This window comes from Chryseosolibacter indicum (genome assembly GCF_018598585.1).
Classification (GTDB): Bacteria; Bacteroidota; Bacteroidia; order Cytophagales; family Cyclobacteriaceae; genus Chryseosolibacter; species Chryseosolibacter indicus.
In genome coordinates, this window is record NZ_JAHESD010000035.1 from 1 (window position 1) to 55,951 (window position 55,951).

Consider the following 55,951-nt stretch of genomic DNA (forward strand, 5'->3'; position numbering starts at 1 on the left):
GCATCTCATCAACCTTTCCGCGTTGTTCCGTTTTTTGATCCTGGACCATGGGGAGGGCAGTGGCTGAAAGAGGTTGCTGACCTTGATCGCTCAGCTTTGAATTACGCCTGGGGCTTTGATTGTGTACCTGAAGAAAACAGTTTACTGTTGAAGTTTGGAGAGACAACTTTTGAAATACCATCGATCAATCTCGTGCTGAAAAAACCTGTCGAGTTGCTCGGAGAAAAGGTCTATGGAAGATTTGGTGCTGAGTTCCCCATCCGTTTTGATTTCCTCGATACTATGGACGGAGGTAATCTCAGTCTGCAGGTGCATCCAACCAATCGGTACATCAAAGAACATTTTGGAATGGAGTACACCCAGGACGAGAGTTACTATCTCCTCGATGTGAAAGATGGCGCTCATGTTTATCTCGGGTTAAGAGATGATGTTGAACCGGAAAAAATGATTCGGGAATTGAAGATGTCTCAGAATGACGGGATGCAGTTCGATGCAGATAAACATGTTCAAAAGTGGCCGGTGAATAAACACGATCATGTTTTGATCCCTGCAGGAACTGTACACTGCTCCGGTAAAAATAGCGTTGTGCTAGAGATAAGCGCAACACCGTACATCTTTACATTCAAACTTTGGGATTGGGGCCGATTAGGACTCGATGGAAAACCGAGACCCATCAACATCACCCATGGTGAAAAAGTAATCCAATGGGATCGCAGGGTGGAATGGACGAAAAACAATTTGATTAACCGCTTCGAAAAAGTAGCAGAAGGTGATGGATGGGTCGAGGAACGGACAGGGTTGCATGAATTTCAATTTATAGAAACGAGAAGGCACTGGTTTACGGGCACGGTACCTCATCATACCAATGGAGGAGTTAACGTAATCAACCTGGTGGAGGGACGTGAAGTTTTGGTAGAAAGTCCCAACCACGCATTCGAGCCATTCATCGTTCATTATGCTGAAACGTTTATCGTTCCTGCTGCAGTAGGCTCATATACTATTCGACCATACGGTGAATCTGTTGGAACAAAGTGCGCGACCCTAAAGGCTTTTGTGAGAACTGAACACTTGAAAAACGGATATCATTTATCGGTCTCTAAGTAGGGTCGTTTCTCATGTAAACAAAGAATGTATGAAGGGTTAAATATGAGGAAGATGAATTTATAAATTTAAATAGGTGGAGGAACTGGCACTAGATTCGATAGAATCAGGCAATAAGGTTGCCGTGGTTGATAAGAGATTTTAATAGTTGGGCAATGAGGATCAGTTTTTCCGGCATGTACATAAGCGAGCGTCGCGGCGCACTCTCGCAACTTTAAATCTTGCCCTTCCAGAAGAAACTGGAGAACCGGGCAGATTAAGTGTTTGTAGTATTGCCATTATAAACTATTATAATAAAACATCGGGAACACCTTGAGAAGACAAAGATGTCAAACTGAATAACACAATGTAGGAGATAGTTTCAACTATCTCCTAACTTACTGAAGCATGTTTTTTCTCATGCGCACTGCCAGCGTTAATACCATTTTTTACTTTGTCTGAAATTGTCGCCAGCGAGTTCTCTACTGTTTGAATGATCTCTCTTGCTTTCTCAGAACCCAAGGTGTTAGATAGGGTTATACCCGCTAATGCTCCACCTAATGCAGCGAGCGCTACTTTATTGCTTTTAAAAAACGCTTTTAAGGCTTTCTTGCCCTTCTTTTTTGATTTCTTCTGTGCCATAACTCTTGTACATATGCAACCCGGGCGAAAAAATCATTCCACAAAGGCTATAAAACGTAAAAAAGTTGAAAACTTAACATTAGATCTTGCTACTCTAACCCGAAGTCTTCCCATCGGTACACCTGAAAGGTTCGGTCATTACTCATTGCTACAAATAATCCTTTTGGAAATCCAGGAAGTGCGTCACTCGTTGCATCATTACCGTCACTTTCTCGAGTTGATGCCTTTATAACTTTGATCAATTGATGGTCATGTGGATTTGACAAAGAGCCATCACGCGAAAAAACCATGAATTGATTTGCTTGCTGATCGGACACAAGAATATAACCTTTCGTTCCGGATTTTTTATAAATAGATATTCCTTCATGGTTATCTGTGAATCCTATCTGTCCGAAGAAAGCCAATTCAGTATTAGTGCTGTCTGGATGGGCGTAATATTTTCTGACACCAGCTCCTTCATCTGAATAGTATACATAACCTAGTTCGTTATCAACGGCAACAGACTCTATTTCATGCTTACCACTGTAGTTGCCAAATTTTCTCACAACTTTGCCGGTAATAAATCCGTTGCTTGCTTCAAGCCTGTATTGCCAAAGATATTCGCCACTAATACCATTTTTTCGGCTCACAATGGCGAAGGTATTTTTATTGGCATCAGTATATAATGCAACGCCCATAGGAGCACGAGCCGTATCTGATTCAAATACAGGAATTCCGCCATTGTCCAAGGGCTTCATTTCTGGTAAAGAAAATACTCGAATAGAATTAGTCAATCGCTCAGTTAAAACAGCTATGTCTGTTAATTTTCCATTGATATTAAAGTCATAAGCAATATCAATATTATTAGGTCGCTTGATTCCATGTACTGTTTTGTCCTTTACTTCTTTTCCATTCAAGTCGAATACATAGATTGCTCCATCTCCTGTATCACCACCTTTGTCTGTTCCCAGAATAAGACTCTTTGATTTATCCTGACGATTGATCCAGACTGCTGGGTCATCAGAGTCATGACGGACAGAGTCAGTGACTAAAAGCGGCCTAATAGTTCTTAAAGAATCTTCTTCTTTAACTTTGGTCTTTTGGTCCTTTACAGAACAGGATACTGCTGAAACTAAAAGAGCGCTAACGGCTGATAGAAATAAAAGACATTTGTACATAGGTGAAAAAAATATTAGCCTTTAATAAGTTTAAGTGTTACGGTTTTACCATTTAACAATTCTTCTCCCACTTTAAAATTATTTTCATCAACTATGTGTTCGATAGTAAGATTAAGGGTGCCGTCTTCGCTGTTAGTGTATTCTGCTCGCAGGATAAAGTCAACCTCGTCTTCAGCTTCTCCGTCCTCACCAATAATTTCGTGACTTCCCTCTAAACTTAGTTCACCATCGTCAGCTTCATAATCAGCTTCAAATTCAATTATTTTATTTTTTATTTCAATCTCCGTTTCTCCATCTTCACAGCTTACTACTTCCTCTTCTTCAGCTAATTCAATTTCCATTTGCATTTCACCATATTCAAACTCAAAAGCAACTTTGCCAGTAATATCAATGAATTCGAGTTCATCAATGTCATGACTGAGGGGAGCAAAGATGCTTTTGAACGTTTTAAAATCTTCTTTATCGGCGATGTCCATTTCCCATTCACCCGCAACATCACTGTTAAGTACTTCGTATTCAAATTCTATGGCAGGCCCAAGGATTACTCTTTCAGAGGTTTCTAGGGATGTGAGTCTAAAAGCAAATGATCCTTCCGTATTGTCATTTCCGGGAAGGGTAAGGACAATTTCAAAAGTTTCAGGTACGGTGCCAAGATCAGGATCAGGGGTAATCAGGATTGACCCACTCAGACCGTCGTTAGAAGGTATAAAATTAATCTCTCTTTCAAAGGCACAATCATCTTCTTCATATTCATAAAGCACTTGGTCAATGTGAACTTTTCCTTCCATATCACCTTCAAAATTATCTATTTGATAGGAGAGGGTAAAGGTTCCTTTAGGCAGTGATCCAATATAATCAGCAAATGTTACTTCAATGCTGTAATCTTCTGCATTTGGCAAATCTCCGCCTTCATCTGCATCGAGGATTATTTGAAATGGAAAGTTTTGATCTTCAGGTGTTACATCAAGTTCATTGTCTGCACAGGCGAAAATTAACGATAGCGAGGCAATAAGTATATTTTTGAGTTGAGACGTTTTCATAAGCATATTTTAAAGGTCAAGTTTTAAACCAACGCGCGTCCACCAGGAATAAAATTCACGTTGAATGAATTGATCAGTAGAACCTTGATAAACTTCAAAAGGCTGATTGGTAATATTCAGGAATTCGGTAAACATTCGAAGTTTCGGTGTGATAGTAAAGGTAGCAGTCGCATCCAATTGCATCCGGTCATTTACATATAAATCGTCATCCGCATCTTCACCTACCTCGCTAAGATAGGAGCCATTAAAGTTTGAGGATATCCTAATATTCAGGCGCTTCCAATCGTAAGCAATGGATAAGTTGCCAATATTTTTTGCCTGTCCCGGTAAACGGATGCTCTCTGATTTGGATAAGTCATTCCTAGATTGAATATCTGCATTAGAATAGGTAAAGGTATAATTTGCATAGATGCTTAGATCCTTCAAAACACCAGGAAGAAATGTTAGATTGTGCTGATACGCTATTTCGAATCCGAATAAGGATGCATCTTCTCCGTTTTGCGCTTGCGTTAAGGTAAGGTCAACACCTTGCGCACCTGGATAGTTAGATGTTTGAAACCTTCTATTAAAGATGAAGTTGTTGAGTTTTTTGTAGAACACTCCCCCTGATAAAATGCCGTTTGCACCAAAGTAATGCTCTGTCATAAAATCAAGGTTAGTCGCTTCAACCGGTTTAAGTGCTGGATTCCCAACAAAGCCCTCTCGGGAATTTAATTCAATTTCCTGGCTGGGGATTATGTCCTGAAAATTAGGACGCGCATAGCTACGTGTAGCAGCAAGACGAATGTTTGTATTTTCCTTTAAGCTATATTTTAAATGGAGCTGGGGCAAAACGAAGTAGTAATTGGTGCTTCCGGAGACTGGAATAATCTCCTCAAGATTTCCCTGGAAGTCGTATATCACTTCTTTTGAATCGTAGCTAACATTTGTTTTCTCATATCGAATGCCGCCAAGTATCATTAATTTGCTTATCTGCCACTTACTCATCAAATACCCTGCGTATACGTCCTCGGATGCCTGATACGCTTCTATTGCTTCTGCAGCCAACTTGCTTTCAACGTCGAGCTCATAACCATTCTTGTTCTGATTAAAGTGTCGAATTACTTTTGCAGGGTCTGCATTTGCCCGAAGTTGGTATCGATTATCTAGAAAATTGTTATCCACAGTACCACCTTGAAATTTTTCAAGTGTATAATTGCCTTCTTCAAAACCAGGGAAACTTACATTCCCACCTTCCCAGCTAAATACATTCTCGCTTACATCATACTTCTTTTCTTTCATTCGCACTTTGCCGCCTAGTTTAATACTACCGCTCGCATTACCCGACTTTAAAGGAAACATCAGATTAATCTTCGCTGTTTTATTAATATCTGTAGCATATGTTCTACCCATAACAAACTCGTCAAATTTGTAGATGGAGTTATCAAGATATACATTGGATGGACTGGTGTGAGGAAGGTCATCAACGCTAAACTGCGGGAAGTCTTTATCTGAGGTAAAATCGATAGCGAGCTGATCCACTTCTGCTACGCTACCAACTTCTACGTCGAATGGTGTATCCTGTATTGCTTCTGCATAAGCTGCCTCGTAATCAAGCGAAAAATGAGGGAAGTTGTGTTTAGCACCCAGGTTGAAGCTGCTCACCATCTGTTTCTCGAGACGGTCTTTGGTAAATCGTTCTATATTGTTCTCTTCAAATGGTGAGTCATCAATATTAGGTACGAAAATGTAACGTCGTCTTAATTCATGATCAGTGAATTTATTGTAAATAGTTCTGAAGTAAACTTCATTAGAACCATTAAACCTATAATCAATAGTGCCGCTTAACCCCAGTCTTGTGCGTACAAGATCATAGTCACGAAGTTCAAGGTCGTTGTCATCACGTTCCCAATTGTCGGACCCTCGATCGGTTTCATAATAACTGGAATTGAGCATGATGCCCAGTTTGTCATTGAAGAAGCGCTTACTCACTTCAAGTGATCCTTGGAGATTTGTTCTACCTACCAGTTGATTATATCCTGCCAGTGCTGAAGCACTTATTGAGGGAGATGACGATTGGGCTGTGCGTGTTATAAGGTTTACATTTCCCCCAATTGCATCTCCATCCATATCTGGAGTCAGTGCCTTGCTCACTTCAATAGATGCAAGCTGATCCGCAGGAATCGCATCAAGTGCAACAAACCGAACGCCAGCTTCCGGCGATGGAATCTGTTCTCCGTTGATGCTGATATTTGTAAATTGCGGCGCCAACCCGCGAACAAGAACATAGCGACCCTCGCCTTGGTCTCTCTCGATATTAACTGCAGGAACCCTTTGTAATGCTTCTGCAACGTTAGGGTCCGGAAAACGTCCGATCTGATCAGCACTTACCACGTTCTTTATATTTTCAGCCGAGCGTTGCTGATTAAGAGCACGTTGTTGACCTTGCATCATCCCTGTAATCGTAACATCTTTAAGTTCCGTAGCATCACTAATCAGAGAGATATTTAAAACTGAATTTTGATTTGAGTTTATCAAAGCACTTCCTTCAAACTTTTTATAACCAATGTAACTTACTTCAACCTGATACTCGCCTTCCGATGCGCGTAATAGATATTCACCGTTTACATCTGATGTTGTTCCGATCGTCGTTCCCGCAATATAAATGGTGGCTCCTGGTAACACTTCTTTTGTATGTCCGTCCGTTACCCTTCCACTGATTGTTCCTTGTGCCGCCGTACGTCTGGAATTCACTACAGATTTTACAAGAATATTTGTGTTGAGTTGTTTAAATTCTAATGAGGCCTCTAGTGCCAGAAAGTCAAGCAGTTTTCCGAGCGTATTGTAATCCTTCTCAATGGTAACAAGGCGGGCTAAGTTGATGTTTTTACTGCTATAGGTAAACCTGAATTCAGTACGATCCTCTATGCTTTTGAAGATCTCATGTAGTGGTGCATTACTAACTTTGAGGTGCATCTCTACAGCATAGATGTCTTTTGCTGAATGAGTCGCCCCGAGCAAGGGGTTTAAAAAGGACAATTGGAGTACTGAAATCAGCACCGCAAATCCAGCAAACCCGATTGCTTTTTGTTTTGCTTGTTTTAGGTTATTCATGGTAAAGGTTATTGCTATTATTGTTGTGTTGTTTTTTATTCGCAGCCTTTTAGTAGGTTGATCGTCTTGTTGTGCACTTGAAATTGGGTACCTGTACTAAAACTGATGGCCTTTAAAATGTCCTCAAGACTTTCATTCCTGAATCTGGCAGTGATTACACAGTCTTTGATACTTTCAGGGTCAACATTGTTTTCAAGGTCAAAGCGATTTGCTATTTGAGTGACTACAATATCAAGTGGTGAATCTTTAAAGCTGAATGAGTTGTCTATCCAGCCCGTAACTTCATCTGTATCGATGCGTGTTATTAGAAATGTGTTTGATGAATCAGCTTTTATCTGATCTGCTATGTTGAGAATTGCCTCACGCTGATCATTGAAAACCTTAACACGCCCCGAGATTACGGTAACTGTACTGTATTGTTTCGTTGTGTGAATATTAAATGATGTGCCAAGCACTTGTGTAGTAACATGCTTACCAATCACTTTGAATGGTTTGGCGCTATTGTGCGCCACTTCAAAAAATGCTTCGCCGTTTAATTTTACCTCTCGTACTTTTGAGTTAAATTTTTTTGGATAGGAGAGGGAGGAGTTCTTATTCAGAATAACTCTCGAACCATCCTCTAAGTAGATCGTGTCGGTTTTAGTTGTCGTAATAGCAGTAACCATTGTTTCAGATGGTGGAGTTGCTTTGAATATAAACCGTATTGTGATTGAACACGCTATCAGCAGTGTGATCGTTGCAGCAACTTTAAAAAGAGGAATACGCAGGGTATGTACATTTGAATTTTGAGCATCTATTTTCTCATTTACTGCCTTAAGCGCCAGATGCGCGTTGTACTTGTCTTCTCTAACATGTTGGCTTTCCCAAGCCTCTTTAAACTCATGGAAGATTTTCTGATGTAAAATATCTTGGCTAACCCAATCAAGTAATTGATCTTGCTCAAGATCAGAAGCTTGATTAGAAAGATAGCGAGCAATTAAATCAAAGGGTATTTCCTTCATATACCAGTAAGAGTAAAGACGATTGCTTTACCACTACGCGGTGATGTTAACAATATGTTATGAAGTGATTAAGGGGATGTAAAGTGTCTTTTAGGAGTCTCGAGTATCCGCTCTCGTAAAATCTTTAATGCTTTGATTATCTGGTTTTCTACAGTTTTCTCTGATACATTATAGAGCTGCGCAATTTCGCTATACTTAAGTCCATCAAATCTGCTTAGCATGAAAAACTGTTTGCATTTTTCAGGGAGCGAGCCTATAACGAAGTGGACGTTGTTTTCTAGCTCTTGAAATTCAAGTGACTCATGCGGGTCATAATCATCCGATAAAGTTTGCAGGGCGTCATCTTCTGGTTTTATCAAGATCATATTTTTCTGTTTTACAGCACGAAGGGCTTCATTACGCACGCAAGTAAAAAGGTATGCTCTGACACTAGATTGAATATGTATCGTTTTCCTGTTTTTCCATATATTAAGGAGTACTTCGGAAACTACCTCTTCAGATGCGGCCTCATCCCTGACGATGAAACTTGCAAAACTGCACAACCTGGAATAATATCGAAGAAATAGTTGATTGAATGCTGAGCGATTGCCAACAGCAATTTCATGCATTAAATCAATTTCAGATAAATCAGTCACGGTAATAAAGGTTGTGTTGCCATGAGTAATATCAAAGAAATGCGTGTTATGAAATTATAAAGAATGTCACAGCGTCTTGGATGAGTTGTACTAATAATTCTAAACCGGTACATCTGAAGCTTCTTCTGCGCGCTTCCTTGCTGAGCTATAATCAGCACAACACAACTTTCATCTTGATGAAACACTGAAGGATACGTATAAGAATCTAAATGCTTGCGAGGTCTTGCGTTTGATTGGGCAGGATATGATGGCAATTTTGATCATGTTCACGCTGCAAGAGTATTCACGCGCAAACCTGATGACTTGGCTATCGAACATGAGGCTGAAGAATACCGGTGAACTCCGTGGGAATCATACCTGGGATGATGATGGAAGATTTTACACCCGCGTGCTTCCTTTCATAAACAAGTTCTTAGTTTATGAGTAGCATCATTTGCATTTTCATGCAGTGGCCATTAAAGCTTTTGCCGAATAATCGCTGATATCAAATTAAACCACTACTTCCCTGCTTAAAATATTCCCCACGCATCTTGCGCAACTACCTTAATTCTATTGATCTTATTCCTCCTTGCTGTATACGCATAATGCCAACGTTGAAAATTGTTAACAGTCTCCGCTTCCTCTACAATTAGACCATCCTGCCCTAATGCAATTATCTTTATCACTTTCATTCGAAAGTCTTTCTTGACTGCACTCACCTTTACGCTTAAAGCAGTGTCCTCTATGCTTACATTCACTTCTTTGATGGTTGGCTTCCTCATATAATCAGAAAGCACTGCAGTATAAGCATTGGGGAGCTTCAGTTCCTTAGCCATGACCCAGTAATAAGCCTTCTTTTCCGCAATCAGCATCATGCCCTTTGCATACGCTGAAGTCTTCTTCAAGCGCTCACAGTTGTCGCGTTGCAAAGCACTCTCTTTCGTAGCAGGCTTCGCCCTCGGGCTACAATTGTTTTACCCCTTAATTGCTTAAAAACGAATTTACGTCCAAACTTTCCGCTCAATCCTTCAGTAAGATCGTTTTCCCTGACATATGCCATAATGTTAGATATTTTAGGAAAGGTAAACCCGGCTTTTGACAAATAGTGTCAAAACTCATTTCCATCAAGCGCCTGAACACCAAAATAAGCAGTACGAGTGCAGAATGAGTGCAGCAGGAGTGGAGAATAGCCTATCATCTGAATCGAATAGCGCTATGTCCCTAATATAGGTGTAACACGCATCTACCCGTGGGGTTCAAAGCTCTTATGTCAGGTAGGGAAAAAGAGCTTTATTTTCAAGGCTCCGGCGATCACCAGGAAAAAGAATGTTATTGAAGTGTTAAGTGTCGAACACGTTTTCTGTTTCTAAAACTCTGTCATTTTACTTCATCCTAAAGCAGGTGCTTCACAAAACTTTCATTTTCATGGGTTAACATTCATGCATAGGTAACCTCTTTCTAAACACAAGGTCAAGGGAAAAGCAAACCTTTGCCCATAATGACAAACTGGCAACGGAGGAGATCAAACAACTTGCTGCCAGTTAATTTAAACATAAACCTATGTACAAACATCTACCCATCAAATTCATTTTAGCCAAGAAGCAGCGAACGTTGCTCACTGTCTGGGCAGCATTGATCTTTTGTGTCAATGCCTTTGCTCAGCAAACCATTTCCGGTCGTGTAGTTTCAAGTGAAGATTCATCTCCGGTGCCCGGTGTTAGTGTCGTAGTGAAAGGATCTGCCAAGGGCACATTGAGCGATGCCGATGGCAACTATCGGATAAGTATTCCCGACGACAAAGCAGTGCTTATTTTTTCTTTTGTGGGTTATATCACCCAGGAAGTTATGGTAGGCAATCAGTCCGTCGTTAACATTTCCTTACAAAATGATGCAAAGGAACTTTCAGAGGTGGTAGTCACAGCGTTAGGGCTTGAGCGTGAGAAAAGGGACCTTGGTTACTCGGTGCAGGAGATAAGCGGAGATGCCATGACTAAGGCCCGTGAAACAAACATAGGTAATGCATTGGCAGGCAAGGTTGCAGGTGTCACTGTTGTTGGTAATCCCGCTGGCGTTGGTGCTTCATCCAGAATTACGATTCGCGGTGAACGCTCATTAAATATAAATGGCAACCAACCCCTGTTTGTTGTCGATGGTGTTCCGATTACAAATGAAGTGTTTGGCTCATCAGGCAGAAATAACCAGGAAGTTGATTATGGAAATGGCGCGGGTTTAGTTAACCCTGATGATGTTGAATCGCTTACTGTTTTAAAAGGACCTGCTGCCACTGCGTTGTATGGTGCACGTGGTCAAAATGGAGTCATCATCATCAAGACTAAATCCGGAAAAGGAACAAGAGGGGAGGTAGCTTTCAATTCTACTGTTACCTTTGAAACACCACTCAGGCTTCCGGACTACCAGAATGTTTATGGGCAGGGACTGAACGGCGAGTTTGAATTCAAAGATGGCAATGGCGGTGGTGTACGTGATGGTGTGGATGAAAGCTGGGGACCAAAAATGGACGGACAACTCATTCGCAGTTTTGATTCTCCAACTTCAAACGGACTAAGGGGAGGAGATGTTGGAAATCTCAATACTCAAATTGGTCCGGTTGATCTTGCAGCACAACTCGCTTTACGTGGTGAAATTACGCCTACACCATTTGTAGCTCGGCCGGATAATATCAAAGACTTTTTTGATACTGGCGTCACCTACACGCAAAATGTTTCCGTAAGTGGTAGTAATGATCACGGATATGTGCGAGCATCCTATACCTATCTTGATCAAAAGGGAATGGTACCAAACACCGATCTTAAAAGACATACTTTCTCACTCTCATCCGGATATAATCTTACCCAGCGGTTGTCATTCCAGGCCACTGCCAACTATGTAAAAAACCTGAGCGACAATCGCCCTAATCTTAGTTATGGAACCGAAAATATAATGTATCTGCTCAATTGCTGGTTTCCGAGAAACATAAATATTGCATCATTGAGAAATTACTGGCAGGAAGGTCGTGAGGGCTTAAATCAATTTAATTTCAATTACAACTATCATGACAACCCTTACTTTAATCTTTATGAAAATACGAATGGACAGGAGATTGATAGATTGTTTGGAAACGTTTCTGCTACCTACAAATTTACAGATTGGTTAAAGATTATGGCTCGTGTCGGAACAGATTACAGTGATGAGTTTAGGGATAGAAGACGTGCCTACAGCACACAACGTTATCCATTAGGAAGCTATCGTGAAGAGCAAATTTTCCTTCAGGAGACAAACGCCGACGTATTGCTAAGCGCGCATAAAGAAATATCATCAGACGTGAGTTTGCAGGTAAGCCTGGGTGCCAACGCAATGAGAAGAAGATACAACTTGTCCGATATCAGCGCCCCGCAACTGACAGTTCCCGGCATCTACAGTCTTAATAATTCACGGGTTGCACTAACTTATTATTCTTATAAATTTGAAAGGCGGATTAACAGCATGTATGCTTTTGGACAAGTAGGTTTCAGGAATTACTTGTTTCTAGAATTGACGGCCAGAAATGACTGGTCTAGTACTTTGCCTTCCGATAACTGGTCTTATTTCTATCCATCGGCTTCATTGAGCTTAGTGTTGTCAGATGTTGTCAATCTTCAATCTACTCCTATAAACTTTGCCAAACTCCGTGTGGGATATGCAGGTGTGGGTAACGATACGGATGCATATCAACTGTATTCTACCTTCAGCGCGCAGATACCAGTACAAGGGCTTCCAGCCTATTCAGAATCAGCAACAATCGCCAATGCTAACCTCAAACCTGAGCAAAGCCGTTCTCTTGAAACGGGATTGGATGTTCGCTTCTTCGATAATAGAATAGGACTTGATGTAACTTATTACAGAAATCTCAGCGAGAATCAGATTATTCGTGTGCCACTCAGCAATACTACCGGGTTCTCATCCCGCGTAATCAACGCGGGTTTAATTGAAAACAAAGGGGTTGAAATAATGCTTAACCTCGTTCCAGTCAAGAGCAACTCATTTGAATGGAATGTGGATGTGAACTTCTCGCAAAATCGCAGCAGGGTCAAAGAACTTTATAAAGATCCGGAATCCGGTCAGGAGATTAAAAATTATGTTATAGCCGATAGTTATGTTACTGTCGAGGCACGTGTCGGTGAACGAATGGGCGACATGTATGGAATAGGATATCAGAGAGTAAGCCAGGATCCTGCCAGTCCATATTATGATCCAACAGGGCAATATGTCGGACAAATCGTTTACAACAGTGAAGGTAAACCACTCCCAACTGCCGATAAAATCAAACTTGGAAACTATAACCCTGACTGGCTCGCAGGGATTTACAGCACATTTAATTATAGAGGTCTTACATTTGGTTTCCTCTTTGATATCCGGCATGGAGGCAAGGTTTATTCGCATACACAGACCGTGGGACGAGAAGGTGGTATCATCAAAGAAACACTGGAAGGAAGGGCGAATGGGTACGATCTTTCACTACCGGGAAACGGTGTTACAGGTGAAGGCGTTGTTCCGGTTACAGATGGAGAAGGAAATATAACAGGATACACGCCTAATACAACAGAACTTTCTGCAAGGGAGTGGCATACTTCCATAACATTAGGACGCAGGATTATTGAAGGAATGGTGTATGATGCATCTTTCGTGAAGCTGCGTGAAGTAAAGTTTGGATATACTTTGCCATCTTCACTTACAGGAAACTTGCCATTAAAAAATATTAACATCTCCTTTGTTGCAAGGAATCTTTTCCTGTTGACAGACGTGCCTCATATTGATCCTGAGACAGCCTCAATAAATGGCGGTACAATTGTTCCGGGAGTAGAGTCAGTTGCTATACCCTCATCACGCAGTTACGGATTTAACCTCAGCTTCAAGCTTTAATTACAACATGTCTTTATGAAATTGAATCTATATAGAAAATTTTCCGTTGCCCTTCTTGCCTTCGTTGTCCTGGGATGTACTGGCGACTTTGAAGAAATAAACACGAACCCTAATAGTCCTCTTGCAACACAACCAGCGCTTCTCCTGCCGGGCATAGAGCGGGATATGATACATGCAGTTTTGGGAGAGGCATGGAGTATTGGAAATGTGGTGATACAGCACACTGCGAAGAACCAATTCGTCAATGAGGACCGGTATCTGTGGGGTGAGTTAAATACGATATGGAACGCTGTATATGACAACATGCGTGATATAAATAATATCGTAAAGCAGGCCGAGGTAAGCAATCAACCTAACTTCCGCGGCGTTGCGCTGGTATTGCGTTCATGGATGTTTTCTCTTGTTACCGATAGCTATGGCGATGTTCCGTACACCCAGGCAATGAATGGAAAGGAAGGAATCTTCTTCCCGGAATATGATCCACAACAAAAGATATATGAAGGGATTTTGAACGATTTAAAAGAAGCTAATACTTTACTTGCCGGAGCCATCAACATCAATGGAGACGTGATCTATGGAGGAGATGTAAAAAAATGGCGTCAGCTTGCTAATTCATTACGCTTGCGCTATCTCATGCGCATTTCTGACCAGGTTGACGTCAGAGCCGAAATGCAGGAAATAGTAAATGATCCCGTTGCGTATCCTCTTTTCACGGGTAATGCTGATCATGCCGTATATTCTTTTCAGGCTAACTCACCAGATCAATTCCCGTTGTTCACGGCCCGTATTGGATCCTTCAATGAATTTCGTGCAAGCAAAGCCTTAACTGACAAACTTATTGCACTTGCAGATAATCGCCTCTATATTTTTACACGCCCAACTCCGGTTACTGAGGCCACCGCTTCTACATCTGACGATGTTTACGTTGGTGTTCCTAACGGATTGGACGATGTGGCAGCACTCGAATACAACGGAGGGCCTGAGTTCCAGTCAAGAATAGGACCTCTCTTTTTCGAGCAAGCTACCAGTCCAAAAGGAATTGAGATTGCAAAGGGCGTTATAATGACGTACGCGGAACTCCAGTTTATTCTGGCAGAGGCAAGAGAAAAAGAATTCATTACAACAGGAACAGCGGAAGCATATTATCTGAATGGGATCAATGCGTCTTTCAGTTTCTATGGTCTCACAGCATCACCTACATACCTGTTACAATCAGAAGTTGCCTATACAGGTACCAGAGAAGAGAAGCTTGAAAAGATCGGTACGCAAAAATGGATATCATTGTTTTTCCAGGGACTTGAAGCTTGGTTTGACTGGCGAAGGACCGGTTATCCAAAACTTCAACCCGGTGTAGACAACCAGAATGATGACCGCATCCCTGTGCGCTTTATTTATCCGCTCATTGAGCAATCTCTTAATGCCGACAACAGAACTATAGCGGTAAACAGACAAGGTCCTGATGATATTAATTCCCGTGTGTGGTGGGATGTTAAATAAGTCATGGTTAAGAACCGATTGATTTTATAACAACCTATTGCTGACAGGACGACTGGCTGAAATAAACTGAAACACCATTTAATTTGAAATTTGGAAAAATGAAAATAACCATTAACACCATTCTTTTTTGTCTGGTCATGTTTTCCGTGCAAGGCCAGATAAAGCAAAAAACAGAAAATGTAGTATTGGTCACACTTGATGGCTTTCGCTGGCAGGAGCTGTTCCATGGAGCGGACTCATCGCTCATGAAACAACAAAAGCAATTCAAAGACAGTGAGCTAAAGAATAAATATTGGCGTGATGATTTAAGCGAAAGAAGGAAAACATTGTTGCCATTCATCTGGACTGTAATTGCCAGGGAAGGACAACTCTACGGCAACAGGCAATTGGGATGTAAAGTGAATGTTACCAATAACCAATGGTTCTCGTATCCGGGTTATAATGAACTGCTCACTGGGCGCGCAGATAATGAACGTATCAATAGCAATGATAAAATTTATAATCCTAATAAAAACGTATTGGAGTTCATCAACAGTCAGCCGGAATATAAAGGAAAGGTAGCTGCATTTACATCATGGGACGTATTCCCATACATTATAAATGACAAACGTAGTGGTGTCTTTGTGAGCACTGGAAACTTCCCGATAAAGGGTGTGAACTTGTCAGAAAAAGAAATTATACTCAATCAACTGATCAACGCGTTGCCCAATCCCCTTGGCGATGTGCGCCTGGATGCGTTTACCTTTTACTATGGCCTGGAGTATATGAAGAAGCATAAGCCAAGGGTAATGTACTTTGCCTTTGATGAAACAGATGACTTTGCGCATGCCGGAGAATATGCGGCGTACCTGAATTCGGCTAATTATACTGATCGGTTTATTTCTGAGCTTTGGAATTTCCTTCAGTCAGATGCGCAATACAAAGGAAAAACAACGCTGATCATTTCCGTCGATCACGGGAGGGGTGTTGATGCTGAAAGCTGGAAACACCATGGACAAAAAATTGCGGAAGCAGACCAAATCTGGATGGCAGTAATAGGTCCTGATACAAAACCAATGGGTGAAATTAAAGGTGATCATCAGCTGTATCAGAGTCAGATAGCTAAAACATTGGCAGCATTCCTTAATATCAATTACACCAGTACATCAACAGAAGGTGTTGTTGTAAAGTCTATGTTTACTGGCAAGTAAAATGAGTTTCATTATCTTGATAATGGCTTAGAAAACAAGCTCCTGTTTTTTCAGGAGCTTGTTGTTTACGGAAACTCCTGTATTGCTTTATCGCCCTGAAACCTTCCTAAAACACTTCAGCTGCAATGTGCGTGCTTGTGTAAGGATTAGTTTAGCGACTGAACTTAAAGCTGGTTAAGGAATGCTATAAAGACTTTTTTCCAACTTGCCTCAAAGTGCGTAGACGAACAATTCTTGTATGTTAATCAATTAACGAAGCGGTATTCCCGGCCGTGTATGGTAACATGAAGAAATCGGATTTTTTGTCTTTTGGACATCGGGTCCAATCGCCGAGCCTATCAAGCCGGTACAGCAAGTGATATAACCAAAACGGAGCGAATCAAAATTAATTTTCCTATGGCAAAGTAGAGATAGCTGAACTCTTAAGTTTCAGCATTTTAAAGATAACTGGCAGATGGAGATACTAAGTGGTATCTTTCCGTTGTAAGGTTGCTAAAGCCAGAACAACAAAATTAAAATCGAGACGAAGTCTTTCAGGTACAACCGAAGTTCTTTAGCAGACTTGGTTAAATGATATTGTATAGCTTTCTCTGAAAGATTCATTTTCTCAGCGATCTCTTTTACAGACCAGCCTTCTAATTTATTAAGTTTGAATATTAACTTGGATTGTTTTGGAATGGTTGCCAGACCTTTTTCCAATGCTTCGTTAAGTTCATTAAAAGCAATGGCCTTGCTCGTTGATTCATCATGTCTAGGAAGGAAGGTCTTATAATGCTCCCAGTGTTTCTTCTGTGTAATTTTTGATTCAATGTAATTGATACACTTGTACTTTACGCAGGAATATAAATAAGCAGAGAAATTGTCAATTGAAAGATCGCTACGTTTATCCCATAATTTCATAAATATCTCCTGCGTCATTTCTTCAGTAACAGCGACGTCTTTAATTCGGGAGTAAATCATATTGTATACATTCTCCCAATGACGGTTAAACAATTCAGCAAATGCGTCTTTACTATCATTACGCACTATTCTGATAAGCTCTTCGTCACTATAACTTGCATACTGGTGTTGCGTAGTCATTTTCATAAGTTGATGAATCAACCCTACTTTTCGCAGATCTCAATTGAGAGACAAAGTTATTGTACAACACAGTTCTTTCTGGCAGTCACATCAATATCGAATTGTGAAGTGTGGGTTACGAAATTGTTTCCTGGTTTAAATAGATATAAAGTTTGATCGATCATTTAGGCATTCCCGATGGAGATCTGTCTATAGGGGTGTAATCGCTCCTCCTTTAATATAAGAGTTTGCTTACATGCAGTATGGACAGAAAAGAGTTTCAAAAATTACTAAGAAGGTACAGGAAAGGACTTTGTACACCGCAAGAGGAAGCGCTTGTAGAAGTGTGGTTCAAATCAATGGAATCAGCTGAAGTTGATCCACTTAATCCATCAGAGAAAGCAAAAATTAAAGAAACGACTTGGAGCAAGGTTTACGATTACATAACCGATTCTAAAGAGGAGAGACTGACACGACGAATAATGCTTCCCACTATGGAAAGCGGTTATCGTACAATTTCTGCCATTGCTGCCACTGTATTGTTACTGATACTTTCGTTCGTTTTCCTGACTACCGGCTTTAAAAAACATGGTGAACAACATGCGGAGCTACATGTAATTAAGAGAAATATTTTTAATAACACTGACAAAATAATGAAGGTGTATTTACCGGATAGTAGTGTTGTTTTGCTACAACCCAAAAGCACAATAGCATTCTCAAATCCATTTCGCAATTCTCAACGCATAGTTGTATTGGAGGGTGAAGCGTTTTTCTCTATATCAAGGGATACGCTGCGCCCGTTTCTCGTGAATACAAATGAGGTAGTCACAAAAGTGCTGGGTACTAGTTTTAACGTTTCTGCTTTTCTAAATGATGATAACGTTACTGTAGCGGTAAAGACAGGTAAAGTTTCGGTGCTTACAAGAAAAGACAAGCATGCCGTTGAGCCATACCAGGAAACAATACTAACTCCCAATCAAAAAATCACTTACAGCAAAAGTAAAAAGATAATGTCTCGGGCAATCATCGATGAGCCATTACCAATCGTTTCCGCAGAAGTCGTGAAGCGTATGCATTTCGAGGCTGCACCGGTAAAAAAGATTTTTGAAGCATTGGAGCAGGTATACGGTATCGACATTGAATTTGATGAACATCGATTCTCCTGTTCACTTACGACTTCAATAGCCGGGGGGAGTATTTATAATAGACTCGATATGATTTGTAAGGCTATCAACGCACAGTATGTCGTTCATGAAGACCGGATTGTGATAACGGGTTCCGGGTGTACCCATAGCACCAATTTACCCTGAAATTCAAGTTCTGATTCTACCGTTTATGATTGATGATACATAAGTACAAATAAATGAAGCCGATGATGTTACGAGCATCATCAGCTTTTAATAGTCTTCTTCCAAGGGAAGAAGTACATAAGTTCTTGCCTTTCTAAACAAAAACTAATCGAAAATATGAATAAAACTCTACGTGCTCAAAATATTTTCTATGTTATTATGAGAATAACTCTAATACAAATACTGTTGATGGCATTTTTTGTCTCACTGGTGTCAGCTGCGGACGTCAAAGGACAAGAGATACTCAACAGGCAAATTACGCTTGATGCGCATGATAAAAAGATCAAGTCCATTCTTCATGATATAGAAAAACAGATATCGGTAATATTTACTTACAGGCCTGATCAAATTGAAGATTCAAAAAAAGTTTCTGTTAAGGCCGACCGCTCTAAACTTAGTGAAGTTCTGGAGCAACTTTTTGGCCCGAAGGTTGAATTTATTGTGAACGGAGAAGAAATCTTGATAACCACTATTCCAGCTGCGTCAATGCAGTCAGAAAAGGTGGACATCCCTGGGGTCCCAACATTATTTGAAGTCAGTGGAACCATTGTTGATGAAGAGGGAGAATCACTTCCTGGCGTAAATGTGATTGAAAAAGGTACATCATCGGGAACGGTTTCAAATGCCGAAGGCAAGTTTACACTAAAAGTTTTTAGTGAAAGTTCAACCTTGGTTTTTAGCTTTATTGGCTACCGCACGCAGGAGGTCTCTGTTAGTGGAAGATCTGTAATTGATGTAACACTTGATCCTGATATTCAGGCTTTAGAGGAGGTAGTGGTTGTCGGTTATGGCACACAGAAGAAGGTGAATCTCACCGGTGCTGTTAATCAGGTTTCCGGCGATGACTTTCGTGACAGACCTGCTACCACAATTTCGTCGATGCTGCAAGGTGCTATGCCAAACTTGAATATAAGGATGGCCAGTGGTACTCCAGGTCAGATGGGTAGTCTTAATATCAGGGGTATTACTTCCATTAGTGGTAATTCTGCTCAGGCAGGTTCTCCGCTTGTTTTGATTGATGGTATCCCAGGTACGTTAGATCGACTCAATCCGGAGGAAGTGCAATCAATCTCTGTATTAAAGGATGCATCCTCTGCTGCCATATATGGAGCCAGGGGTGCGTTTGGTGTAGTACTCGTTACTACAAAGAGTGGTAATGCCGGAAAAACTGTAATTCGGTATAATAATTCTTTCGGATTTTCTACACCAACAGTAAGTACTGATTTCCTCACAACGGCCTACGACTGGATGAAGCTGAATGATTCAGCGCTTGCCCACATCGGCGGTTATTCCGGTTACACAGAAAGCGATTATGCAGAGCTGTTGAAAAGGCGTAACGACAAAACAGAGGATCCATCAAGGCCTTGGGTCACCATTCAGAACAGAAACGGTAAAGACCAGTATGTATACTACGGAAACTATGACTGGTGGGACATCATGTTTACAAAATACCAGCCTATGCAAAACCACAACATATCCTTAAGTGGCGGAAACGACATGATATCCTATATGGTTAATGGTAATATGAAAATGCAGGATGGTATCATGCGCATACATACGGATAAGTATAGCTCTAAAACATTGCGGACAAAAATTGCAGCGAAGCTTAATCCATGGTTGAAGATTTCCAACAACACAAATTTTTATCACTCAAGTTATGATTACTTCGGACGTGAAGGCGGAGGCAGCGCTAATTTTACACACATCAATGTACATGCTTCTCCTGCCTATGCTCCAATAAATCCTGATGGAACAGCAAGTTATATTACTGGTTTAAATAACTACGACATTGGCGATGGTATTTTTGCCATGCTTATCAATGGTAATACCAGAGGACGTGACCGTAAATATGAGCTTACCACCATCAATGAAGTAACGATAACACCCTTGAAAGATCTGAACATTACTGCAAATTATAGTTACAATATGTATACAGATCCAAGCTATTATCGCCAGGCGCCTGCAACCTATTCGCTATACCCTGATGTAGTAGAGGTTACACCAAAGTATAATGTCAATAAATTAACAGAATCACAGCAGTTTAATCAGGTACAGGTGGTAAATGTGTATGCAGATTATTTCAGGAACTTCAACGAGAAGCATAATGTTAAAGTGCTCGTCGGGTATAATCAGGAACTGAACACACCTAAAAAGATAACCGCAGAACGTTTTGACATCGCTTCAGAAACACTTAATGATTTAAGCCTCGGTACTGGTGATGCAACTGCAACTGGCGGATCAAGCGAATATGCACTTCGGGGTGTCTTCTATAGGTTGAATTATGACTATCAGGGTAAATACTTGCTGGAAACGAATGGGCGTTATGATGGTTCTTCCCGTTTTCCCAAAGCAAGCCGTTGGGGTTTCTTTCCATCCGTGTCCGCAGGATGGCGTGTAAGTGAAGAAAACTTCTTTAGTCCTCTTGGTGGAGTTATCAGTGACCTCAAGCTCCGAGGATCGATAGGGTCTCTGGGTAATCAAGCGGTAAGCAGTTCTTATCCTTACATTTCAACCATGACCCCTGGTACCATGTCTTACATATTTGAAGGCCAGCAGGCAAAATACTTTAATCCACCAGCCCCTGTCTCAAACAATCTTACCTGGGAAGAGGTAACATCCATCAACGGAGGTATCGACATCAGCTTTCTGAGAGACAGGTTGAGCATTAGTTACGATAGGTATAAACGTACTACATCAGGCATGTTAAGCAATGGCGTGAAACTGCCAAATGTTTTTGGTGCTACCGAACCCTTGGTCAACGTTGCCAGCCTGGAGACAAAAGGATTTGAATTGAGCATGGACTGGCGTGACGAAGTAATGGTGGGAGGAAAACCGCTTCGATATAACGCTACCGCTACCCTTAGCGATAATTATGCAGTTATTACCAGAATCAACAATCCGACCAGACAGATTAATGACCTTTATGAAGGTAAAAAAGTGGGTGAAATTTGGGGCTATATCACAAATGGTTTTTTTGAAACTGATGCGGAAGCTAAAACCTATCCTGTAGATCAAAGGTGGTTAAACAAAGTGCGCCAGGATAATAACATTCCTCTTCGCGCAGGCGACTTGCGATGGCTGGATCTGGATGGCGATGGTAAGATTAGCTCAGGTACTAATACTGTGGATGATCCTGGAGATCAAAAGGTGATAGGAAATACAACGCCGCGCTATATGTATGCGTTAAACCTTGGTGCCGACTGGAATAATTTCGACTTCTCCATTTTCTTTCAGGGGCTTGGTAAGATGGACTGGTATCCGGGTAGCAATGCTGACCGTTTTTGGGGACCTTATTCGAGGCCATATTTCTCCTTCATCCCGGAGGACTTCGAGAAGGATGTTTATTCTGAAACAAACAGAAATGCCTACTTCCCTAATCTACTTGCTTACGTAGCATTGAATGCTAATAACGAGTTAAGAGCTACAAACAACAGATACCTGCAGGATCTTGCTTATGTGAGATTGAAAAATCTTACAATAGGTTATACGCTGCCCCGAGATCTGCTTTCAAGGTTTAAAATACAACGACTAAGGGTATTTGCCAGCGGTGAGAACTTACTAACGTGGACAAAACTGCGAACAAAGTACATTGATCCTGAACAGGCAATGTCTCAGGCTGACGGACGTGTCTATCCATTCAGTAAGACATACGCTTTCGGTATTGATCTTTCATTCTAAACCTAACATGATTTTTTTTTTATGAAAAATATTAATAGCGCTATACTTATAGCTGCCTCCGCTTTAGTTGCAATGTCGTGTAACGATGATTTCCTGGAAAGGTATCCTACAGCATCAGCTTCACCTCCTACATTCTTTAAGACGGAAAGTGATTTTAGAACCTACACGAATCTCTTCTATTCGTATTTACCCGGAGATGCGGCAATTTATGGGGAGTCGGCAGACAACATTGTTAAATCATCTGTAGATAGGGAGATCGCCGGCACTCGATTAGTCCCCACAACAGATTCTAAGTGGGATTGGAGGCCGCTGCGAAGCATTAACTTTTTACTGAACAGTGAAAACGTAAAGAACTACAAGGATGCCGCCATCAGAGATAAATATGTTGGGCTTGCCAGATTTTTCAGGGCCTACTTTTATTTCGAGAAAGTGAAAATTTATGGTGATGTTCCGTGGTACAACGTAGTGATTGAACCAACAGATGAGGCGAACTTATATAAGCCACGTGATCCTCGTACATTAATAATGGACTCTGTATTAGCAGATATTAATTTTGCTATAGATCATTTGGATGCTGCTAAAGATGTTGAGCGCGTTACAAAGTGGACAGCACTTGCTTTAAAATCCCGCATATGTTTGTACGAGGGAACATGGAGAAAATATCACACGGAATTTAATCTTCCTGACGCAGATAGATTTTTGAATGAATGTGTTGCTGCCTCTGAAGCACTCATGAATGATGGCCCATACCAGGTTTATACAAAAACAACAGGGCCGTCAGGTAAGCCTTACCAGGATTTGTTTGCAACACTTAAACTCGACCCCGTCGCCGATGAAGTTATTCTTGGTCGTCGTTATTCGGGTGACCTGGGACTAAAACACGGCCTTCAATTTTACATTACTTCAAGAACACAAGGAAAACCAGGGCTTGAGAAAAGACTGGTAAACAGTTACCTCATGGCCGATGGTTCACGGTTCACCGATATACCACGATACGACACCTTGCAGTTTTATGATGAGGTACAAAACAGAGATCCGCGCCTCGCGCAGACAATTCGCACCCCGGGCTACACAAGAATAGGCGAGAAAACTCCTGTTGCCCCTGACTTCGAAGCCACCATGACGGGTTACCAGCCTATTAAATGGATGAACGCCGTTACCTATGATGGCAACAACCAGTCAATTCAGGATCTCCTGCTTTTTAGATTCGGAGAAGTATTGCTCAATTATGCGGAGGCAAAAGCAGAGCTTGGCATTCTTACTCAGGCAGATATCGACAAATCGATCAGATTATTGAGAGACCGCGTAGGTATGCCAAACCTTGATGTTGCTGAAGCCAATGCTTTGCCTGATCCTTATCTCATGGCAATGTATCAAAACGTTAAAGGAGACAACGTTGGTGTTATTCTCGAAATAAGGAGAGAACGCCGCATTGAGCTTGTCATGGAAAACGGGCTGCGATGGGAAGATTTGATGAGATGGAAAGAAGGTCATCTGCTAACAGCCACATTCCAGGGAATGTATTTTCCTCGGCCAGGACTTTATGACCTCGATAAAAATGGTACCATGGATGTAGAGGTATATAGCGGTAGCAAACCTCCTGCTAAAGGACCATACCAAATACCTGCAAGTGATCTTTCGAACGGTACAAAAGGAAACATTTTAACCAACAAGAATATCATCAAAACATTTAATGAACTGCGTGATTACTTGTGGCCATTGCCTGTTGAAGACAGAACTTTGAATCCTAACCTGGAGCAGAACCCTTACTGGAATTAAAACAAGAATTTATATTATGAAACTCATCAGACATCTAATAGAACATATTTTCTTTTCCTTGATATTATGGATAACCCTATCAGGCTGCCAGGAAGATGAGAAAGGCCCCGAAGCACCAATCATTACCATAAGCGAGGAGTTTAAGCATGTAGACAATTTTAGTGTAGGAGAAGAGATAAGGATTGGTGTAAACGTAAAATCATCTATTGGGGTGAGAAGGCTTGCATATTACTTCGTTACAAGGACAGCCAACGGAACTTCATCGGGTACCCCTGTTACTATTGATAAAGTAGATTTTCCACTAGAGATAAACGAAGAAATAGTGTTTAAAGTAGCACCGGATCTTGTAGAGCTTGTCATTATTTCTTTTGACCGGAAAAACAATAATTCAGAGATTCACTTCACCCCGGCAAACATCAGAACAGTACCGGTGCTCACATTTAAAGACAATGTTAAGTACCGCGAGACTGTCTTTGAAAACAAAGTGTTAAACGTTGAAGGCCTTGTTACATCTGAATTCGATTTATCTGCCGTTACTTATCAAACTATTGTTAATGGTACAGCTTCCGAAGAAAAAGCCATAGCTCTTGCAGATAAAAAACAAGTACCTTTTGTCGTTAATGTACTAATCTCTAAGGGTCTTACTGGTATCATTATTAAAGCGGAAAATATCTATAAGGGAATAGCAGCAGATACATTCAGGATAGCGACCGTTGTAGGTGATGGCGTTAACATTACTTTAGAAGGGGGCAAGACAACCATTCCAATTGCTTATGTTAATTCAGAAAACACACTGAATGGAACAGTGTCCTCAGGTTCCCCTATGTCTAGCCTCACATATGCAATTAAAGCAAACGGCGTGTATGGAACAGAAGTGCCTATAACAATAGGTAACCCTAATGATGAATTTTCTTTTGTGATCAGCTTCGCTCCTGATAAAACCATCGAAGCCATTCGTATTTCCGGACAAAACGGGAGTGGCAAAACAAAAGTGTCAGAGTTTGTTGTTGAAAAAGTGTATACAAAACTTCTTCACTTCGCGGATGTAAAGCTTACCTCAGCTGTTGGCTCCGGGTTGAATAACTGGTTTTCAGCCTATCGTGCGCCACATGTTTTCGATGTAGCAAATGCTGCGGCCAATGACGTAATGATGGACTTTGCGCTGATAAAGTTTAATGCTACCAACTTTTACATTATGGCCCCGTCTGTGTTTGCAGCAGGTGCAGACTACAAAAATGCTACCGCTCCTTATATGACGAGCTTCTCTAAAGCTCCCTATACTATGATAACAGTAAACAGGAATGCAATTGCCCAGGACGCCTTCAATAGCCTTGAATGGGACGGGCAGATGATGGAATTCCTCGATACCAAGGTGAGGGGTCCTGTTGCGTCTGGTGGAGAAAATTATAATTTCTATGGCACCAACCGCCGTTTTAATAATAGTTTAAAGCCCGGTGCAGGGTTTATTATCGGATGGGGACAATTTGATCCAACACAGAATAAAGCTTTTGGTATCGTCATGGTCAAAGAGTTTAATGTAACAAACGGCGTCGCTACTGCTACATTGGAAATCAAGGTGCCAGCAGAAGACAACCGAACGAAGTATAATCCTGTTTCCATTTTGGATTACGAACCATAAAGCTTTATAGTATGTCAATACCTTCCTTAAAGCCTTCGCTCTTAGGAAGGTTTTGTTTATTAATGATCAACTTTAAAATAGTAACGTGTTTTCGTTATACAATAAACATTCATTAGCGCAAATGATAAGTACTTTCATTCCATCATTCTTCCTTTGGTTGGTAACAGCATGCAGCTCAGCGGAGAACCAAAGCCCACAACCAAAAAATCCTCCGCTTAACATAATGACCTACAATATTCATCATGGTAATCCGCCATCCCGCGAGAAGGGATTTATCGACCTGAGCGCCATTGCACAGACCATTCGTAAATCAGGAGCGCATCTTGTTGCCTTGCAGGAGCTGGACAGCGTCACTATCAGGTCAGGTAAAACCTTTCAGCTTAAAATATTGGCGGATATGCTGGGCATGCACTATTACTTTGGTAAAGCCATTTCATACGAGGGCGGTGCTTACGGCGTGGGCATTCTATCGAAGTATCCGATTACGCAAGCGTCAACCACATTGCTTCCTAAAACCGAGGGCTTTAAAGGTGAAGACCGAGCCCTCGCATTGGTTAAGGTAACACTGCCGGGCAATAGGCAGGTCTATTTTGGAAGCACACACCTTGATGTTAGCTTGGAGGAAAACCGGCTTCTGCAGTGCAGCGAGATAGTATCAGTAGCTGAGCACCTCGATGCTCCTGTTATAGTAGGGGGTGACTTTAATTCCACGGATGAGAAGGCGCCAATGCAGGAGTTACTGAAGTATTTCAACGATGCGAGCACATTAAAGGCGCCTACGATACCTGTTGTAAAACCTACCAGAAGAATTGACTACATTGTGTATTCTCATAAGGATGATTTCGAAGTGCTGAAAGAGGAAGTTATGACAGACGACAACTACGGGTCAGACCACCTCGCGTTTTGGGTAAGGCTTAGATACTAGTTGCTAGAACACACCAAATAATTAAAACGTCATGTCTTTGAAGCTAACACCAACGGGCGTTGCTCCCGTTGGTAAAAGTAACGTGAAGAAAATACAAGGCGCGTTAAAACGAACACAATTTATCTCTACTGCTGCGCACGCCTGCGCGTGTGCCAATACTACTACGAGTAAAGTCTAACAACGCCCCAAGATACTGACGTATTTTTACCTCATCCACGTCATTAGTCACTATTTCCACTGCTGGCGCACGCCTGTGGCTTGTGCCAATATTACTACTAGTAATGATACTGGAGTATTTTATCTCATCCGCATCAGGAGTCACTATTTCCCAGAATTCTGATACACGTTAAATCATAAGCATCCATCTGCAATTACATCCATTATTTCCCTGCTTAAAACATTCCCCGCCTCATCTTGTACAACTACCTTAATTTTACTGATCATATCCTTCTGTGTTGTAAACACATAATGCCAGCGTTGAATATCCTTTACAGTATCCCCTTCCTCTACAATTACATCATCTTGTCCTAATGCAACTACCTTTATCATCTTTATTCGAAAGTCTTTCTTTGTAGCACTCACCTTTATAGCCAAAGAAGAATCTTCCGTAACAACATCTACTTCTTCAATAGTTGGCTTCCGCATATAATCAGAGAGCGCAGCTGTATAAGCATTCGGGAGATTCAGCTCCTTAGCCATGTTCCAGTAATAGGCCTTCTTCTCCGCAATCAGCATCATAGCCTTTGCATAGGCCGAAGCCTTCTTAAACCGATCGCGGTTCTCCCGTTGCAGCGCACTTTCTTTCGTAGTCGGCTTCGCCCTCCGGGCTACAATGGTTTTGCCCCTTAGTTGCTTAAAAACGAATTTCCGTCCAAATTTTCCGCTCAATCCTTCAGTAAGATCATTTTCCCTTACATGTGCCATAGTAGTTTTTGGGAAAGATAAACCGGGCTTTGACAAATAGTGTCAAAATCATTTCCAATCAGCGTCGAACATCAAGAAGCATGGCGAGTGCAGAACGAGTGCAACACGAGTGGAGAATGCTTAACATCATGGTAGAGCACTTAAACATAAAAAGCAACACCATGCCGATTCCTGGTACTTATTCCCAACTCCTATTATTTAGTTAATTACTTGATGCAATAATGTTGCATTTATCGAAGAATCACTCTAGATTAGCACCTGATTTTAAACATGTATATCAGAATCACATCCAAAAAGATAAAGCGTTGCGTCCTCAGGGTGTTTACGTTGCTTTTGTTGATTCTTTATCTTTCCGCCTCATCTCAGGTTCAATTGATTCACTTATTCGCTCATAATCATAAGGCCTTGATTTCACATTCAGATGAGCAGGAAAAAGATCCTTGTCATCGCTTGCTTTATCACAATGATACAGAACAAGGTTGTGACCACGGTTCTCACTTAATTATTTCTGATAAATGCCAAATGTGTGATCATGCTCACCCGAATGATCAAATGTTTTCATTGAATTTAACCTTCGCCTTAACGAACTGTTTGTTTGCATATTTTGACTTTTATAAGTCTAATTGTGATAGCTATTGGGCCGTCATATCTTCTTCACGAGCACCTCCCGTTCTCGCTTAATTTATCTTAAGCCCGGAGGTTTTTGCCTATAAGCTTTCAAACTTCCCTTTGCCATAACGGTAGTATTCTTCACTTGTCGAATTTCTTATTCCATGTTAAATGGAGCAATTACGCTATTACTGGCTTTGTATTCTTACGCTGCCAATCACAGGCATTGTGTCTGAGTTTTCCATAAGAAAAAACTCATTAATAACGGGGATAACCATTTGCCACGTGTGGTCATTCTCATCAACCTGAGGTGAAGCCGGGTCAAAGTATAAAGTTAAGCATTAACCGAACCTGACACTGCTACTTCATCATCACAGCAGGCAAAACGGTATTGCTATTGAATTAATATAAACGTTTACTAAAAGTGGTAAAAAACAATAGAATGATTTCAAGGTCATATCTTTTAGATAAGACCGGAATGTGGGCTTCTGCATTGTGTGCTATCCATTGTATGGCAGTTCCCATAGTTGTGTCCATGTCTGCATTTACTGGGTGGGCTTATTTACATAACGATAGCATTGAGACCGCAGTATTGATGCTGAGTGGTTTGATCGCCGTTGCATCGCTCGTTCCTTCATATGTAAAACATCACAGAAAGCTTTTACCGATTATCATTTTGTCTTTTGGATTTATTCTTATTGGGGTAAGTCGGTTGTCTCTTGATGTTAATGAACCTGTCTTTGCTTCTTCTGGCGCAGGGTTAGTGGTGATAGCGCACTTTTTAAACATTCGCTTCTGTAAAAAATCACATACATCATGAACATTCTGTTTGCAATTATGCTCGCAATAGGTGTAACAAAACAACCACCCTCAAATGGATGGGATATTTTCGCGAAAGTGAAGTTTACACCGCAACTGGTCAAGGACGTCAATGAATACTTTCTGATTCCTTTTTTTGATTCGCGTATCAGGTTCTACGAAGGGAAAGAGCTAACACTCGAAGGCTACTACATTCCAATGGATCTTGAAGGAAGATATACCATCGTCCTGTCAAAGAGTCCGTATGCACAATGTTTCTTCTGCGGAGGTGCCGGGCCTGAATCTATATCCGAGATTATTTTTGCTTCAAAGCCTCCAAAATTTAAAGCCGATCAGATTATTAAAGTGAGTGGCACGCTTAAACTAAATGATAAAGACATCAATCACCTAAACTTCATTTTAGAAAATGCTACCCTTAAAAGCATTCAGTAAATGAGTGTGCCGAGTGTTGATAGGGAGCGCACTTTCAGCTTAATATATAAGTACAATAATCCTTTGTGTAAAAGGATTGAGTCCAATATGTAAATGAGCCAAAGAAATTATTAAAACATAAATATCATGCTTCAAGCAAAAAACCTTACAAAAGAATTTAATGGAAGAAAGGCTTTGGACAACCTGAATCTTTCTGTCCGCAAAGGCGAGATCTATTGTCTGCTCGGCCAAAACGGAGCTGGCAAAACAACAACAATCAATATCTTTCTTGGGTTTCTTGATGCGACTAGTGGCGAAGCTTTAATCAATGGAAGTGAAGTGAAAACCAATAGAGCAGCAACAAATAGAATGATTGCCTATATACCTGAAGTTGTTCAATTGTATGGAAATCTTTCCGGCATAGAGAACCTTGACTTCTTTAGTCGATTGGCGGGCTTCTCATATTCCGAGGCAGAACTAAGAGTCTTTCTAACAAAATCAGGTTTGCAGGAAGAAGCGCAGACAAGGCGTTTATCAACTTATTCAAAGGGAATGCGGCAAAAGGTAGGGATCGCAATAGCATTGTCAAAAAAAGCAGATGTAATTTTCATGGACGAGCCTACATCCGGACTTGATCCAAAGGCTACAGCCGAGTTCACCGAGCTCTGCAAAGCCTTTGTCGCGGAAGGTAAATCAATTTTCATGGCAACACATGACATCTTTAATGCTGTAAATGTCGGAACGCGCATTGGGATTATGCGTGAGGGTGTACTTGTTCACGAGCTTACCACCCACGACATCAACGCTAATCAGCTTCAACAACTTTATCTGGAGACTATTTAAAATATTCAGTAGGATGAAAAGATTATTACTTATATCAATTCTGCTCTTCGTAATGACGTGCTCCTCAGGATGGGCACAAATTGTTGTGACAGGTAGAGTTATAAATCAGTCTCAGGCAGCTGTGACAGGGGCCTCTGTCACTATCAAAAGTGGCAGCAATGCAAATGGAGGCACAACAGATGAAAGTGGAATTTTTAAAATTGAACTTCGGGCACTAGGTATTTATGACGTCGAGATCAGCTCCGTTGGATATGATCCTTACATTCGCTCATATACGTTTAATGAAATAAAAATCTATAACCTCGGATCCACTGTTCTGACAGAATACACACAGGAATTGCAGACGGTGGAAGTAGTAGGAAGGATCGATCGGGATTACCACAGTGACTATTCGTTTTCAGCAACGAAGTCTGGTATCAAAAACAAAGAACTGCCTCAATCCCTGTCTACCATTACGAAAGAATTGATTTCAGACAGACAAGCCTTTCAATTGGCAGATGCAGTAAAAATTGTAAGTGGTGTGTCGCCATCCAGCTTCTATAATCAATACAATATTAGAGGAATCAGTCAGAACGAAGAGGGCCAGATCATTAATGGCATGCGTACACGCCAATATTATTTCCTTCAACCCATCACCTCAAACATTGAACGAATCGAAGTGTTGAAAGGTCCCGCTTCAGTAACCTTCTCAAGTGTCGACCCGGGTGGAAGCATCAACATGGTTACCAAGAAGCCTTTGGCTACCGAACGCAGGGAAGTAAGCATGGGGGTTGGTAGCTTTAGTACTATGCGTGCAACACTTGATTTTACTGGACCTTTGAATGAATCGAAAACTTTGCTTTACAGAATTAACGGTGGGCTACAGGAAGGAAGGTCTTTTCGGGACCTCGTAAAAAACAATGCAGTTCTTGTCTCCCCATCCATAAGCTATATTCCCAGTGACAAAACTGCAATCAACGCAGAGATGATTTATAGTAATAGCACAGGTACGCTGGATCGTGGCCAGCCCATATTTGGTGCAATTGCCGGTGCCACAGATCTTAACAGTACTCCAATCAGCTTAAATCTTGGTGCTGCAAATGACTTTTTCAAATCCAAAGAGATGATCATTATGACCAGCGTAGCACATCAGTTTTCGTCAAAGATTGGGTTCAATACAACGTATATGAAACAAACCTGGACCGAAAATCTTCAGGAGCATCGTACGACTAATGCTTTCGCAGTTGATATTAATAACGAACCCGTAACAAATCTTGCCGCAATGCAGTTTGTGCAGCGTCAGCAATACTGGAACACCGATAACCTGACAGCGTACTTAAACTTTGATTTTAATACTGGCAACGTGAGACATAAACTGTTGACCGGATATGATTTGAGTAGGTGGCATAAGACAAAGGGTGGCGGACAGAACGCTGCAAGAGGATTTCTGCTGAATGATGGGACCGTTGCCAGTTCATTCATTCCTGCGAATGCATCCAACTATCAAACAATAACAATTGACGGAAGAACGCTGCCTAAGCCGAACGTGAATCATTTCAACCTCAGTAATCCTTCTTACACAATTCGTAATGTAGATGATTACACCATGAACTCGCGCACCGCCGTTCCATCTGCAATGACAAGCACAAATGCAGTATATATTCAGGAGCAAGTTAAAATTGGAAAATGGTCTGCGTTGCTGAGTTTAAGAAATGAATGGTTTGAGGACATAACAAACTACAAAGCTCCTTCTGAGGCATCATTTGATAACACCGCGCTGATTCCGCGAATAGGAGTAACGTACGAGATTGTTAAACAAGTTCACGTTTATGCTACTTACCTGGAGGGCTACCAGCCACAGTCCAACACTGTGTCATTGATGCCTAGCACAGGCGCATTTTTCTGGGATCCAAATTCGCCAGCACGTTTTAAACCATTGATCAGTGACCTGAAGGAACTGGGGGCAAAATCTGAGTTGCTTGGCGGAAGAATAATCATGACATTGGCTGCATACGAGATCAATCAAAAAAATATTCTCATCAATGCAAATCTTCCGGCATTTCCTGATTCACTTGTGCAACGTGGAGCAGACAGAAGCCGTGGAATTGAATGGGAACTCTCAGGTTATATTACTCCTGACCTTCAGATCAATGCTTCCTACAGCTTTATAGACGCCAGAATTGTTGAAGACAGCAACGAGATTTTGAATGGCAGGCGAAAAGAAAATACCCCCACTCACAGTGGTAATATCTGGATGCGTTACAATTTTTCGCAGTCAACCCTTCACGACTTAGGTGTGGGAGTGGGGATGCAATACAACGGGAGTAAGGTTCCATGGTTTTCTCGCTCGTTTGAAGTTCCCGGGTATACCATAATGGATGTTGCACTGTACTACACGCCGTCGAAGGCCCACATGCAACTCGCACTCAATATCAACAATGTGTTTGATACAACATATTGGATAGGAGCGCAGAATTACCTGCGTCTTTTCCCTGGTGCGCCACGAAACTTCATGCTTACTGCCACTTATAAATTCTAAGTTGATGAATCAGATTATTGTATTATTGATCGCCAGGAACTTTGTTAAAAACACGTTCCATTCAAAAGCAATCTATGGAATATTGGTTGTGCTCATGCTGACGGTAGCTTATGCAGCATATACGGGTTGGAAAACCTTTAAAGATCAGAATCGAATGAGAGAACAATTCCAGTCAAAAGCACGGGAAAGCTGGGAGAACAATCCCGATAAGCATCCGCATAGGATGGCACACTTTGGATCTTTTGCATTCAGAATCAAACACCCGCTGAGTGTCTTTGATTTCGGTCTTGAAAGCTTCACAGGAAATGCAGTTTACCTGGAAGCACACAAACAGAACACAATAAATTTTTCAGAGGCAAGTCTCTCTACTGGATTGTTACGGTTTGGAGAAATTAGCATGGCGATGTTACTTCAGATCATCCTGCCACTGGTGGTTATATTTCTTGGTTTCAGTGCAGTCTCTTCTGACCGTGAAAACGGTACACTCAAAATTATCCTGACACAAGGCGGGGGTTGGAAGGAAATATTAATTGCAAAGTCGTTAGGCTTGTTTGCCGTTGTGTGTTTGGTACTTGTGCCTGTAATGCTGATTACATTTGCGTTGTTAATGGAGTCGAGCGCGTCCATTAACGTCGAATGCCTGGGCCGCTATGCTGGCTTGCTTGTCGTTTATCATGTATTTATAGCTGTGGTTTGCATTACTACCGTTGTTGTGTCTGCAACAAGTTCATCTTCAAAAAATGCACTTATGGTTCTCCTTGGAGTCTGGCTGCTTCTGGCCGTTATCCTTCCAAGAACCACTCAAGCTGTTGGAAGCTATTTTTTTCCAACGCCTTCTAAGATTGAATTTGAAACTGCCATTGAAGAAGATGTTCTTAGGGAGGGAGACAGCCACAACCCGAGTGATCCACGTTACAAGCACCTGAAGGACTCTGTGCTTCAGGCCCATCATGTAGAGTCGGTAGAAGAACTTCCTTTTAACTACAGCGGATTTGTTATGCGGGAAGGAGAAAAAATTAGCACGAATATTTATAATGATCATTTAAAAAAATTGTTGAACGTCTATGAAAAGCAAAACAGTCTTACAAAATTCTCTTCGTTCATCAACCCACTCACTGCTGTCCGGAACCTCTCTATGGCGCTTTCCGGAACTGATTTTGAATCATACAAAGTATTCCAGGATGAATCTGAAGCATATCGTTACCAGCTCGCGCAGAAAATGAATGAACTGCAGATGAAATTCATTAGTAATAAAAAACTTGGCCCAAGTGATAAACCGTACGTCATTGATAGGCATCATTGGAAAGAAGTGCCGGACTTTAAACCTAGCTTTGTCTCAATCGGTACTTCCCTAAAGCACGAAATCGTATCAATCATCGCGTTGTTGTTGTGGTGCGCCGGGGCATGGATTGTAACTGATCGTATCTCTAAAAAACTTAAAGCCATTTAGCCATGTACTCACTTCTTATTAAACAATTCTTGAGATCACGTATCTCAATTTTCGCCCTGATCCTCCTGTTGATCATGGGAATAGTTGCGATTATCATAGGCAGGCAATTTCTGCTAAAGCAGAAAGAAACAATATCACGCATCACAGAACATCAGCAAAAGCATATCGAACGCAATGTTGCAGCGCATGATGAAATGGGACTCCTGCTTTATTATATAAAATTCTCTTTGATTAATGCCCCAGATAAGCTCGCTGGCTTATCTATTGGCCAGCGGGATATAAATCCTGCAATTCAAAGTGTCACGATTCGAACACTGGAAGGTCAAAAGTATGATACAGATCTGGCCAATCCGGTTCATTTGCAAATTGGAAACCTTGATCTCGGCTTCGTGATCATCTACCTATTTCCACTTGTGATTATTGCGTTTACATTTAATCTCTTGTCGGAGGATGATGAGTCGGGAACCTGGAAGCTGTTGACCGTACAGTCGAGGTCGGCATTTCGATTTTTGCTAGCCAAGCTTCTCGTAAGAGCCATATTTATCTACGGTCTACTACTGATGCTAATGATAATTGCAGCTATTATACTTTCACTTCCCATGAGCACTTCGTTATTAGCTTTCTTTTTAATAAGCGTATTATATATCGCGTCCTGGTTTACGTTGTGCTTCTGGTTATCCGTGTTTAAAAAAAGTTCCCGTTTTAACGTTCTTACGTTGCTTACAATCTGGGTCCTGCTCACCATTCTTGCACCTGCTTCCATTAACAATCTCGTTTCGGTTCTTTATCCTGTCCCTGAATCATTGGGGACTATGGTAAAGCAACGTGATGCTTATCATGAAAAATGGGACATGCCCAAGGAGGTTACTATGCAGAGGTTCTACGCCCACTATCCGCAGTTTCAGAAGTATGGTATTCCGCAGGATTCGTTTGGCTGGCTTTGGTATTATGCGATGCAACAGATGGGTGATGATGAGTCACAGGTTCAGAGCATGGCTATGAAAGAGAAAATTCTTTTGCGTGAAAAAACTAGTCGAGGCATTGCTCAACTACTTCCAACGCTCCACACTCAAATGCATTTAAATGATCTTGCCGGAACTAGCCTGACTGATTATGTCACACTGCTCGATAGTGCCAGCAGTTTTCATGAAAAAATGAGAATGTTTTTCTATCCTAAAATTTTTGAAAATGCGCCGGTGGAAAGTGTAGACTGGTCGAAATTGAAGCCAGAATATTTGTCACCTGATCAGGAGATCCATTGGCTTGACATGGTAATGCCGCTCGTTATTTTTATTCTTGTTCTAGGAGGGTGGACATTCTTCCGATCATCACAACTTTATTCACTTGAATAATGCTACCTGGTTGACTTATTGTATTCATAGGCGTTGCTTTGGCGTTTCGAAAACTACTCGCAGCATGCAGTAGATTTTGAACGCCAGCAATCCTCAATCCTTAACGACATAGAAGCATATGAATGTTACAGTTGATGGACAACTTTTGGCCGGTATTGCCGACGAAAGATTTAATGAAATGAAGGCGAAGAATTTAACTCACATTTATAACCTTCATATTGGCTGCGATCCGTTCGGTCTCGTTTTGTGCAGAGACAAATGCTGTCCAGATTCATTCTTCAAATTGGCAATTGAGAATGGATTGATTCCTCTTAAAAGCTTCATCACCTTAACGATGACTTCATTGTATTCTCTTTAGTATACTCCTTGCGTGAAGGGGAATTAAATAAGGCACCTGTCCATTGCAATTTTTATAAGTACTGCAGTGTTTTTTGCTTTAAGTTTGGCCATGAGGTTTCGTCTATGGCTCTCAATCGTTAGCTGACTGACAAATAGCTTTTCAGCTATTTCAGGAGCTGTAAAACCTTCCGCAATAAATTTGAGTACCTCTTTTTCTCTTCGAGTAAGGGGTAAAACCTCATCAGCATCGTTACTACTTTGTGGTTTATATAAGGTATTACCGGCCTCTTTACTGATAAAAATATTGCCCTTGTATGCCTGACGTATGGCTTCGTGTATTTCAACAATGTCTGTGTTCTTAAGAATATAACCACGTGCACCATTTTCCATCATTTTACTTACATAGCTTCGTTGGCTAAAAGTACTTAGCGCGATGATTTTCAGATACGGATGAGTAATGAGCAGATCGGTACAAAGATCAATACCGTTTCCATCAGGTAAGTTAATGTCCATCAGAACAACATCCGCAGTGTTGCCTTCAAAGAAGCTTCTGCAGGAAACAGCATTGACGGCATGTCCTACAACTTCTATATCCTGCTCATGTTGCAACGCGGATCGAAGCCCCTCAATAATAAGACTATGATCATCAACAATAAACAAACGTATAGCCATCAATCAAATAGTAAATTCTATTATAACGGAAGTTCCCGAGCCGAGTTTCGAGTCAAAATCGATTTTACCATTCAGGTAATCTACACGGTTATAAATATTCGCCCATCCTGCACCTTTACAAGTTTTCAAGCTTGCACTATCAAATCCTTTACCGTTATCTTCAACTGTAAGGCTAATAAGGTTGCCATTCTTTATAAGCTGAACTATAACTTCTGTGGCTGCGGCATGCCTGAGGGTGTTGGTAATGAGCTCCTGCACAATCCTGTATGCGGCAATTTCTTTTGAATTGTCAAATCGTCGAAGCATATTGATGGAAATAAATTCGACCTTGAAATCCGGCGTAGTTAGATTATTACAAAAATCCTGCAGTGCTTCGTTAAGGCCGAAGCGTATAAGCGCCTCTGGCATCATGTTATGAGCAATCCTGCGGAGCTCCGATATAGAGAAATCAATCATATCAATTGACCTGGTAAAAACAGAGACATGATCGCCTGTTATTGTTACATCACCTTTTATGCTGGAGAGTGTATGTTTCACACTTGAAAGCACACTTCCAAGCCCGTCATGAATATCGCGGGCAAGACGGCTGCGTTCTTCTTCCTGACCCTTAAGAAGAGATTCAATGGCTATAAATTGGCGGTCTTTTTCCAATTCAGAAATGCGTTGTTTCTGTAGCTCGTTGTTTTTTAAAATTATTTTCTGCTTTTCGCGAATGAATAGATAACTTAGAAAGACGATACCTGATGCTCCGATAATAATTGCGATAAGTAATCTGTTGTCCTGGTTTTTTTCGCGAATCATAACATTTTGTTTTTCGCGTTGCTCTTCAAGCGCAGCTATCTTCTCTTTTTGTACAGCGGACTCATATTGCGTTTCAGCAATAAATATTTGCGCATGCTTATCCGCTTGCAGCAAGCTGTCATTGATTTGCAGATATTTACGGTAATAGAAAAAAGCTTCCTTTGGTTGATTTAATTCCTCAGTTAACTCGCTCAATGCTTTGACGGCAAGGCGTTTGGTGAAGACACAATTTATCTTATAGGACATACGCAACGCATCCAGCAAGTTTTTCTTTGCCTCTTTTTTAAGCCCTGACTTTCTTTCTGTAGTTGCTATATAATATTTTTCCTCTGCCAGAGGTGAGTATGCATGTACTTCATCATAATAAGAAATCGCCTTTTCACTTTCTTCTATAGAAGTCTGTAGCATACCTTGCAATTGAAGCTTAGCAGCGCGTATACTGTAATAATGGCCAAGGCAGTACAATTCCTTCAGTGCTGATGATAAGGCGTAGGACTTGTCATTATAGTAGTCGAGTTTTTTGTAATCTACTGGTTTAAAACCTAATTCGGCTCTGGCGCGATAGCTATATGCATATGCCATTGCCCTTTTGTTATTAATGCGTTCCGCAACTTCAACTGCTTTACTTGTGTAAAACCTGTTCTTGTCGGAGACTTCAAATAACGCGTATGTGATCGCAATGTTGCAATATAGAAAAACAAGCGTGGGATGGTTGGATTGCTTCTTTTCGAAATAACGAAGGGCTTCAAGATAATTAGTAATGGCTGATGAAAGGTTTACTTTTCCAAGATAAGTATCGCCAATATTCATCGTAATAGAAGCTTTTAAAAACTCAGCAAAACGATCATTATCAGAAGTAAGAAGCGCTAAACCCATGTAGAAGTAACGAAGCGCTATATCGTGTTTGTAATTGTGTTCTTGTAAAACGCCAGCGGCCCGATAAGCCATTGCCTTTAAACGGGGATCTTTAACGTTATCTCCCAGCAAGAGTGCTTCATTACAGTATTTCCTTGCCTTTGCGGTATCGGTATTCGTGTTCAGGAACAGTAGTTGCGTTAAGATCATCATTCGAGCCGAATCGGTATTGTGCTCGTTTAACTTACGTTCCAGTTCGTTAATGTCAATAGGTTGAGATGAACAGTATGTAACCCTAGCAACGTATAGGATTGCAAATAAAAGGAGATAGGATTTCATTAATTTCCGGAATTTACCTCATGAGAACAGTTAGCTATTTGTAAATGCGAAATGGATAATAAGTCATTGGTAATTTCCCTAAAATGAATGAATAGATCATTATCCAACCGATGAATTACTGATTTTATACTGAAAAATACTGGTTTTATGGGATATGATAGATTGTCAGATTGTACGAAAGTGTTCGAACCTATTGATCTGTAGTTTTTTTAACTTTAGCCAGATTTTTAAATGTAAGATACTTTTGGAACCCATTTGCAAAGTATTCGTATAATGCTTTTCTAACCCCCTTGCTATGGTTCGAACCCTGCTGCTTCTATTCATCTTTCTTCATGGCGGAAAAACAGTTGGGAAGCATGTAAATGGCCTTATTCCTCCACCGTTCCTTTTCATGGGTTCTGAGGTAGGAGATACGCTACAGGTAAAGTTCCTATTGGATGCTGCAAAGGTTAAAACGGATAATGGCGAGCTTGATTCAGCCAGATATTATTTTTTAAAGGCAGGAACACTAGCAAAACGGCTTCATTTCAATTCGGGCTACTTTAAATACGCGGGTGCATATGCGCATTTTCTATATCGTCAGCTTCAGTTTAAAGAAGCGCTTAGGGTCAGTGAAGAGCACTTGCAATATGCAATGGAAGTTGGCAACAAAGCCATGGTAGCCAATGCTTATAATAATATTGGTGTACAATGTCATGCGCTGGGTGATCTCGACCGCTCTGCGGAAAATTATATTCTTGCAATTAAAGCTTCTGAATCCTTAAGTGACAATAAAAATATTCACAAGTACTACAGTAACCTCGCCTCCATCTTTCTGGATTTGAAAGACAAAAAGAAGTGTCTCTATTATGCCAGGAAAGGGTATGAAACTGCGCAGCTATTAAAAGATACAGCACGCATTGGTAACAGTCTTGTAAACTTGTCGTGTAGCGAAATTCTTAATGAACAGTTTGATGATGCTAAGGCACACCTTAACCAATTAATTAGTATTGCTTATAAAGGTAAGAATATGCCTTTGGTAATGGATGGGTATATTAATTTAGGAGAAGTTGCCTTACTTCAGCAAGAATATGAGCTGGCGCTGGAATGGAATAAGAAGGCACTGTCACTGATGGATGACAACTCACCGCCGGACTATGCCATCTATATTTACGATGGGTTAGCGAAGTCTTATGAAAAGCTTGGACAATTTGAGAAAGCAGAAGCGTGTTTTGAAAAGAGTTTACGTCAAGCGGAGTCAGCAAATTTCACAATGAATGAGTTAAAGGAACTTTACCTTTTTGGTGCTAATTTAAAAGAAAAGCTTAAGAAACCTTATGCAGCTCTTGTGCTACGTAAGAAGTATGATGTTCTGAAAGATTCCATTCTGAATGAAACTACTCAGTCACGGGTACATGAGATGGAGTTAAAATATCAGACTACATTGAAGGAAAAAACGCTAGCGCAGCAGAAGCTTTTGATTGCGCGGCATGAATACGAAATTCAGCGGAAAAATAAGTGGATCATTCTGTCAGTGTCAGGATTATTTTTTATTTGCTCCGGTGGCTTAATCATCTTCTTATTTTACAGACATCGGGCGAGGATCGTGCATGCCAGTAAACGTGCAATGCTTTTGCAAGCACAGATTAATGGCGAAGAACAAGAACGAACAAGGCAGGCGAGGGAACTGCATGACGGAGTAGTAGGGATTTTGTCTGCGGCGAAGATGCACCTTAGTCTTCTCAAGCCTTGCCAGAACGATGAAGAGAATAAAAAACTTTACGAGAAAGCGTTATCCCTTATTACAGATGCAGGCATTGAAGTACGAAATATCTCTCACAACCTGGCGCCGGAAATCCTGCTTCAGGAAGGTTTCGAAAATGCGATCCGTGATTTCTGCAGGCGTGTTAGCCATTCGGCCCTTCGCATTAATTTCTATGCCGTCACCACGATTCCAAAGCTTTCACCTCCCCTGGAGCTGCTCATCTATAGGATAGTGCAGGAATCAGTGAATAATATTATTAAACATGCCCAAGCCACTTTTGGGATTGTACAGGTGGGAATGGACAATGGTTGTCTTAGCCTTACTATTGAGGATGATGGAAAAGGATTTGATGTAAAGAATATTCAATTTAAAGGATTAGGCATTCAGAATCTTATTGCCCGCATTGAATCAGTGGGAGGTACCTATGAGCTTTCATCGGCATATGGAAAGGGTACCACGATACATCTTATTTGCGATGTAAGGCGTTACCTTACTGAATCTTCAATACAACCTGTAGAAGCGAAGGCCCAATCGGGCATTTCTGGCCCGGAGGTAATAATAGCCTAGATCAGATTGTGCTCCATAGCGATTTTTATCAGCGAGGCAACATTTTTAGCCTTTAGTTTCGTCATAATATTTCGACGATGACTTTCTACAGTAAGTTGACTCAAGCAAAGTTTTTCTGCTATTTCTGGTGCGGTTAATCCCTCTGCAACTAGTTTAAGGACATCTGTCTCTCTACGTGTAAGTAGCGGTAAAGTTTTATTCTCACTGATATCTACCTGATACAGGTTGTCGCCTGCTTCTTTGCTCAGAAAAATGTGTCCCTTATAGACCTGCCTTACTGCCTCTCTGATCTCATCAATTTCTGTATTCTTCAAAATATAGCCCCGCGCTCCCAGGCTCATCATTTTGCTAATATAGTTTCGTTGTGTATGGGTTGTCAGAGCAATAACTTTAACTGAAGGTCTTAATTTTAAAACTTCACTACAAAGGTCAAGGCCGCTTGCATCCGGAAGGCTGATATCCATAAGTACAACGTCGGCGCCATTCTCCTTAAAATATGAGCAGCATGTATTTCCATCTGTAGCATAACCGATCACTTCAATATCACTTTCAGCTTCAAGTGAAGCGCGCAGTCCTTCTATTATCAGCTTGTGGTCGTCCACAATAAATACCTGGATTTTATTACTCATCATTTTGCAAATAAGCAATTCGCCGAAAGAATTTCAAATGCTCTATGTAAGGTGGAAAGCTGAAAGCTTTGTAGCATATCCCTTTATTATCGCATTTAAAAACTATAGCTGTAGATGACTCCAACAGTTGTTTCCCGGAAGGGTGGTTGTGATCTTTCAGCCGCGGCACTTCTACGCCTTAAGAATACTATGCTTGCATTCAGGTTATGCTTTTCGAGGAAAACATACATGCTATTGAGTCGCACATTAAAGACTTCATTGGACATTATACCATTGTTGGAAGTTTTGTTGTACGATGCAGATATACTGTTTTTTAATTTTAATATAGGTTTTGTAATAACTAGAGTAGGTCCCCAAGTTTTTGTTTCCATTCCAGGCATGTTGCTGAAGTTGTAGTTCAATGCTGTTGTTAAACTCAAATTTTGGAACCCAAGTGTATAGGAAAGATTACTATTATAGAATTCTGAAGTATTTAACCCCTCGCTATTTTCTCCCTGTTGATCATCTGTCTGCTGTACCGAAAGCATGCCAGTAAGTGTTTGAGTAGTGCCGTTTTTTTTAGGGAACATATAAGTAAAATTGCCATTGTAGTTCTTTGCCACCTGACTGAAGTTTAATGTGTCGATGTTGTCATACGGAGTGAGTCTGTTTATTCTTTCAAAAACAGATCGCACACGTGTAACAGTTTGAAAATCGGAATAGGTCCCTGAGAGCGTCAGCCTTTCTGAAACAGCGTAGCTTACGGAGGAAGACAGGGAGAGCCTTCGGGTGGCACTCATCTTGTTATCACGTAGATTGTTGCGTTGTGTACCCACATTAATTGACAAATTCATTTTTTGTTTAAGGAGCCGCGTAGCGAGGTTAGCAGTGATATTCTCAAGATCGTTATTAAAATAATATGCACCTAAAGTCGTATAATCAGGATCAACATATTCGTATGTTGCTCCTAATGAGAATAATTTAAAGTCATTGCTAAAATTTCCTTTGAAAGCCTTATAGTAAGCGCTTGAGTTGTTGATGGACATGAAGTTTCCATAGATGCGGTTAACGGGAGAATGGTCACTTGCTGATTCGTCAAGCATTGTATTTCGCGTCAGTACACTTCCTGCATATTCTGCACTTACAGAAAAGGTTTTAAGTATGCGTGTATTCAATTTCAGGCTGGTTGATAAATTGTCCTGAGGAAAAATCTTAAATGAGTCAGGTACAACCGGAATTGAAGAACGGTCGTCTTTAGCGCCGAAGAGAATGAATTCAACATTCCCTTGTACATTACGTGTTGACGTTCGTATTTGTGGCAGGACGAAGTTCTCTTTTAGTTCGCCATCTGCATTGTACTGGCTTTCATACTGAGGTTCATGGATCACCTGACGTTCATGTGAAAAGTCATACCCAACCTTGATGCCATAGCCTGTCCTTCGGAATGATGGTGTTTGTGATTCCCTCTCGACGTTAAGATGAGGAGTAGCCTCCCTGAACTGGCCATAGAGGGCGGCAGCTTTCCATTTGCCCGGAGGTGTTAATTCCACACCTGCGCCTTTAAATGTGTGTCCGCTCATGGTGTATGGCGAAAAACTCATGTTGTTATACCCTGCGTGCACTTTAATCCATTTATAGGATGGCTGGATGCTGAAGCGATTAAAGCTAAATGGGTTATTGTATTGATAACTAAAATTCTGGTTGGAGTATGAGAATGTGAGGGGCATGCTCCATTGCATAAATGAGAATGTCACGTTGCCGGAGGCAAATATTGAATATGGATCTCTTCTCGCCTTTATTCCTGCGACTGAATAAAAATTTTGTGTGACACTTGCACCACCTGTGATATTTAATTTTTTTTCACTTTTGATCAAAGCCTCTACATCCTGTCCACCTACCCGGTAGGGGTTAAGTACTTGGATCATAATCAATACAAAGGTGATAGTGAGGCGATGCATCAATAAAAGCGTTTCCTGTTGCAACGATAAAGTTTTGTAAATGTTTAGGTGCCGGTTCTATTTCATGTAAAATACTGGATTGTTGAGAAGCGGTATACCTACTTTTGAGGATATACAAACTACTGACTTTTGTTTTTTAATATCATGTAGTAAGGATTTTTGAATTTCAGATAAAGAAAGTTCCTGGATAGTGCCAACCTGCAGGCTATACTTGCGTATCAGAAAGCCTATAGGACAATTGAATGAACCCCACAATCAGGACGCTTTTTTTTGTGTACATATGTTTGGTAGCATATAACGTTATGGCTAACCGTGATACGCTGTCCCACACGCCGGAGAAGCGAAGATCCCTTACACGTCCTTTGCTGCCAACGTTATATGGGCCTGTTGCAAACATTAAAGTAAAAGAAGATTTCAGAACATATTTTCAAACATCAATCAATGACATTCGGTTTTCCCGCAATACTGAAGTAAGTGAGAAGCTTGCTTATGCGCGTTCACTCTGGAAGAAAGTTACTCAGGAAAATCGGTGCCTGGATTCATGGGATGCAATTTTTCCTGTGCTTACTGATGCATTGACAGGTAATGTAAAAGAGCTTCCTATTGCCTTATGTATCGGTACCGGAGGTGAAAGTAAGCTTACTATTATCTTTGACGAGATCCTGCTCACACCGGTTTCTTCTAAAATAAAAGTGTTTGCCATGGTACCGCTTCCTGAATCTGTTACCGGTGATACAAACACTGACGTCGGTAATAACCTGGAGTTTATGGGTGAAGTGGAATTTTCTTACACCGGTGGAATTCGTGAAGCAAAGTTAAGCCTTATTGAGGATCGTGTTTTCCTTAATGATGAAAAAGGTGATTACATGATTTCTTTTAAAGCAAAGAAAGATAACACTACTGGAACCCACTTGTCATTTGACTGCGATGGTTTTCAAAGCGTGGCTGCGGACGTAGACGTGGAATTCTCCAGAGAAATCATTGTTCCAATTGTGGAAGATAATCCGTCTCCTGATCCCTCCATGATGCCACGCGTAAAAGGGAACTTTCAGCTTGAAATGGGAAAAGATCTTTGGAATGATTTTATTGTTGCAGTATCGCTTCCTCCGTTTGAACATGCAAAAACCAAAGGCATGGGCTTCGGGTTCTACCTTGATCAGGCGTATATTGATCTCAGTGAAAAACGAAATCATCCTTCCTTTGCATTGCCTGAAGGGTATTCTACGGACTGGTTACCTGAGCCTAACAGTCCACTATGGAAAGGGTTGTTCATTAAGCATGCTTACCTGCGGTTGCCGGAATATCAGAAAAAACTTAATCCTGTCTCTAATGGAACAGAGGAGCCGCGAAAGATCGGAGTTGAAAACCTAATTATTGATGACGCAGGCTTTTCAGGGACAATTTATGGCGAAAAGCTGATGCAAAAATCTGATGTGGCTACAAAGAAGTTTACCATTGAGAAAGTAGTGTTGAGTTTCCTTGCAAATGAGCTTAAACAAGGAACCATGGAAGGAGAAATCATTCCTCCTTTTTCAAAAGATTATCGAAAGGCGACAGCTACAAACAAAACAATAGCGCAATCACTAAGATATGCTGCGCTTGTTGAACCCGACATTGGTGTTACACTTACAGCGTCTGTCCCTGAAGGGAAGTTTTTACCGGTTTCACTATTTCCTGGAATTGACTCCCTTAAACTGAACGCTGCATCCTTATTGGAAATTCGTTTTTCAAGCAAAGACTTCCGGATGCTTGCTAATCTGAATGGATCGATGAAGATAGGAGGAGATCTTTTTATGACGCCAGAGATTAAGTTTGAAGAACTAATACTCGAAGCGAATAAAGAGTCTGATTACATTCCGGCATTCAAGGGTGTAAAAGCTTTTTCTTTTGGCGATGATGAATCGAAGCTGTCAGGCATGCCCGTAAGTATTAGTCGTCTGAAACTTGGTAAGAATCCTGATGATGACTCAATGGTTGGCCTTGAGTTCGACTTACATGTTAATGTAATGGGAGAAGGTTCTAAAAATCTTTTTGAGAGTAAAACTTCGCTTGTACTCTGGGCCAAGCGTGACCCGGTGATGAAAGAATGGGGGCCTTCCGGTCTTGAGTTACGCGATCTGGAGATTAAAGGAGAAGCGGGGAGTGTAGCAAAGTTTGAAGCCAAGTTGACTGCATTTAAGGCGCATGCCATTTTCGGCAACGGATATTACGGAAGCGGAAAGCTGGAGCTGTTTCAGCAATATAAGATTTCGGCCACAGCCCTTTGGGGAAGTATCAATAATATAAGATACGGTTACTTTGATATACTGGCAGAGAACAAAGCACCAATCTGGCAAATACCAGGAACAATGGGCGCAATGTACATCTATGGTTTAGGGGGGGGGTTTTATTACAAAATGAAGCGTGCAGGTTTTGATTATTCTTCTGCTGATGGAATCGGCGTGTCACAGTCAGGTACAGCGTATGTTCCGGATGCTGCCACGAGCTTTGGCTTCAAGTTAATGACGGTAGTTGGCTCGCCAGACAAGATCAGTTACAATGGGAAACTGGCGTTTGATGTAAGCTTTGATGCAAAGACCGGCGGGGTACGGAATATCGGCTTTGATGGAGAAATGAATTTCATGACACCAAAAGCAATTACTGAAGAGAACATGATCTCGTCTGTGCAGGGACAATTGGTGGCACAAGTACAAGGAAGTGGCTCGTATGTTGATCAGGCTAAGGCAAACAATGATTATGGTATCAAAGGAAAAGCAAGGATTGACTGGGACCTTGCTAATAAGACCCTTCATGGTGTAATTACCGTGGAGGTCAATATGGAGGTGATCAAAGGTGTAGGAGCGAATAATTCAGCAGGACAAGCCACTATCCATTTTGATCCGAAGGATTGGTACATCTACCTTGGCACACCTGACAATCGCATGGGACTAAAGGCTAAGCTGGTGATGGAACAACGCATTACAGCCTACTTCATGACAGGGAACAGGCTTCCCAACTTTCCTGCACCACCACAGAAGCTCACGAAAATTCTTAATGTAAATGAGGCCCGCGATGAGGTTAATTACGATCAGCTCACCCGAGGTGCCGGGTTTATGTTTGGTGGAAGCCTGGGTTATAGTATCGATGAGGTCACCTTCCTGATTTTCTATGGTGCATGTGACGCAGAAGTGGGCATGGATGTGATGTTGCGGTATTTTGGTCCTAACGTATCATGTGGTAATAAGCCCATCCGGGGATGGATCGCTAAGGGACAAGCGTATGCGTATATAGATGCTGTCATTGGCGTTAAAGTTGATATCGCTTTCGTGAAAGGAAAATTTGAAATTATTAACGCGGGTATTGGAGCGCTCGCCCAGGCAGAGGTGTTTACTACTCCAATCTGGTTGAATGCTAAAGTTGGAGGTTACTTCAGCGTTCTTGGCGGCGTTGTAAAAGGTAAATTCAGTATGGAGTTTGAATATGGCGAGAAGTGCCAGCTCCAGAATGTTGGAGATTTTGATATTGCTTCGCAGATGGCTGTTATTTCAGATCTTACACCTTCTGATTTAAGTGAAGATGTGAATGTCTTCAGTACACCCCAGGCAGTCTTCAATTTCGCGTTAGAGAAACCTTTTAACATGATGGATGCGATGGAGCAGGAACGGACATATCGGATCCGACTTGATAATTTTACTGTACAAAATTTAACAGGAGGCAATTATATAACAGGTAGCCTAAAGTGGAACGATGATAAGACTTCTGTGTCGCTTAAACCTTCGGATATACTTCCACCTCAATCGCAAATAAAGGTCAATCTAGCTGTTGTATTTGAAGAGCTGGTAAACGGAGCATGGCAGGCAGTGATAGTCAATGGGCAACCTGCAAAAGAAGTTCGGGAGAGCACAGTGACGTCAGGAAATGCACCTGATTTTATTCCACTGGAGAATGTTGCGTTTAGCTACCCAGTTATTGGCCAGATGCATTTTCATCCTGCTGAATATAGTCAGGGATACATTATCCTTGACATGGGGCAGGACTATCTGTTTGAAAAAGATGCTGCGTGGAAAAAACAAGTTTTGCGTTTTACTGACAGCGATGGTAAAAAACTCGAATCGGATATTAGTTACGATCCATCTCGCAACAAGATATCATTTAGCCTTCCTTCGGGAATGAGAACAAGCATGGTTTATACATCAGAGATTGTAAACATTCCGAGTGATAATCAGGTTAATTTAAATGAAAACATTGATAAAGTAACTACGAACTACAAGGTAGGAGAGGAAACTAATATTAACATTGAAAATAATATAGCTAAAGGAGAGTTGACAAATTACCGAGAAAAATCTGTGTTTGGTTCGAATCCAGCAAAGGCATTTTTTAGGACGAGTAAGTTTGCAACGTTTGGTGAAAAGGTGGCTCAGCTTCAATTCTCCGGCTATGCTAGTGTTATTCTTTATGATAATGTGAGACAGTTAAAAAACGGATTTCAGACTACAGAGTCGTTTGATAAGTTTGAGATAAGGGACACCGATACGCAGCCGGCGTTGGTTCAATTTACAGATCAATTGACAAACAATTGGTTTGTTCAAACAATAGATCCAAATATCTATAAAATTTTCGAACGGAGTGGATCAGTTATTCGATGGAGGAACCCAGAAATCGCAGGTCGACCACCTAGACGGGTTTATAAGATAGTTCAAAATCTTGATTACCCAGTTTTAACGGATCAGAACAAATCAGTAATGGGAAGTTACTCTATTGATTCATACCTGGGAGTAGACTACAATACTTCTTACTATTCCGAACGTGATTTTGTTGATCTTAAGAATGGGATTGTAAATCTTGGTAGATATGCTACTTACTACAATACCCTTTCGTATAGTTTTCCGGTGATATATGCTGGTGAGTACCAATGCGAAGTAAAGTATGTACTACCAGGCACCAACGTCGTTACTTCCGCACATCATTTGAAGATTACTAATTTTTAATTAATACAGATGAAACAGATATTATCAATCATTCTGGTATTTTTTTTAGCAGGCCTTCTACTGGTAACCAATGCACAAACAGTTATTAGCTCTATTGATCAAGGCACATATTCTTCATATGCCTTAAGGTTGAGATATACGTCTTCAGAGCCTTTGAATGTAACTTATGTTACCAATTTAATTGAGACGAGAACGTATATTTATGAAAGCACAGCACGAAATGAAGTTGATGCCTATGTTTATAGCGGTGCCACTCGCCTGGAAGTATTTGAAGTACGAGGCGGTTCAATTACTAAATCATATAATCAGAGACCTACCCGCATCGTTATTAGGGCAAGAACAATGACCCGCACCACCGCTACCTATACGGGTCAGGGAGGAGGAGATAATACAGATACGGGAGAGCGTTTTAATTCCTGGACCGAGCAAGAGATAATCATTGAAAACTTTGCGAACTACAATGAGGAATTCTATGCCCTTGGTGGAAACGATAACGCAGGTAATGCTGATTTTTATTTGAGCGTTGCTAAGGAACCGGAATTGAGCGCAGCCTTAGATGTTTCATTATGCGGCGTTTCGGTACCTGCGCTTAAGGGTGAATACGTTGGCCCAAATCATTCATATAATATCTTGACGATGTCAGAAGTTCCGGTTAATGGGAATGTTACGAAATATGGTAATGGATCTGGTACAATAAATTTTTCAGGACTAAAGTTAAATCCTTCAACACAATACAGACTTCATATTAATTATGGCGTAGCAGGTTTATCTTATAATAAGGTAATTACCTTTACTACACCTTCTGCAATTTCTATAACACAAAATTTGCCCAACGCAGGGCCGACCTGTGCTGGTGGTAATGGAAAGATTGTCATTGACGGAATTTATGGGGGAAGCGGAGGTCCTTATGGTTTTTCAGTTGTGTCTTCCGGAAGTGCTGCACCTGCGGTTGAGAGCTTTACGTCTATCACTGGTTTTCCACTTACTATTAGTCAACCTTCCGGTAATTACGATATATGGATTAAGGATAATAAGGGCTGCGCTGCGCAGGTTGGAAATGTACAGCATATTCCTGCATACAGCCCGATAGGCGTGCAACTTTTGAATGAAAATCTTATCCATCCGTTTTGTGATGGAAGGCCAAATGGGTCCTTCACTTTTAATATCACAGGGGGTAATGGATCAAGTTATGAGTATGCCCTTAATGGGTCCAATAGTTTCACTGCAATTACTACTTCCGGAGGTTTATGGTCACTTAAGGAACTTCAAGAAGGTACTTATTCTTTTGTTTTCCGCAATCCCGGTTGTGACTCAGATAAGCAAACTGTTACCGAAAGTTTAACTTACATTAACAGCGCGCCTTTAGTAACAGTGGTTGAACATTTAGACCCGATATGTTATGCGCACACAGGTAAAATTATATTTGAGGTTTCCGGTAGTAGTCCATATGGTTATGAGGTATCGATTGATGGAGAAGGATACAATGCAATATCTTTAACAAGTGGACAGTGGACTGCAAATAATCTTTTAAGTAAAGAACATACCTTTGCATTTAAAATTGCGGGCTGCAATCCTTCGTTTTCTATTTCAGAAACAATTGCCCCGGCTCCTCCTGAAATTAACGCTGCCATTAATCCTGTAATCAAATTTCAAACTTATCACATTACCTGTAACGGTGGTAATGACGGACAAATTGAAGTGTCTGGTGTATCTGGCGGAACAGCACCCGGTGGTTTTTCTGATTATGGTTTTAGTCTTAGCCTTGATGGAATTTTTCTTAATGGCAATACAAATACTACGGAAGAGAAAATAAACTATTCAAACCTTAAGGCAGGGAATTATACGTTTGAGGTACGCGACAAAAATGCTTGTGTTAAGCAATATCCGGTAGTGGTTGCTCAACCTGACCTGGTAACGATTAGTTCTGTACTTAAAGAAGATGAAGTGTGTCTCGGGGCAAATGATGGAAAAATTACGGCCACGCTGGCCGGTGGAACACAATCGTATACGGTTCGCCTATGGGAAAATGGAAATGAAAGAACCGATGTCTATCTCCATGAGGCCACACTTACAAATGAAACACAAGTTACGTATGATGCAATAAGTCCTGGCGCATACAAAATTGGCATAAAAGATTTCAATGGTTGTCCTGATAATTGGCGCGTTTCAGGAATCATTACTATTGAAGCAGCGCCATCATTACTTGGATTTACGTTCGATGCCATTGCTCCTGAGACCAAATTATTTGTTCAATGTAAGGATGATTCCAACGGTTCAATAAAGGTTGTCGCCTCCGGAGGATGGGGTGGATATACATATTCCACCAACAATGTTGATTTTGTTAATGACGGCGACTCGCATGTATTCAACAGCTTGCCTGCCGGGTTGCAAAGCTTCTATGTGAAGGATTCTCATGGGTGTACCCGTGAATTTGATGTTTCGTTTGATGAACCATCCGTTGCACTATCCCTCAATGCTTCCATTATTCAACCCCGGTGTCCTGGAGAAGATAACGGAACCGTGCTGGTACAATCTTCAGGAGGGTGGGGGAACTACCAATTTTCGCCCGATGGATCAACCTACTATACTAACACCGAGCATCCGGATGAATTTAATTTTGAAGGATTTGCAGCGGGCGAATATCGATTTTACGCCAAAGATCAAAAAGGTTGTGTTCAGCCCACAACTATCCATATCAGTGATCGTGAGGTACTGGAAGCCTCACTGGTTAATAAGGAAGATATAACATGCAATGGAAGAAATACCGGTAATATTCTTATTCAATTGCAGGGAGGAACAGCTCCCTATACATCCACAGCAGTCCATACTGCAACAGGATTGGTAACTGAATCAGAAAATGAGACTGACTTCACTTCTTTGGCCGCCGGTAGTTACAACGTAATTGTCGTAGATAACCTTGGTTGTCGTAAAGTGATTCCGGATGTTGAGATAGATCAGCCCGATGCACTGGCGATAACAGTGGATAATGTGATATTACCTACTTCATGTGGTGAAAGTGATGGGAGGGTCGAGGTTTTGTTAAGTGGTGGTTCCTCACAATTTGAGCACATATGGTATCATGGGGATGATGTACTGTCACATGACCAGAACCTGTACAATGTTGCCTCCGGTGCTTACACGTTACGCATTGCCGATTTGAACGACCTCTCATGTATTACTGAACGTACCATTGGTGTTTCCGATCGGTCTGCTCCGTTGATTAATATTGATAATATAAAACCTGTGACGTGTTTGGGTGGAAATGATGGCGCTGTATCCATTAGCATTTCTGGTGGTGTTGAACCTGTTATAATTACCTGGTCCAATGGAAGCACTACATTGTATAACGACGGACTTCATGCGGCGGATTATGTTGTTCAGGTGCAGGACGCATTGAAATGTATTGGAACGGAAACGGTAACAATTCCAAACTTGCCTGCACTTGGGATCACAGCCTTGCAACTAATACATCCAAGTTGTCCGCAGCTGCCCGATGGTCAGATTTCTATTGCTATTGTAAACGCACAAGGAACTGCACAGTTTACATGGCATGACGGACACACGGGTGAGACACAGCGGGAGCAACTACAGGAAGGTAATTATACGGTTACTGTAACAGATGATGCAGGATGTGCTGCTAGTGCTACTTTCTCACTTCGTGATCCTCTTCCTGTAACCATTAACACCATTAAGCAAAGTCAATTGAATTGTTATAACGACTGTGATGGGGAGATTCAAACAGTGCCCTCTGGTGGGTCCGGGAATTATCGATATGAATGGAGTAGTGCGTCCTGGGATAACAAGCGCGAAACTGCTTCTATTAACAGATTGTGTGCAGGAATATATACTGCCTCTCTTAAAGACGATAACGGATGCAGTATCTCGAAAACATTTACTGTATTAAATCCGCTAGAGATCGCTATATCTCCCGTCATTACATCACCCTCGTGCTTTGATGGTACTAACGGCAAAATTGTGGTGAATACACAAAACGGTGTTATGCCGTATTCTTATAGATGGAATCATGAGGAATGGAGTGACGAGCTTGTAACTCCAGAAAATGAATTGCAAGGGCTTCATTCAGGAACATATGATCTTATTCTTACTGATGCTTTGGGATGTACCAAAGAAACAGGTGTAACACTTATAGATCCGCCCAAGGTAGAAATTAAAATTGACGATGAAATTTATTTGTGTGGAGGGGAATCCATTGAATTAAATACGGGCTATCCAGGCAGCATTTATTCATGGAAGTCAGACAAGGGCTTTTCAGATCATGGGCAGGTCGTTACGATTGGGGAGCCTGCCACGTATGAAGTTGAAGTGGTCACCGAAGCAGGGTGCGTTGACAGTCATACATTCAAAATTGTCAATTCGAATGAATTGCTGAAGGCTAATTTCCTTCTCTCCAGCGAGGCTGTTGTGGGTGATACGGTAGTGATGATAGATGTGTCCTTTCCAGCACCAACGCGTATCCAGTGGGATGTTACAGGGAACCCGGAGCGGTTGCAGGAGCCGGATTCTTACTACCAGGAATTCAGATATTACCATACAGGTGAAGAAGAGGTGACATTATATGCATACAAGGGTGATTGCATGGATGCCGTGACAAAACGAATTACAATTTATGGATCGAAGGAGACGCTCGAACAAGGGAGATCAGGTCTTGGATATGAAGGTCTGACCCTTCAGGAATTCAATGTCTTCCCCAACCCCAACAAGGGTGTATTTAGAGCATCGGTAACGTTTAGTGCACCAGCGGATGTAAAGCTCAGTGTGATGCCACTGGATCAACGTTCTACTTTAAAAGTCATTACAGGGTCTGGCCAAAATCATTATGAATTTGACCTGTCCTTGCCAGGTGAAACAACAGGGCTTCATGTGCTCTACCTGGAAGCCGGCAAAATAAGAGAGGTCAGCAAATTTCTAGTTCATTGATCCACTTCTATACCTGTGAAAAACTTTTTGTTTCTATTGGCAATTGTAGGTTTTACTACCTCTACATGGGGACAGCTTTATCCGGTGCGGGGTACTGCCTCCCTTACGCCACCTTATTCCCTCTATCTCTCTGACTATGCCTCAAATATATCAGAAGGATTAAAAGTGAACCTGGTACTTGCTGATCGCAATGAGCAAACTTATAATATAGGCCTTGATGTATCCATTGAAGGTGCAGGTATTACCTTGAGGTTAAAGCGCGGCCTTAATCTTCCGCCTATCGTAATAACTGGCGGCATGGCAACGCTCATCAGCGGAGCGGACCTGGAGCCATACTTTAATCCCCAGAATCTGGATTTCCAGGGTTTGTCTGCATCCAATTTCATTTCTACAGGAGGAAAGCTTCCAGAAGGTGTTTACAACTTTTGCTTTCAGGTTTATGATTACTATAAACGTGTTCCAGTATCTACTACATTTTGTACAAGTGCCTGGATATTTTTAAATGATCCACCCTTTTTGAATCAGCCTTTTAATCACTCAAAGGTTACAGTGCAAAATCCCCAGGTCATTCGCTTTCAATGGACGCCCATGCATCGTAACTCGATCAATTCCGCTTTTGACACCGAGTACAACCTTTATATCAAAGAATATACGATGGACGATGTAAATATCGATCCTTATGAGTTAATGCGGTCTCCTATACGTACTCTATTTACAACCACAGTAAATGAAACAAGTTTTGTCTATGATATCGATGAGCCGGCATTAACACCCGGTAAACGCTATGCATTTGCAGTGCAGGCGAGAGACCGATCGGGCAGAGACATGTTTAAGAACGAAGGAATGAGTGAAGTATTTATCTTCACTTATGGTGATCCACTTGACCCTGTCGATGGGATCTCCGGTAAGTCTACAAGCTCCAGGGAAGCAGAATTTAAATGGGATTCAAAGACATCCCAGAACAGATATACTTTCCGTTATCGCGTTGCTGGCTCTGAGCAATGGAATGAAAAGGAGCTTGTGCTTACCAATTTAAAGTTGACCAATCTTAGCGCTAATACAGACTATGAGTACCAGGTGCGTGCTATTTACGGCGCAATGGAAGGTCCATGGTCATCAACACATCGCGTAAAGACACTGTTGGAATCTTATGAATCCAACTTCACCTGCGGTGCTACTCCGGCATCGTGGAGCCTTTCGAATACAGAACTGATTTCTTCACTGGTTGCCGGAGATACAATCTTTGTCTCAGACTTCGCTATTGTTCTTGTGGATGTTACAGGAGGAGATGGAATCTTCTCGGGAAAAGGTATGATAGAAATTCCTTTTTTGAATCAACATTTAAAGACCAATCAAACAGATCCCAAGGTTAAGTTACTTGTACAATTTGACAACATTAACGTGAACACTGCCAGAAGAATGATTGCAGGGGAAGTAAAAGTAACCAGTGGTGGAGTACAAATTACAAGTGACTACTATGCAAGGACGATCAGTGATGCGGTAACAAAAGTGGAAGTAGTGCTGGCTGACCTGGAGGAGATTGCTACCATGATTGAAGACATAGAGGAGACAATGGCAGAGTTTCTTGGCGACGAGGAAGTGCAGATTGATGAAAGTGCTTATGCCAATTACAGTCCGCTGGAGCTGGTGGAAGAAGCAAAGAAGCTGGTGAAGGAAGCTGAAGAAGCAGTAAAGCGAAAAGATCCGGATGCTGTTAAAAATCTGAAGAAAGGTCTGGCACTTATGAAAAAGGCACTTCAATTAATGGATGAGTTTAAGACCACAGGTGAGTATGCAGGAGACTTGTTAGTAGTGATCGTAGAGATTATGAATGAAAACGCTGAGCTCTATGCAACGAAGGCGGAGTCTGTTAAGAAGTTGATTGAAGGAGTGGCGAGTTCTTTGGGTATGGATGAGTCAGAAGAAGAACTTGATGCAGTTGTGATTAACGAGGAGTTCTTTATCGAGGTTCCACAAGCTGATCTGTCTGCACAGGAGAAAAGTTCCCTTGAAGCAGAACGATTATTTAAAGATGCGTTTGACTTCATCATTATGAATCGCACAATCTTTCTCACCTTAAAATACTACACCACAGGTGATAATTATTCCGTTTTCCTGCAGGATTTTCTTCATCAGATCGATGGTGTCTACAAAGAATATCGCAAAGTGAAGCAAAATGGAAGCGAAGGTGAAGTGCATAGCTTTCTTAAAACGAAGCTGGTAGCGATACTCGAGAATTATGTTGTTGAAGCCGAGAAGAATAAATAATCTATATCATTCTTAAAAAATCTGAATTAGCATGAATCATAATAAGCTGAGCGCTCTTCTTCTTTTTTTAGTGCTTTTTTTTCACACTGCATTGGCGCAAACAGATTATTTTAAAGTGCAGGAGAATGCTATTACAAATGATTACAACCCAGTGTTTGTTCGCTATTTCTCCACATCAGGTACAGGCGTAAAAAAATATTATCATGAGGATCGCATCAAAGAAATTGATGTACTGCTACAGCAATATGCTGCAGTTGATTTTCCTGTACGGTCAATGTTAGAGGTGCGTGGTCCATGGCAGTCTATTATCAAAGAAGGAATTAATTT

At 41.2% G+C, this 55,951-nt stretch carries 35 protein-coding genes; 22 read left to right on the forward strand and 13 right to left on the reverse strand.

Annotated features, from left to right (window positions below):
• Window positions 1-1,104, forward strand: a 1,104-nt coding sequence (locus tag KK060_RS14960; RefSeq protein ID WP_254154564.1) for a class I mannose-6-phosphate isomerase, incomplete at its 5' end; no start/stop codon positions are given.
• A gap of 369 nt (window positions 1,105-1,473) precedes the next feature.
• Here the strand turns inward: KK060_RS14960 and KK060_RS14965 are convergent.
• The 7 genes from KK060_RS14965 to KK060_RS14995 all read right to left on the reverse strand — a co-directional run bounded on the left by KK060_RS14965 (window position 1,474) and on the right by KK060_RS14995 (window position 9,532).
• The gene (locus tag KK060_RS14965; protein WP_254154565.1) at window positions 1,474-1,722 is read right to left on the reverse strand and encodes a hypothetical protein; all 249 of its coding nucleotides are present in this window, start codon (window positions 1,720-1,722) and stop codon (window positions 1,474-1,476) included.
• 89 nt (window positions 1,723-1,811) lie between these two features.
• Window positions 1,812-2,879, reverse strand: a complete 1,068-nt coding sequence (locus KK060_RS14970; protein WP_254154566.1) for a phytase — start codon at window positions 2,877-2,879, stop codon at window positions 1,812-1,814.
• A gap of 14 nt (window positions 2,880-2,893) precedes the next feature.
• Complete coding sequence (locus tag KK060_RS14975; RefSeq protein WP_254154567.1) at window positions 2,894-3,919, reverse strand: hypothetical protein; 1,026 nt, start codon at window positions 3,917-3,919, stop codon at window positions 2,894-2,896.
• Window positions 3,920-3,928: 9 nt separating this feature from the next.
• A complete protein-coding gene (locus KK060_RS14980) occupies window positions 3,929-7,012 on the reverse strand; it encodes a TonB-dependent receptor (RefSeq protein WP_254154568.1) in 3,084 nt (1,027 codons plus the stop codon).
• 35 nt (window positions 7,013-7,047) lie between these two features.
• The gene (locus KK060_RS14985) at window positions 7,048-8,013 is read right to left on the reverse strand and encodes a FecR family protein (protein WP_254154569.1); all 966 of its coding nucleotides are present in this window, start codon (window positions 8,011-8,013) and stop codon (window positions 7,048-7,050) included.
• 68 nt (window positions 8,014-8,081) lie between these two features.
• The gene (locus tag KK060_RS14990) at window positions 8,082-8,648 is read right to left on the reverse strand and encodes an RNA polymerase sigma-70 factor (protein WP_254154570.1); all 567 of its coding nucleotides are present in this window, start codon (window positions 8,646-8,648) and stop codon (window positions 8,082-8,084) included.
• Between the two features lie 509 nt (window positions 8,649-9,157).
• Window positions 9,158-9,532: a hypothetical protein gene (locus KK060_RS14995; RefSeq protein WP_254154571.1), complete on the reverse strand. Its 375-nt coding sequence runs from the start codon at window positions 9,530-9,532 to the stop codon at window positions 9,158-9,160.
• A 655-nt stretch (window positions 9,533-10,187) separates the two neighbouring features.
• Between KK060_RS14995 and KK060_RS15000 the strand changes: the two genes are divergently transcribed.
• From KK060_RS15000 to KK060_RS15010, 3 genes are all read left to right on the forward strand, one after another.
• Window positions 10,188-13,526 carry a SusC/RagA family TonB-linked outer membrane protein gene (locus KK060_RS15000; protein ID WP_254154572.1) on the forward strand — a complete coding sequence of 1,113 codons (3,339 nt, stop codon included), beginning with the start codon at window positions 10,188-10,190 and terminating at the stop codon, window positions 13,524-13,526.
• A 15-nt stretch (window positions 13,527-13,541) separates the two neighbouring features.
• The gene (locus KK060_RS15005; protein WP_254154573.1) at window positions 13,542-15,023 is read left to right on the forward strand and encodes a SusD/RagB family nutrient-binding outer membrane lipoprotein; all 1,482 of its coding nucleotides are present in this window, start codon (window positions 13,542-13,544) and stop codon (window positions 15,021-15,023) included.
• A gap of 98 nt (window positions 15,024-15,121) precedes the next feature.
• Window positions 15,122-16,213, forward strand: coding sequence for an alkaline phosphatase family protein (locus KK060_RS15010; RefSeq protein ID WP_254154574.1), 1,092 nt, complete (start codon window positions 15,122-15,124; stop codon window positions 16,211-16,213).
• Between the two features lie 492 nt (window positions 16,214-16,705).
• Here KK060_RS15010 and KK060_RS15015 read toward each other — a convergent pair whose 3' ends face one another.
• Window positions 16,706-17,293, reverse strand: a complete 588-nt coding sequence (locus KK060_RS15015; protein ID WP_254154575.1) for an RNA polymerase sigma factor — start codon at window positions 17,291-17,293, stop codon at window positions 16,706-16,708.
• Window positions 17,294-17,535: 242 nt separating this feature from the next.
• Here KK060_RS15015 and KK060_RS15020 point away from each other — a divergent pair, with 242 nt between their 5' ends.
• The 6 genes from KK060_RS15020 to KK060_RS15045 all read left to right on the forward strand — a co-directional run bounded on the left by KK060_RS15020 (window position 17,536) and on the right by KK060_RS15045 (window position 26,820).
• Window positions 17,536-18,582: a FecR family protein gene (locus tag KK060_RS15020; RefSeq protein WP_254154576.1), complete on the forward strand. Its 1,047-nt coding sequence runs from the start codon at window positions 17,536-17,538 to the stop codon at window positions 18,580-18,582.
• A gap of 156 nt (window positions 18,583-18,738) precedes the next feature.
• Window positions 18,739-22,299, forward strand: a complete 3,561-nt coding sequence (locus KK060_RS15025) for a SusC/RagA family TonB-linked outer membrane protein (protein ID WP_254154577.1) — start codon at window positions 18,739-18,741, stop codon at window positions 22,297-22,299.
• Window positions 22,300-22,320: 21 nt separating this feature from the next.
• Window positions 22,321-24,078: a RagB/SusD family nutrient uptake outer membrane protein gene (locus KK060_RS15030; protein WP_254154578.1), complete on the forward strand. Its 1,758-nt coding sequence runs from the start codon at window positions 22,321-22,323 to the stop codon at window positions 24,076-24,078.
• Window positions 24,079-24,094: 16 nt separating this feature from the next.
• Window positions 24,095-25,717, forward strand: a complete 1,623-nt coding sequence (locus tag KK060_RS15035) for a hypothetical protein (protein WP_254154579.1) — start codon at window positions 24,095-24,097, stop codon at window positions 25,715-25,717.
• Window positions 25,718-25,838: 121 nt separating this feature from the next.
• Window positions 25,839-26,642 (forward strand): endonuclease/exonuclease/phosphatase family protein, encoded by an 804-nt coding sequence (locus KK060_RS15040; protein WP_254154580.1) that lies wholly within the window; start codon window positions 25,839-25,841, stop codon window positions 26,640-26,642.
• A gap of 31 nt (window positions 26,643-26,673) precedes the next feature.
• Window positions 26,674-26,820: a hypothetical protein gene (locus KK060_RS15045; RefSeq protein ID WP_254154581.1), complete on the forward strand. Its 147-nt coding sequence runs from the start codon at window positions 26,674-26,676 to the stop codon at window positions 26,818-26,820.
• 173 nt (window positions 26,821-26,993) lie between these two features.
• On the opposite strand, the gene KK060_RS15050 is transcribed toward KK060_RS15045, so the two are convergent.
• Window positions 26,994-27,566 carry a hypothetical protein gene (locus KK060_RS15050; RefSeq protein ID WP_254154582.1) on the reverse strand — a complete coding sequence of 191 codons (573 nt, stop codon included), beginning with the start codon at window positions 27,564-27,566 and terminating at the stop codon, window positions 26,994-26,996.
• 1,051 nt (window positions 27,567-28,617) lie between these two features.
• On the opposite strand from KK060_RS15050, the gene KK060_RS15055 reads away from it, so the two are divergent.
• The 7 genes from KK060_RS15055 to KK060_RS15085 all read left to right on the forward strand — a co-directional run bounded on the left by KK060_RS15055 (window position 28,618) and on the right by KK060_RS15085 (window position 35,926).
• Window positions 28,618-28,995, forward strand: coding sequence for a MerC domain-containing protein (locus tag KK060_RS15055; protein ID WP_254154583.1), 378 nt, complete (start codon window positions 28,618-28,620; stop codon window positions 28,993-28,995).
• Complete coding sequence (locus KK060_RS15060; RefSeq protein WP_254154584.1) at window positions 28,992-29,426, forward strand: hypothetical protein; 435 nt, start codon at window positions 28,992-28,994, stop codon at window positions 29,424-29,426. Before KK060_RS15055 ends, KK060_RS15060 begins: the two co-directional genes overlap by 4 nt.
• Window positions 29,427-29,552: 126 nt before the next feature.
• Entirely contained in the window at window positions 29,553-30,248 is a 696-nt protein-coding gene (locus tag KK060_RS15065; protein WP_254154585.1) for an ABC transporter ATP-binding protein, read from the forward strand.
• A gap of 13 nt (window positions 30,249-30,261) precedes the next feature.
• Window positions 30,262-32,766: a TonB-dependent receptor gene (locus tag KK060_RS15070; protein ID WP_254154586.1), complete on the forward strand. Its 2,505-nt coding sequence runs from the start codon at window positions 30,262-30,264 to the stop codon at window positions 32,764-32,766.
• A gap of 4 nt (window positions 32,767-32,770) precedes the next feature.
• Window positions 32,771-34,216, forward strand: a complete 1,446-nt coding sequence (locus tag KK060_RS15075) for an ABC transporter permease (protein ID WP_254154587.1) — start codon at window positions 32,771-32,773, stop codon at window positions 34,214-34,216.
• A gap of 2 nt (window positions 34,217-34,218) precedes the next feature.
• The gene (locus KK060_RS15080) at window positions 34,219-35,568 is read left to right on the forward strand and encodes a DUF3526 domain-containing protein (RefSeq protein ID WP_254154588.1); all 1,350 of its coding nucleotides are present in this window, start codon (window positions 34,219-34,221) and stop codon (window positions 35,566-35,568) included.
• Between the two features lie 118 nt (window positions 35,569-35,686).
• Window positions 35,687-35,926 (forward strand): hypothetical protein, encoded by a 240-nt coding sequence (locus KK060_RS15085; protein ID WP_254154589.1) that lies wholly within the window; start codon window positions 35,687-35,689, stop codon window positions 35,924-35,926.
• 23 nt (window positions 35,927-35,949) lie between these two features.
• On the opposite strand, the gene KK060_RS15090 is transcribed toward KK060_RS15085, so the two are convergent.
• On the reverse strand, window positions 35,950-36,579 hold the full coding sequence (locus tag KK060_RS15090; RefSeq protein ID WP_254154590.1) for a response regulator: 630 nt from the start codon (window positions 36,577-36,579) through the stop codon (window positions 35,950-35,952).
• A gap of 3 nt (window positions 36,580-36,582) precedes the next feature.
• Complete coding sequence (locus tag KK060_RS15095) at window positions 36,583-38,574, reverse strand: tetratricopeptide repeat-containing sensor histidine kinase (protein WP_254154591.1); 1,992 nt, start codon at window positions 38,572-38,574, stop codon at window positions 36,583-36,585.
• A 295-nt stretch (window positions 38,575-38,869) separates the two neighbouring features.
• On the opposite strand from KK060_RS15095, the gene KK060_RS15100 reads away from it, so the two are divergent.
• Window positions 38,870-40,885 carry a tetratricopeptide repeat-containing sensor histidine kinase gene (locus KK060_RS15100; RefSeq protein ID WP_254154592.1) on the forward strand — a complete coding sequence of 672 codons (2,016 nt, stop codon included), beginning with the start codon at window positions 38,870-38,872 and terminating at the stop codon, window positions 40,883-40,885.
• Here KK060_RS15100 and KK060_RS15105 read toward each other — a convergent pair.
• Together KK060_RS15105 and KK060_RS15110 are read right to left on the reverse strand one after the other, a co-directional pair.
• On the reverse strand, window positions 40,882-41,517 hold the full coding sequence (locus KK060_RS15105; RefSeq protein ID WP_254154593.1) for a response regulator: 636 nt from the start codon (window positions 41,515-41,517) through the stop codon (window positions 40,882-40,884). The two genes, KK060_RS15100 and KK060_RS15105, sit on opposite strands and share 4 nt — an antisense overlap.
• Before the next feature lie 92 nt (window positions 41,518-41,609).
• Window positions 41,610-43,418, reverse strand: a complete 1,809-nt coding sequence (locus tag KK060_RS15110) for a hypothetical protein (protein ID WP_254154594.1) — start codon at window positions 43,416-43,418, stop codon at window positions 41,610-41,612.
• A gap of 335 nt (window positions 43,419-43,753) precedes the next feature.
• On the opposite strand from KK060_RS15110, the gene KK060_RS15115 reads away from it, so the two are divergent.
• The 4 genes from KK060_RS15115 to KK060_RS15130 all read left to right on the forward strand — a co-directional run.
• Window positions 43,754-48,418: a hypothetical protein gene (locus KK060_RS15115; RefSeq protein ID WP_254154595.1), complete on the forward strand. Its 4,665-nt coding sequence runs from the start codon at window positions 43,754-43,756 to the stop codon at window positions 48,416-48,418.
• A gap of 9 nt (window positions 48,419-48,427) precedes the next feature.
• Window positions 48,428-53,356 carry a SprB repeat-containing protein gene (locus KK060_RS15120; RefSeq protein WP_254154596.1) on the forward strand — a complete coding sequence of 1,643 codons (4,929 nt, stop codon included), beginning with the start codon at window positions 48,428-48,430 and terminating at the stop codon, window positions 53,354-53,356.
• 15 nt (window positions 53,357-53,371) lie between these two features.
• A complete protein-coding gene (locus tag KK060_RS25210) occupies window positions 53,372-55,624 on the forward strand; it encodes a fibronectin type III domain-containing protein (protein WP_254154597.1) in 2,253 nt (750 codons plus the stop codon).
• Between the two features lie 31 nt (window positions 55,625-55,655).
• Window positions 55,656-55,951, forward strand: a 296-nt coding sequence (locus KK060_RS15130) for a hypothetical protein (protein WP_254154598.1), incomplete at its 3' end; no start/stop codon positions are given.

Excerpts from the sequence above, each read along its gene's own strand:
- KK060_RS14985 (WP_254154569.1), bottom strand. The coding sequence starts at position 8,013 with ATGAAGGAAATACCCTTTGATTTAATTGCTCGCTATCTTTCTAATCAA.
- KK060_RS15115 (WP_254154595.1), top strand. The coding sequence starts at position 43,754 with ATGGCTAACCGTGATACGCTGTCCCACACGCCGGAGAAGCGAAGATCC.
- KK060_RS15105 (WP_254154593.1), bottom strand. The coding sequence starts at position 41,517 with ATGATGAGTAATAAAATCCAGGTATTTATTGTGGACGACCACAAGCTG.
- KK060_RS15025 (WP_254154577.1), top strand. The coding sequence starts at position 18,739 with ATGAATAAAACTCTACGTGCTCAAAATATTTTCTATGTTATTATGAGA.
- KK060_RS15100 (WP_254154592.1), top strand. The coding sequence starts at position 38,870 with ATGGTTCGAACCCTGCTGCTTCTATTCATCTTTCTTCATGGCGGAAAA.
- KK060_RS15090 (WP_254154590.1), bottom strand. The coding sequence starts at position 36,579 with ATGGCTATACGTTTGTTTATTGTTGATGATCATAGTCTTATTATTGAG.
- KK060_RS15085 (WP_254154589.1), top strand. The coding sequence starts at position 35,687 with ATGAATGTTACAGTTGATGGACAACTTTTGGCCGGTATTGCCGACGAA.
- KK060_RS15065 (WP_254154585.1), top strand. The coding sequence starts at position 29,553 with ATGCTTCAAGCAAAAAACCTTACAAAAGAATTTAATGGAAGAAAGGCT.
- KK060_RS15050 (WP_254154582.1), bottom strand. The coding sequence starts at position 27,566 with ATGGCACATGTAAGGGAAAATGATCTTACTGAAGGATTGAGCGGAAAA.
- KK060_RS15060 (WP_254154584.1), top strand. The coding sequence starts at position 28,992 with ATGAACATTCTGTTTGCAATTATGCTCGCAATAGGTGTAACAAAACAA.
- KK060_RS14980 (WP_254154568.1), bottom strand. The coding sequence starts at position 7,012 with ATGAATAACCTAAAACAAGCAAAACAAAAAGCAATCGGGTTTGCTGGA.
- KK060_RS15045 (WP_254154581.1), top strand. The coding sequence starts at position 26,674 with ATGTCTTTGAAGCTAACACCAACGGGCGTTGCTCCCGTTGGTAAAAGT.
- KK060_RS15070 (WP_254154586.1), top strand. The coding sequence starts at position 30,262 with ATGAAAAGATTATTACTTATATCAATTCTGCTCTTCGTAATGACGTGC.
- KK060_RS15095 (WP_254154591.1), bottom strand. The coding sequence starts at position 38,574 with ATGAAATCCTATCTCCTTTTATTTGCAATCCTATACGTTGCTAGGGTT.
- KK060_RS15020 (WP_254154576.1), top strand. The coding sequence starts at position 17,536 with ATGGACAGAAAAGAGTTTCAAAAATTACTAAGAAGGTACAGGAAAGGA.
- KK060_RS15080 (WP_254154588.1), top strand. The coding sequence starts at position 34,219 with ATGTACTCACTTCTTATTAAACAATTCTTGAGATCACGTATCTCAATT.
- KK060_RS15005 (WP_254154573.1), top strand. The coding sequence starts at position 13,542 with ATGAAATTGAATCTATATAGAAAATTTTCCGTTGCCCTTCTTGCCTTC.
- KK060_RS15055 (WP_254154583.1), top strand. The coding sequence starts at position 28,618 with ATGATTTCAAGGTCATATCTTTTAGATAAGACCGGAATGTGGGCTTCT.
- KK060_RS15120 (WP_254154596.1), top strand. The coding sequence starts at position 48,428 with ATGAAACAGATATTATCAATCATTCTGGTATTTTTTTTAGCAGGCCTT.
- KK060_RS15040 (WP_254154580.1), top strand. The coding sequence starts at position 25,839 with ATGATAAGTACTTTCATTCCATCATTCTTCCTTTGGTTGGTAACAGCA.
- KK060_RS15010 (WP_254154574.1), top strand. The coding sequence starts at position 15,122 with ATGAAAATAACCATTAACACCATTCTTTTTTGTCTGGTCATGTTTTCC.
- KK060_RS14970 (WP_254154566.1), bottom strand. The coding sequence starts at position 2,879 with ATGTACAAATGTCTTTTATTTCTATCAGCCGTTAGCGCTCTTTTAGTT.
- KK060_RS15030 (WP_254154578.1), top strand. The coding sequence starts at position 22,321 with ATGAAAAATATTAATAGCGCTATACTTATAGCTGCCTCCGCTTTAGTT.
- KK060_RS14975 (WP_254154567.1), bottom strand. The coding sequence starts at position 3,919 with ATGAAAACGTCTCAACTCAAAAATATACTTATTGCCTCGCTATCGTTA.
- KK060_RS15015 (WP_254154575.1), bottom strand. The coding sequence starts at position 17,293 with ATGACTACGCAACACCAGTATGCAAGTTATAGTGACGAAGAGCTTATC.
- KK060_RS15075 (WP_254154587.1), top strand. The coding sequence starts at position 32,771 with ATGAATCAGATTATTGTATTATTGATCGCCAGGAACTTTGTTAAAAAC.
- KK060_RS14965 (WP_254154565.1), bottom strand. The coding sequence starts at position 1,722 with ATGGCACAGAAGAAATCAAAAAAGAAGGGCAAGAAAGCCTTAAAAGCG.
- KK060_RS15035 (WP_254154579.1), top strand. The coding sequence starts at position 24,095 with ATGAAACTCATCAGACATCTAATAGAACATATTTTCTTTTCCTTGATA.
- KK060_RS15110 (WP_254154594.1), bottom strand. The coding sequence starts at position 43,418 with ATGATCCAAGTACTTAACCCCTACCGGGTAGGTGGACAGGATGTAGAG.
- KK060_RS15000 (WP_254154572.1), top strand. The coding sequence starts at position 10,188 with ATGTACAAACATCTACCCATCAAATTCATTTTAGCCAAGAAGCAGCGA.